The organism is Candidatus Bathyarchaeota archaeon A05DMB-5, assembly GCA_019685655.1.
Lineage (GTDB): Archaea > Thermoproteota > Bathyarchaeia > Bathyarchaeales > Bathycorpusculaceae > DSLH01.
The window spans coordinates 113,097-169,967 of record JABFQP010000001.1 but is presented as its reverse complement, the minus strand read 5'-3'; the positions used below and the strand labels follow the sequence as shown (position 1 = coordinate 169,967).

Annotated in this window: 65 protein-coding genes, 1 tRNA gene and 1 pseudogene (1 of these 67 cut by a window edge); 33 read left to right on the top strand and 34 right to left on the bottom strand. The window is 41.5% G+C overall.

What is annotated here, in order from left to right; genetic code table 11:
* From HM003_01015 to HM003_00995, 5 genes and pseudogenes are all read right to left on the bottom strand, one after another.
* Window positions 1-513 carry the 5' portion of an endonuclease V gene (locus HM003_01015; protein MBX5327922.1) on the bottom strand. It extends 162 nt beyond the left edge of the window, so 513 of the gene's 675 nt are visible here — the first part of the coding sequence; the start codon lies at window positions 511-513; its stop codon lies off the left edge, out of view.
* Between the two features lie 13 nt (window positions 514-526).
* Window positions 527-1,168, bottom strand: coding sequence for a hypothetical protein (locus HM003_01010; GenBank protein MBX5327921.1), 642 nt, complete (start codon window positions 1,166-1,168; stop codon window positions 527-529).
* 111 nt (window positions 1,169-1,279) lie between these two features.
* Window positions 1,280-1,477, bottom strand: coding sequence for a hypothetical protein (locus HM003_01005; protein ID MBX5327920.1), 198 nt, complete (start codon window positions 1,475-1,477; stop codon window positions 1,280-1,282).
* A gap of 143 nt (window positions 1,478-1,620) precedes the next feature.
* Window positions 1,621-2,547: a 4-demethylwyosine synthase TYW1 gene (locus HM003_01000; GenBank protein ID MBX5327919.1), complete on the bottom strand. Its 927-nt coding sequence runs from the start codon at window positions 2,545-2,547 to the stop codon at window positions 1,621-1,623.
* 108 nt (window positions 2,548-2,655) lie between these two features.
* Window positions 2,656-3,873: pseudogene (locus tag HM003_00995) on the bottom strand (hypothetical protein).
* A 110-nt stretch (window positions 3,874-3,983) separates the two neighbouring features.
* Here HM003_00995 and HM003_00990 point away from each other — a divergent pair.
* Window positions 3,984-6,071, top strand: coding sequence for a hypothetical protein (locus HM003_00990; protein MBX5327918.1), 2,088 nt, complete (start codon window positions 3,984-3,986; stop codon window positions 6,069-6,071).
* 118 nt (window positions 6,072-6,189) lie between these two features.
* Complete coding sequence (locus HM003_00985) at window positions 6,190-6,477, top strand: hypothetical protein (protein ID MBX5327917.1); 288 nt, start codon at window positions 6,190-6,192, stop codon at window positions 6,475-6,477.
* Between the two features lie 68 nt (window positions 6,478-6,545).
* Here the strand turns inward: HM003_00985 and HM003_00980 are convergent, their stop codons facing one another.
* Window positions 6,546-6,713, bottom strand: coding sequence for a hypothetical protein (locus tag HM003_00980; protein ID MBX5327916.1), 168 nt, complete (start codon window positions 6,711-6,713; stop codon window positions 6,546-6,548).
* An 83-nt stretch (window positions 6,714-6,796) separates the two neighbouring features.
* Here HM003_00980 and HM003_00975 point away from each other — a divergent pair, with 83 nt between their 5' ends.
* The 3 genes from HM003_00975 to HM003_00965 are packed head-to-tail and all read left to right on the top strand — an operon-like array spanning window position 6,797 to window position 8,318.
* Entirely contained in the window at window positions 6,797-7,654 is an 858-nt protein-coding gene (locus HM003_00975; GenBank protein MBX5327915.1) for a class I SAM-dependent methyltransferase family protein, read from the top strand.
* Window positions 7,655-7,699: 45 nt separating this feature from the next.
* Window positions 7,700-7,996, top strand: a complete 297-nt coding sequence (locus HM003_00970) for a DUF3795 domain-containing protein (protein ID MBX5327914.1) — start codon at window positions 7,700-7,702, stop codon at window positions 7,994-7,996.
* 49 nt (window positions 7,997-8,045) lie between these two features.
* Window positions 8,046-8,318 (top strand): Trm112 family protein, encoded by a 273-nt coding sequence (locus tag HM003_00965; protein MBX5327913.1) that lies wholly within the window; start codon window positions 8,046-8,048, stop codon window positions 8,316-8,318.
* 26 nt (window positions 8,319-8,344) lie between these two features.
* On the opposite strand, the gene HM003_00960 is transcribed toward HM003_00965, so the two are convergent.
* Genes HM003_00960 through HM003_00945 form a run of 4 tightly spaced genes read right to left on the bottom strand, consistent with a single transcriptional unit; the run spans window position 8,345 to window position 13,191 of the window.
* A complete protein-coding gene (locus HM003_00960; GenBank protein MBX5327912.1) occupies window positions 8,345-9,301 on the bottom strand; it encodes a Gfo/Idh/MocA family oxidoreductase in 957 nt (318 codons plus the stop codon).
* Entirely contained in the window at window positions 9,289-10,668 is a 1,380-nt protein-coding gene (locus HM003_00955) for a nucleotide sugar dehydrogenase (protein MBX5327911.1), read from the bottom strand. The genes HM003_00960 and HM003_00955 overlap by 13 nt, the downstream gene beginning before the upstream one ends.
* Window positions 10,669-10,706: 38 nt before the next feature.
* Entirely contained in the window at window positions 10,707-12,083 is a 1,377-nt protein-coding gene (gene glmM, locus HM003_00950; protein MBX5327910.1) for a phosphoglucosamine mutase, read from the bottom strand.
* 19 nt (window positions 12,084-12,102) lie between these two features.
* Window positions 12,103-13,191: an NDP-sugar synthase gene (locus HM003_00945; protein ID MBX5327909.1), complete on the bottom strand. Its 1,089-nt coding sequence runs from the start codon at window positions 13,189-13,191 to the stop codon at window positions 12,103-12,105.
* A gap of 73 nt (window positions 13,192-13,264) precedes the next feature.
* On the opposite strand from HM003_00945, the gene HM003_00940 reads away from it, so the two are divergent.
* A complete protein-coding gene (locus HM003_00940; protein MBX5327908.1) occupies window positions 13,265-14,023 on the top strand; it encodes a creatininase family protein in 759 nt (252 codons plus the stop codon).
* 15 nt (window positions 14,024-14,038) lie between these two features.
* Here HM003_00940 and guaA read toward each other — a convergent pair whose 3' ends face one another.
* Window positions 14,039-15,583, bottom strand: a complete 1,545-nt coding sequence (gene guaA / locus HM003_00935) for a glutamine-hydrolyzing GMP synthase (protein ID MBX5327907.1) — start codon at window positions 15,581-15,583, stop codon at window positions 14,039-14,041.
* Between the two features lie 66 nt (window positions 15,584-15,649).
* A complete protein-coding gene (gene glnA, locus HM003_00930; GenBank protein ID MBX5327906.1) occupies window positions 15,650-17,026 on the bottom strand; it encodes a type I glutamate--ammonia ligase in 1,377 nt (458 codons plus the stop codon).
* Between the two features lie 137 nt (window positions 17,027-17,163).
* On the opposite strand from glnA, the gene HM003_00925 reads away from it, so the two are divergent.
* The 6 genes from HM003_00925 to HM003_00900 all read left to right on the top strand — a co-directional run bounded on the left by HM003_00925 (window position 17,164) and on the right by HM003_00900 (window position 21,406).
* Window positions 17,164-17,607 carry an Lrp/AsnC family transcriptional regulator gene (locus tag HM003_00925; GenBank protein ID MBX5327905.1) on the top strand — a complete coding sequence of 148 codons (444 nt, stop codon included), beginning with the start codon at window positions 17,164-17,166 and terminating at the stop codon, window positions 17,605-17,607.
* A gap of 97 nt (window positions 17,608-17,704) precedes the next feature.
* Window positions 17,705-17,789, top strand: a tRNA-Leu gene (locus HM003_00920).
* 272 nt (window positions 17,790-18,061) lie between these two features.
* Window positions 18,062-18,532 (top strand): PIN domain-containing protein, encoded by a 471-nt coding sequence (locus tag HM003_00915; GenBank protein MBX5327904.1) that lies wholly within the window; start codon window positions 18,062-18,064, stop codon window positions 18,530-18,532.
* 4 nt (window positions 18,533-18,536) lie between these two features.
* Entirely contained in the window at window positions 18,537-18,743 is a 207-nt protein-coding gene (locus HM003_00910) for a hypothetical protein (GenBank protein ID MBX5327903.1), read from the top strand.
* A 429-nt stretch (window positions 18,744-19,172) separates the two neighbouring features.
* On the top strand, window positions 19,173-19,880 hold the full coding sequence (locus HM003_00905) for a hypothetical protein (GenBank protein ID MBX5327902.1): 708 nt from the start codon (window positions 19,173-19,175) through the stop codon (window positions 19,878-19,880).
* Window positions 19,838-21,406, top strand: a complete 1,569-nt coding sequence (locus tag HM003_00900; protein MBX5327901.1) for a hypothetical protein — start codon at window positions 19,838-19,840, stop codon at window positions 21,404-21,406. Before HM003_00905 ends, HM003_00900 begins: the two co-directional genes overlap by 43 nt.
* 163 nt (window positions 21,407-21,569) lie before the next feature.
* Here HM003_00900 and HM003_00895 read toward each other — a convergent pair whose 3' ends face one another.
* The 3 genes from HM003_00895 to HM003_00885 all read right to left on the bottom strand — a co-directional run bounded on the left by HM003_00895 (window position 21,570) and on the right by HM003_00885 (window position 22,843).
* Window positions 21,570-21,791, bottom strand: a complete 222-nt coding sequence (locus tag HM003_00895; protein ID MBX5327900.1) for a DUF2283 domain-containing protein — start codon at window positions 21,789-21,791, stop codon at window positions 21,570-21,572.
* Window positions 21,788-22,060 carry a DUF4258 domain-containing protein gene (locus tag HM003_00890; GenBank protein MBX5327899.1) on the bottom strand — a complete coding sequence of 91 codons (273 nt, stop codon included), beginning with the start codon at window positions 22,058-22,060 and terminating at the stop codon, window positions 21,788-21,790. Before HM003_00890 ends, HM003_00895 begins: the two co-directional genes overlap by 4 nt.
* A gap of 489 nt (window positions 22,061-22,549) precedes the next feature.
* Window positions 22,550-22,843 carry a DUF1805 domain-containing protein gene (locus HM003_00885; GenBank protein MBX5327898.1) on the bottom strand — a complete coding sequence of 98 codons (294 nt, stop codon included), beginning with the start codon at window positions 22,841-22,843 and terminating at the stop codon, window positions 22,550-22,552.
* A gap of 73 nt (window positions 22,844-22,916) precedes the next feature.
* Here HM003_00885 and HM003_00880 point away from each other — a divergent pair, with 73 nt between their 5' ends.
* Window positions 22,917-23,528, top strand: coding sequence for a CDP-alcohol phosphatidyltransferase family protein (locus HM003_00880; GenBank protein ID MBX5327897.1), 612 nt, complete (start codon window positions 22,917-22,919; stop codon window positions 23,526-23,528).
* Between the two features lie 3 nt (window positions 23,529-23,531).
* Here the strand turns inward: HM003_00880 and HM003_00875 are convergent, their stop codons facing one another.
* A complete protein-coding gene (locus HM003_00875; GenBank protein MBX5327896.1) occupies window positions 23,532-23,822 on the bottom strand; it encodes a 30S ribosomal protein S26e in 291 nt (96 codons plus the stop codon).
* A 51-nt stretch (window positions 23,823-23,873) separates the two neighbouring features.
* Window positions 23,874-24,764 (bottom strand): DUF4438 domain-containing protein, encoded by an 891-nt coding sequence (locus HM003_00870; protein ID MBX5327895.1) that lies wholly within the window; start codon window positions 24,762-24,764, stop codon window positions 23,874-23,876.
* Window positions 24,765-24,942: 178 nt separating this feature from the next.
* Between HM003_00870 and HM003_00865 the strand changes: the two genes are divergently transcribed.
* The 5 genes from HM003_00865 to HM003_00845 are packed head-to-tail and all read left to right on the top strand — an operon-like array spanning window position 24,943 to window position 29,109.
* Window positions 24,943-25,530, top strand: coding sequence for a CBS domain-containing protein (locus HM003_00865; GenBank protein MBX5327894.1), 588 nt, complete (start codon window positions 24,943-24,945; stop codon window positions 25,528-25,530).
* A gap of 11 nt (window positions 25,531-25,541) precedes the next feature.
* The gene (locus HM003_00860; GenBank protein ID MBX5327893.1) at window positions 25,542-26,327 is read left to right on the top strand and encodes a CBS domain-containing protein; all 786 of its coding nucleotides are present in this window, start codon (window positions 25,542-25,544) and stop codon (window positions 26,325-26,327) included.
* A gap of 12 nt (window positions 26,328-26,339) precedes the next feature.
* Window positions 26,340-27,248 (top strand): CBS domain-containing protein, encoded by a 909-nt coding sequence (locus tag HM003_00855; GenBank protein ID MBX5327892.1) that lies wholly within the window; start codon window positions 26,340-26,342, stop codon window positions 27,246-27,248.
* A 52-nt stretch (window positions 27,249-27,300) separates the two neighbouring features.
* Complete coding sequence (locus HM003_00850) at window positions 27,301-28,641, top strand: dihydroorotase family protein (protein MBX5327891.1); 1,341 nt, start codon at window positions 27,301-27,303, stop codon at window positions 28,639-28,641.
* 3 nt (window positions 28,642-28,644) lie between these two features.
* Window positions 28,645-29,109, top strand: a complete 465-nt coding sequence (locus HM003_00845) for a hypothetical protein (GenBank protein MBX5327890.1) — start codon at window positions 28,645-28,647, stop codon at window positions 29,107-29,109.
* 36 nt (window positions 29,110-29,145) lie between these two features.
* On the opposite strand, the gene HM003_00840 is transcribed toward HM003_00845, so the two are convergent.
* From HM003_00840 to HM003_00830, 3 genes are all read right to left on the bottom strand, one after another.
* Window positions 29,146-29,385 carry a DNA-directed RNA polymerase subunit K gene (locus tag HM003_00840; GenBank protein ID MBX5327889.1) on the bottom strand — a complete coding sequence of 80 codons (240 nt, stop codon included), beginning with the start codon at window positions 29,383-29,385 and terminating at the stop codon, window positions 29,146-29,148.
* 24 nt (window positions 29,386-29,409) lie between these two features.
* Window positions 29,410-31,068: a thermosome subunit gene (locus tag HM003_00835; GenBank protein MBX5327888.1), complete on the bottom strand. Its 1,659-nt coding sequence runs from the start codon at window positions 31,066-31,068 to the stop codon at window positions 29,410-29,412.
* Window positions 31,069-31,183: 115 nt separating this feature from the next.
* A complete protein-coding gene (locus HM003_00830; protein MBX5327887.1) occupies window positions 31,184-32,293 on the bottom strand; it encodes a pyridoxal-phosphate dependent enzyme in 1,110 nt (369 codons plus the stop codon).
* A 135-nt stretch (window positions 32,294-32,428) separates the two neighbouring features.
* Here HM003_00830 and HM003_00825 point away from each other — a divergent pair, with 135 nt between their 5' ends.
* Window positions 32,429-33,223: an electron transfer flavoprotein subunit beta/FixA family protein gene (locus HM003_00825; GenBank protein ID MBX5327886.1), complete on the top strand. Its 795-nt coding sequence runs from the start codon at window positions 32,429-32,431 to the stop codon at window positions 33,221-33,223.
* Between the two features lie 7 nt (window positions 33,224-33,230).
* Complete coding sequence (locus tag HM003_00820) at window positions 33,231-34,196, top strand: electron transfer flavoprotein subunit alpha/FixB family protein (GenBank protein MBX5327885.1); 966 nt, start codon at window positions 33,231-33,233, stop codon at window positions 34,194-34,196.
* Window positions 34,197-34,294: 98 nt separating this feature from the next.
* On the opposite strand, the gene HM003_00815 is transcribed toward HM003_00820, so the two are convergent.
* The 5 genes from HM003_00815 to HM003_00795 form a co-directional block, all read right to left on the bottom strand.
* Entirely contained in the window at window positions 34,295-35,512 is a 1,218-nt protein-coding gene (locus tag HM003_00815; GenBank protein ID MBX5327884.1) for an acyl-CoA/acyl-ACP dehydrogenase, read from the bottom strand.
* 59 nt (window positions 35,513-35,571) lie between these two features.
* The gene (locus tag HM003_00810) at window positions 35,572-36,447 is read right to left on the bottom strand and encodes a CoB--CoM heterodisulfide reductase iron-sulfur subunit B family protein (protein MBX5327883.1); all 876 of its coding nucleotides are present in this window, start codon (window positions 36,445-36,447) and stop codon (window positions 35,572-35,574) included.
* Window positions 36,448-36,449: 2 nt separating this feature from the next.
* Window positions 36,450-37,028, bottom strand: a complete 579-nt coding sequence (locus tag HM003_00805; protein ID MBX5327882.1) for a hypothetical protein — start codon at window positions 37,026-37,028, stop codon at window positions 36,450-36,452.
* The gene (locus HM003_00800) at window positions 36,961-38,964 is read right to left on the bottom strand and encodes a CoB--CoM heterodisulfide reductase iron-sulfur subunit A family protein (protein MBX5327881.1); all 2,004 of its coding nucleotides are present in this window, start codon (window positions 38,962-38,964) and stop codon (window positions 36,961-36,963) included. The genes HM003_00805 and HM003_00800 overlap by 68 nt, the downstream gene beginning before the upstream one ends.
* A 79-nt stretch (window positions 38,965-39,043) precedes the next feature.
* Complete coding sequence (locus HM003_00795) at window positions 39,044-39,547, bottom strand: amino acid-binding protein (GenBank protein MBX5327880.1); 504 nt, start codon at window positions 39,545-39,547, stop codon at window positions 39,044-39,046.
* Window positions 39,548-39,658: 111 nt separating this feature from the next.
* Here HM003_00795 and HM003_00790 point away from each other — a divergent pair, with 111 nt between their 5' ends.
* From HM003_00790 to HM003_00770, 5 genes are all read left to right on the top strand, one after another.
* On the top strand, window positions 39,659-41,032 hold the full coding sequence (locus HM003_00790; GenBank protein MBX5327879.1) for a TrpB-like pyridoxal phosphate-dependent enzyme: 1,374 nt from the start codon (window positions 39,659-39,661) through the stop codon (window positions 41,030-41,032).
* Window positions 41,029-41,670 (top strand): ParB N-terminal domain-containing protein, encoded by a 642-nt coding sequence (locus HM003_00785; GenBank protein ID MBX5327878.1) that lies wholly within the window; start codon window positions 41,029-41,031, stop codon window positions 41,668-41,670. The genes HM003_00790 and HM003_00785 overlap by 4 nt, the downstream gene beginning before the upstream one ends.
* An 81-nt stretch (window positions 41,671-41,751) precedes the next feature.
* Window positions 41,752-42,855 (top strand): DegT/DnrJ/EryC1/StrS aminotransferase family protein, encoded by a 1,104-nt coding sequence (locus tag HM003_00780; protein ID MBX5327877.1) that lies wholly within the window; start codon window positions 41,752-41,754, stop codon window positions 42,853-42,855.
* A 78-nt stretch (window positions 42,856-42,933) separates the two neighbouring features.
* Window positions 42,934-44,265 (top strand): GTPase, encoded by a 1,332-nt coding sequence (locus HM003_00775; GenBank protein ID MBX5327876.1) that lies wholly within the window; start codon window positions 42,934-42,936, stop codon window positions 44,263-44,265.
* Window positions 44,262-44,651, top strand: a complete 390-nt coding sequence (locus HM003_00770) for a hypothetical protein (GenBank protein ID MBX5327875.1) — start codon at window positions 44,262-44,264, stop codon at window positions 44,649-44,651. Before HM003_00775 ends, HM003_00770 begins: the two co-directional genes overlap by 4 nt.
* Here HM003_00770 and HM003_00765 read toward each other — a convergent pair.
* The 4 genes from HM003_00765 to HM003_00750 all read right to left on the bottom strand — a co-directional run bounded on the left by HM003_00765 (window position 44,640) and on the right by HM003_00750 (window position 46,883).
* Window positions 44,640-45,119, bottom strand: a complete 480-nt coding sequence (locus tag HM003_00765) for a hypothetical protein (protein ID MBX5327874.1) — start codon at window positions 45,117-45,119, stop codon at window positions 44,640-44,642. The two genes, HM003_00770 and HM003_00765, sit on opposite strands and share 12 nt — an antisense overlap.
* A 57-nt stretch (window positions 45,120-45,176) precedes the next feature.
* Window positions 45,177-45,512 (bottom strand): 30S ribosomal protein S25e, encoded by a 336-nt coding sequence (locus HM003_00760; GenBank protein ID MBX5327873.1) that lies wholly within the window; start codon window positions 45,510-45,512, stop codon window positions 45,177-45,179.
* 180 nt (window positions 45,513-45,692) lie between these two features.
* Complete coding sequence (locus tag HM003_00755; GenBank protein MBX5327872.1) at window positions 45,693-45,914, bottom strand: histone; 222 nt, start codon at window positions 45,912-45,914, stop codon at window positions 45,693-45,695.
* 87 nt (window positions 45,915-46,001) lie between these two features.
* Complete coding sequence (locus tag HM003_00750; protein MBX5327871.1) at window positions 46,002-46,883, bottom strand: hypothetical protein; 882 nt, start codon at window positions 46,881-46,883, stop codon at window positions 46,002-46,004.
* A gap of 116 nt (window positions 46,884-46,999) precedes the next feature.
* On the opposite strand from HM003_00750, the gene HM003_00745 reads away from it, so the two are divergent.
* The 3 genes from HM003_00745 to HM003_00735 all read left to right on the top strand — a co-directional run bounded on the left by HM003_00745 (window position 47,000) and on the right by HM003_00735 (window position 48,527).
* The gene (locus HM003_00745; GenBank protein MBX5327870.1) at window positions 47,000-47,782 is read left to right on the top strand and encodes a TatD family hydrolase; all 783 of its coding nucleotides are present in this window, start codon (window positions 47,000-47,002) and stop codon (window positions 47,780-47,782) included.
* Between the two features lie 84 nt (window positions 47,783-47,866).
* Entirely contained in the window at window positions 47,867-48,100 is a 234-nt protein-coding gene (locus HM003_00740) for a 30S ribosomal protein S17e (protein ID MBX5327869.1), read from the top strand.
* 52 nt (window positions 48,101-48,152) lie between these two features.
* Window positions 48,153-48,527 (top strand): hypothetical protein, encoded by a 375-nt coding sequence (locus HM003_00735; GenBank protein MBX5327868.1) that lies wholly within the window; start codon window positions 48,153-48,155, stop codon window positions 48,525-48,527.
* A gap of 7 nt (window positions 48,528-48,534) precedes the next feature.
* Here HM003_00735 and HM003_00730 read toward each other — a convergent pair whose 3' ends face one another.
* Together HM003_00730 and HM003_00725 are read right to left on the bottom strand one after the other, a co-directional pair.
* Window positions 48,535-49,683: a pyridoxal phosphate-dependent aminotransferase gene (locus HM003_00730; protein ID MBX5327867.1), complete on the bottom strand. Its 1,149-nt coding sequence runs from the start codon at window positions 49,681-49,683 to the stop codon at window positions 48,535-48,537.
* 112 nt (window positions 49,684-49,795) lie between these two features.
* Window positions 49,796-50,800 carry a D-glycerate dehydrogenase gene (locus HM003_00725; GenBank protein ID MBX5327866.1) on the bottom strand — a complete coding sequence of 335 codons (1,005 nt, stop codon included), beginning with the start codon at window positions 50,798-50,800 and terminating at the stop codon, window positions 49,796-49,798.
* Between the two features lie 96 nt (window positions 50,801-50,896).
* On the opposite strand from HM003_00725, the gene HM003_00720 reads away from it, so the two are divergent.
* Genes HM003_00720 through cofE form a run of 3 tightly spaced genes read left to right on the top strand, consistent with a single transcriptional unit; the run spans window position 50,897 to window position 53,354 of the window.
* Window positions 50,897-52,273: a glycerate kinase gene (locus HM003_00720; protein ID MBX5327865.1), complete on the top strand. Its 1,377-nt coding sequence runs from the start codon at window positions 50,897-50,899 to the stop codon at window positions 52,271-52,273.
* A gap of 25 nt (window positions 52,274-52,298) precedes the next feature.
* Complete coding sequence (locus HM003_00715; GenBank protein ID MBX5327864.1) at window positions 52,299-52,583, top strand: MoaD/ThiS family protein; 285 nt, start codon at window positions 52,299-52,301, stop codon at window positions 52,581-52,583.
* 6 nt (window positions 52,584-52,589) lie between these two features.
* Window positions 52,590-53,354: a coenzyme F420-0:L-glutamate ligase gene (cofE, locus tag HM003_00710; protein MBX5327863.1), complete on the top strand. Its 765-nt coding sequence runs from the start codon at window positions 52,590-52,592 to the stop codon at window positions 53,352-53,354.
* Between the two features lie 44 nt (window positions 53,355-53,398).
* Here the strand turns inward: cofE and HM003_00705 are convergent, their stop codons facing one another.
* Window positions 53,399-54,127, bottom strand: a complete 729-nt coding sequence (locus HM003_00705; protein MBX5327862.1) for a hypothetical protein — start codon at window positions 54,125-54,127, stop codon at window positions 53,399-53,401.
* Window positions 54,128-54,280: 153 nt separating this feature from the next.
* On the opposite strand from HM003_00705, the gene HM003_00700 reads away from it, so the two are divergent.
* Both HM003_00700 and HM003_00695 read left to right on the top strand, forming a co-directional pair.
* Window positions 54,281-54,805: a hypothetical protein gene (locus HM003_00700; protein MBX5327861.1), complete on the top strand. Its 525-nt coding sequence runs from the start codon at window positions 54,281-54,283 to the stop codon at window positions 54,803-54,805.
* Between the two features lie 26 nt (window positions 54,806-54,831).
* Complete coding sequence (locus HM003_00695) at window positions 54,832-55,626, top strand: SAM-dependent chlorinase/fluorinase (protein MBX5327860.1); 795 nt, start codon at window positions 54,832-54,834, stop codon at window positions 55,624-55,626.
* On the opposite strand, the gene HM003_00690 is transcribed toward HM003_00695, so the two are convergent.
* Window positions 55,607-56,128, bottom strand: a complete 522-nt coding sequence (locus HM003_00690; GenBank protein ID MBX5327859.1) for a nicotinamide-nucleotide adenylyltransferase — start codon at window positions 56,126-56,128, stop codon at window positions 55,607-55,609. The genes HM003_00695 and HM003_00690 overlap by 20 nt on opposite strands.
* A 34-nt stretch (window positions 56,129-56,162) precedes the next feature.
* Window positions 56,163-56,759, bottom strand: coding sequence for an MGMT family protein (locus HM003_00685; protein MBX5327858.1), 597 nt, complete (start codon window positions 56,757-56,759; stop codon window positions 56,163-56,165).
* Window positions 56,760-56,871 lie beyond the last annotated feature (112 nt).

The window sequence follows — 56,871 nt, the reverse complement described above, 5'->3', positions numbered from 1 at the left end:
CTTTGTTGTAACAACAGCGCCAACAACTTCATTTTGATGCCTTAAAAAAGTAACATCCTTTTCAATTTTTGCGCTGTTAACTTCTCCGAAAAGTCTGCTCTTTGCAACACCCACGGTTGGCTTCCTTATCACGAGACCCAAATGGCTTGCAAATCCGCAGCGATATGGATGTGCAAAGCCTTGGCCGTCAACAAGATAAGTGTCAGGCTGAATACTCAACTGTCTTACGCTTAAAACAGCCGGCGGAATCTCTCTGAAAGAAAGAAGTGTGGGCATGTATGGAAAACTTGTTTTGCAAAAGACCACTTGTGATTCTACGAGTCGAAGAGAATCATAATCCAGCACTGCTGCAGCACCAATTGACATCCCATTGACATAAGCAATATCGACACCAGCAACAAAACGAATTTTCCTAGGAAGTTTGTCCTCAAATATGATGTGCTGTGACAAGAGTAACTGTGCTTTATGAGCTTTTTCAACCGAAAATTTAGGTTTTATGCCCGTATCACCCATTTAGGTAACTTTTTTAGACTTCTTTTTTTCTCTGTGATTTTTCAAAGCGCTTCAAGTATTCTTCCAAAGATTTTCTTCGCATTTCCTGTGTTATATCTCCGCGAGTGGTTTCAATAATTTTTCTTGCGACATCGCATTTTCTTCTTAGGCCGGGAACAAGCATGTACGCTTCGTCCATGGACATAAGCTCAACGTAAATGTGGTCCATCATCTGTAAGCATTTTTCTCCTTCTGCTACATCGCCTTCGCGTAGAGCATCTAAAGCTAAACGTCTGTACTCGCCGATGACATCTGCTAATCCAAGAACATAATCAACTGAAGGCACGTTCACTTCTTCTGGCGTTACAAATGTTTCGTTTTCTACTAAACTTAGAAATATGTTTGCTTCTGAATACTCTTGTAATGCAGAGTCAAATAAGCCACCATAAATTATCTCTGGATACTTGGCTGACAACGTGTTAAGGTCCGCAAGGTTTTCTCTTGCTTCTTGGATGCGTCTCTTTGCTTCTTCTAATTTTTTCTGGTGAATCAGAAGTATTGCTTGTTTGGAAAGGCTTGTTACTTTTCGCATGTTCTTTTGAGCGTTTTCTCGTATATTCTCTTTTTCTCTCAATTCCTTTCTTATTTCGCGCAAGATGTTTCTTAAGGATGGCACGTGATAAGCACCGTTTCTAGTTAAATGAGGGAAAATAGATAAGTGTTTTATTATGTGTGAATGTAAGAAAAAAATGGGGAAAGAGCCCAGTGTGTAACTTTTTGATTTTTCTTACTGTGGTTGTGGTGGAGGTTCCTTCCATTTCTCCACTAGCAGTTTGTTGTCTCCTAGTTTGAAGCTTATTTTGACGAATATGGAGTCTGAACCTTTGAATGGGAACATGCTGTCTTCTGCGAGGTCTTTTGGTAGGTATATTAGGAATTTTCCGTCTTTTCTTCTGAAAAGTCGTCCTCTTCCTTCGTTAACCATTCTTGTTCACACCTTGATTTAATTTTTGGTTTAAGAAACCAATTGTATAGGCAATAGTATTTAAGCTTTTTTATCATAACATTCGCAAAGAAGCAAGTTGTCTTGCGAAATACTTAAAATTTCTGAATCACATGCAACAAATTTTAGTCGTCATTAAATCTTATAGGCTTCTCAATTCTACTCAATAATAAAACTCTGCTCTCTGCGGATTTATCAATTATTAAGTATCCAGTTTCCGCTGCTAATTGCTTTCCAAACTCCATTATTTCCGCTAAACTTGGCATATTTTCATAGCCTAACCGAAGCCTAGAAAATCCCACATGCATGTAAGCTTTCGGTTCAATATAAGTTGGATTAGCCTTCGCAACGAGTTTAGCGTAGCCTTCAATGTTTTTCATGTTTAAACCACGCACCGACGTTATCCGAATTACGGTGAGACATTTGAAACTGGGCAGAAGCGCTAATGTCTCGTTCACTTTTTCCCATGCTTTTGGAATCTGTGGACGGCAAACATTTTTGAATGATTCTTTATCTGGAGCGCAAACAGAAATGTAAAGCTGTGTCGGCTCTTCGCTTAATTTTGCTAAGGCTGAAGGTACAGTTCCGTTAGAAACAAGAAAAGTGGTGAATCCTCTTCTATGAAAAGCCTTGACTAGTTCTCCGATGTTGCCGTAGAGGGTTGGCTCTCCAGTCAAGCTTATTGCGGCATGTTTTGGAGTTAGGGCTTCCATGAATTTACGTTTGTTAGTTTTTGGATTGCCCTTGTATCCGCTTAAAATTTTAAGTTGCGCCTTGATGCTTCCATCAACAATTTCTTCTGGGAAATCCCATGGCGGTAGTTTCATTTCGTTCCATGTAATTTGTAAATCGCCCGTTTGGGCTCTCCAGCAAAAGAGGCATTGCTGGGTGCAGAAAAAAGCTGCTGGCGTCATTTGTATGCATTGATGTGTTTTTATGCCGTAGAATTTTTGTTTGTAGCATGGTCTGTCGTGGGCTAGTGTTTCGTAGAGCCATCTGCATCTTTTGACGGCTGAGTGGCGACCGACAAAGTGGTATTTCTGTTTTTTCATGGCTTGTATGAGCGCTGAGGGAACTAAGGTTTCCAAGTTTATCACTTTTTTATGCTACTATGTGCCATAGAAATATGAAATTATGAGAGGATAGATAAAAACAGTTCACTAATCAAAGCAGTATTCAATCTTTTGAAATTCCGCACAAAGTTTTGCAACATCTTTTCTGATTTTTTCTGGCTGTTCCTTGTCAATGATTGTTCTCTTAATCAATTCAGCAATTTGTAACATTTCTTGCTCTTTCATTCCGCGTCTCGTGACTTCGCAAGTGCCAATTCTTATAACGCAGTCAGTAATAATGTTTGCAAGCTGAAGTTTTTCTGCGATAACTCTTCCATGCTCGTAACTTCCATAATCCAATATTATCTGATGCGATTTAGTGAATCCCAAATGACTGCAGATAACAGGAAAACCATGATCAAACAAGGCTTTCGCCAAAGCTTGCGAGTTGCGAACCACTTGCTTTGCGTAAGCCTTTCCAAATTTTTCCATCTCCATCAACGCCAAAGTTAACGCTGCAATGCGGTTCCAGTGGGCATTGTCTACAAAACCAGGATACACTTTCCCTTTAAGAATCTCACCGTGTTCTTTGTCTGCTAAGATTATTCCTCCTTGAGGTCCAAAGAAGCTTTTGTGTGTGGAACCGAAAAGGGCGTGGGCACCTTCTCTTAGTGGATCTTGAAATTGACCGCCAGCGATAAGCCCTAAAACATGGGAGCCATCAAACCCTATGCACGCGCCATTTTCCTTGGTGACTTGTGCCAAATCTTTTACCGGCTGTGGAAAAGTGATTAGGCTTGCACCGAAAATCACCACTCTAGGCTTAACGCGTTTTATGGTTTCCTTTGCTTCTTCAACTTGTATGTTCATGTCAGCCTTAGAGAAAGGAAAGGGCACAGTTTTGAGGCTTAACAGTCCCGCTAGAGCATCGTTCCACATTCCAGGGTATCCACCGTTTTCTGGAGAAATACACATTAACGTATCGTCACGCTTCGTGAAATTAGCCAAAAAAATCAAATCAGCAATGTGTCCTGAAAGCGGGCGCAAATCTGCAGTTTCCGCTCTGAACACTTTTTTTGCGATTTCTTCCCCGTACTGTTCGATTTCATCTAGGTAGCGTGTGCCCATGTAGAAGCGGTCTCTTGCAGTGTATCGATGTCCAAGTTCTGAAGAAAGCAGTTTACGTACAGCGGGGCTCATAATATTTTCTGAAGGTATGAGGTTGAGGCATTGTTTTCCTCGCCATTCCTCATGTTTTTGGACTAGATTCAATAGGTCATCAATCACTCTGTTTCCCTCGGAATTAAGTCAATATTGCTTGTGCATACATTTAGTTTTCTGTTTAAACCTTGCTGGTAAAAAGGTAAAGTTTAAAATGTTCACAGTATTAGAAGTGTTCACAAATTCAAACGGAACGTATGAGGGAAAAATGTTTGATGCAATCTTGGGTTAGAAAGGCTAAATCTCTAATAGTTTTAATGCTTATTCTCTCTTTAACAGGAACCTTCTTCTATTTTGTGCCAAGGGCGAAAGCTGTAACGGCAATCGCCTCTTTAGATCCTTCTTCAGCAAAAATTGGAGCCTCTGTTCAATTAAACGGCACCATAACAACCGCAAACGGAACATTCACTATCAAGTTTGACGAAGACACCGTTGCAAGTGGAAAAGCAGAAGGATACTTAGTAAACGCGACATTTAGTGTTCCAAACACGTTTGCGGGCAGCCACAATGTAACGCTTCTTGATGATAGCGCTGGAGAGAATTACACTTCAACATTTACAGTGTTAACGTCTTACTTTCTGGAGATAGCGCCTGTTGAAGAGCCACTGCAGAGACAAGAAGGAGACTCCGCGACAATCAACGCGACCGTAATTGGTGGAGACGCAAGCACATCTTACGTTGCGAACATCACGGTTCAGACACCCACAAATGCTTCTTACACTAAAATGCTTAGCATTGCAACTTCCAATAAAGGAAATGGAAACGCAACAGTTTCTTTCCCGAACGAGTTTGTAAGTGAAAGCCCCAACGCTAACACCAACTACACTGGCAACTACAAAGTCTTCTTTAACAGCACACTAGCCTCAGCAACCTTTTTTGTAGGTCTAACAAACGCTACCCAATACCACCGATTCGATGTGGTTGACATTAAGGCATTAGGTTACAAAGCAGAAGAAAATGTTACAATAACAATAAGCTTGGGAGGAACAACGCTTCACTCAGACAGCACAAACGCCACAAGCGAAGGCATAATCTACGCAAACTGGACAGTTCCTGACAATGCTACAATAGGCACTTACACTCTTAACATCACCTCAACTTTCGGGAACACAACAAAGAACCCACCCGACACCCAAAGCTTTACAGTTCCTGGTTTTGAAATCAATGTTACCACAAGAAATCGTGCGGGTGAACCAGTTCGGAATGTAACGCTTAGAATTTACGAAAACACTTTATCTGTGGTAAACGCAACAAGTAATTCTGATGGTTTAGTACGTGTTGAGCTTGAGATTGGAAACTATACGGGCGAGGCGTATTACAGAGACCAAAAAGTTGGCGAACATTGGCTAAACATCTCCGAGGCTGTATCGTTAAATTTTGCATGCAACCTTACCAACCTTAGAATTTTAGTGAAAGCCTTTGTTGGTAACGTTGAAGTGAGGGTTCCAGAAGCTGGTTTGTTCCTTTCACCTGAAAACTTGACGGCGACCACCAACCTTACTGGAATAGCCGTATTCCACTCTTTATTGCCTAATGTTACATATGCTTTCAATGTTTCCCGCTATGGTGTGGCGTTCAACGAAACAACCATCCCTAATTTGTTTGTAAATGCGAATGCAATAGCTTGGTTTGACATAAACATAACTTGCTCCACGAAAACTTTGCAGATAAACGTTACAAACCCAAACGCAGACAACCAACCAATCAACAATGTCACAGTGAGAATTCGCGATTTAATGGGTGGAATATTCTATGAGGGCAAAACGAATCCTGAAGGAATAGTTGTTTTCGACGCTGTTTTTGGCAATTACACTGTAGAAGTTTATGAAGAAAACGGCATAAAACTGAACGAGACTGTTGTTGTTCTTTTCGAGAATACGAACGTGTCAATCAGCTGTAGTCTGTATGGTTTAGATGTTACTGTTAAAGTCGTAGATTACTTTGGACAACCCATTCCTAACGCACTTGTAATATTGCAACGAGAAGGCATGTCTGAACGCTCCTATCGCACGCAAGCCAATGGTGCCGCACTCTTCAGCAACATTGTTGGTGGAAGCATCCAAATAACAGTCTACTTAGCCGACCAAACGCAACCTTATGCCGGAGGAAATTACATTATTGAAGGTTCCACAACGATTGAAATAAAAATAGGAAAATACGTCGTGTTAGCTGGGTTGCTTATTGAAACAATTCATTTGATAACCGCGATAATAATCATATTAGTTGTGGTTTTCCTTCTTGCAATAGAGGTTTACCGCAGAAAACGCCGTAAGACTTCTCAAGAAAACGAAAAGCCAGAGTGAAAATAAGGAGTCTGAGGGAAAAAGGTTTATATCAAAAGTCAAGTGAGTATTTATCAAGGAAGAAGCAGTATCAATACAAGAGTTTTATTAAAATAAATGGTTGAAGGTCGTGCATGTGTTGGCTCAAGTGAAGGCTTGTTCTCCAACATGTAATTCCTTTAAGTGCGCAAAAAACGCTGCAGTCTATAGACGAGACGGTGTATGGTGCAGATGGACCGAAGAAATGTGTAATGTTGCAAACTGCACATACGCCATTTGCATAAAAAGACGACTGCTGCCCAGAGGAGTCTGTGGAGAGACTGTGAAAAGAAAAACTGTTGAAAAACAACCTGAAGAAGTCGTTGGTCCAACAATAAAGCTTCGTGGAAGAGCTCTTCGTAAGATTGGAGAAAAAGAAATCTTTTAGCAACAAGTTTCAGTGGTTCCTTGAAACAACCCTTTTTTCATTAATTAAGTAGCTTGTCTTCTCAAATTTTACTTGGCGGGGACACGTTTAACTACAGGCGGTTTCACTTTTTTCAGAATTCTGTAACCGCAGACGATGCATTTAATTTCTCCACCGCGGAGTTCCAATTCTTCAGAAGGAACTTTTGCTCCGCATCTTACACATTCGTAAACTATTCCAGTTGTCGTCTTTTCCATGGCTGTGTCCTCTTCTTACAAAGGAAACATGTCTGCTTTTAAATGTTTCCGGTTGCTTTCATTAATGACAGGAGCGTTTGTCCTTGAAGAAAAAATTAAGAACGCTTTTGGCAGAAGTTCTCTCTCCTAGCGAGTTACAATTTGTTTGTAATTCCTATGATATCGTAGGAGACATAGCGATTATACGAGTTTCAAAAGACGCGAGAATGTTCTGTAAAACTATAGCTGAAGCTATCATGGCAGTGCATAAAAATGTCAAAACTGTTTTAGCACAAACAAGTCCAGTTACGGGAGATTTTAGGCTTCGAAAACTGGGACATGTTGCGGGCGAAAAAAAGACTGCGACAGTTCACAGAGAATCAGCATGTTTGTTTTCTGTCGATGTTGAGAAATGTTATTTTTCGCCTCGGCTTTTCTTCGAGAGGATGCGTATTGCAAGATTGGTTGAAAATGGTGAAGTAGTGGTTAACATGTTCGGCGGAGTTGGTTGTTTCTCTATAATCATTGCCAAGGATTCGAACGCTCAAAAAGTCTATTCGATTGATGTTAACCGTGCAGCAATTCAGTATTTGAAAGAAAATATCAGGTTGAATGGAGTTTATGGAAAAGTCATCCCCTTACAAGGTGATGCAAAAGAAGTTATTGAAACAAGGCTATGCCACATTGCAGATAGAGTTTTGATGCCGCTGCCGGAAAAAGCGTTGGGGTATCTGCCTTATGCCTTGTTGGCTTTAAAGAAAACTGGCGGTTGGATACATTTTTACTATTTTGAGCATGCCAAGAAAAATGAGAATCCAATTGAAAAAGTCAAGGCAAAAATTGCAGAAAAACTTGGAAGCCTCAGCGTTGTCTTTGAAATTCCGTCTGGTCGAGTTGTCAGAACTACAGGTCCAAACTGGTATCAAACAGTTTTAGATATTAAGATAGCCCCGCAAATATGAAAGCATTTATGCATGTTGTCTTAGCGTTGATTATTGGTGAGGTAGTTGAATACTGAAGCTGGCATGTGTGGCATATACTGCGAATATTGTCCTGTTTATAGACGTAAGGAAAAAAGATGTTTCGGATGCAGTTGGGTTAATGGACAATTAAGAAAAGTTAGAGAGTCTCAAAGAGGATGCGCCTTTTGGGAGTGCGCGAAAGAGAAGAACGTGAAATCTTGTTTTCTATGCAAGGAGTTTCCATGTCAGCTGCATTATGGAAAAGAAGCAGTTTATACTACTGAAGCTTTGAATATGTGGAAGGAAATTATTGAAAAAGGATTTAGTTTTAGAGAAGCCTAAAAATGTTTTATAAGTTTGAAGGCGAAAATACGGTCTGGAGGGACAGAAAATCAAAAAGAAACTGATGGAAATACTGGCTTGCCCAATTGACAAGCATCACCCGCTGGAGTTGCACGTGTTTGAGGAAAAGGACGAGATAGTTGAAGGTTTAATTGTTTGTCCTAAATGTTTAAGATGGTATCCGATACGCGACGAGATTCCAGAAATGTTACCTGATGAATTGCGAAAAGAAAATGAAGATTTGCCATTCTTGAAAAAGTGGAAGGAAAAGGTTCCAGAAAAGGTTCAGCGTGAAGGTAAGCCTTTCAACCTGAAAAGTTAGGACGAAACGCAACTTTCAATCATATTTTATCTTAGCTTTACTGCTTTGCCTGTTACAGAGGATTTTAACGCTGCCTCAGCGATTTGAAGGGCTCTTAAGCCGTCCATTCCAGTTATTAGTGGTTTTTCCTTTTTCATGACACAGTTTGCGAAGTGCTTAAGCTCAAGTTTCAGTGGTTCTTGCCAAGGGTATCTGGGCTGCACAGTTTCTTTCACGTCTTCCACAGTTAATTCTTGTGTGATATAATCCAGCTTCATTATCGCTGTGCTTCCGGTGACTGTTAGTATTCGTGTTTTGTATGGTGTCAGCCAGTTTGACTCGATGAAAGCGCTTTTTCCGCTTTTGAAGGTGAGCATTATCTGTGCGTAGTCTTCAAATTTTTTGTGTCTCATGTTTCCGGTTTTGGCGTAAACAGCTGTTGGCTCTTCATTAAATAAGTATCTCATTATGTCTATGTCGTGTATGGCTGTGTCTTTGACTACGCCAACATCGCCTATTCTTTCTGGCCACTGGGAAACTCTTTTCGATGTTGCACAGACAATTTCGCCAAGTGTCTTGTTTTCAACCGCCTTTCTAATGTGCTGTAGTCCAGGAATAAATCGCATCAAAAAGCCGACGGTGAGGTGCAACCTTTCTTTTCTGGCTGTTTCTAACAGTTTTTCTGCTTGTTTCGTGTTCGCAGCCATGGGCTTCTCAACTAAAACGTGTTTTCCAGCTTTCAGTGCTTTTAGGGCTTCTTTTGCAAGGCTTGTCGACCACGTGCAAACGCTCACTGCTTCTACATCGTCTCTTCTCAGCAGTTTTCCCGTGTCTGTGTAAGGTTTTACTCCGAATTGTTTAGCCACATTCTTCGCTCTTTCAGCGTCGATGTCGCAGACGGCTAAAAGTTCTGTTTCTTCCAATTCCTTGAATACTCTTGCGTGGTTTCTTCCCCAGAAACCTGTCCCAATCACCGCTACGCCTAGTTTTTTCACTTTGTCCACACTCCTCTTCCTAGACCACGGTATATGAAGCCTTCCTTTTCAATTTTGTCAGGTTCAATAATTCCTTCAAAATCGATGATTGCCGCTGGCATTTTCATTAAAACTTTCAGTTTTTTTAAGTTTAAGCGTTTGAGCTGCTCGTGTCCCGTGAGTATTAGTATGCAATCAGCGCCTTCTGCTGCTTCGAATAAGTTTCTGCTAAAAGCGTGGTGTATATCAGATAATTCTTCTCTTGAAAAGTATGGGTCGCAAAGGTTGACTCTGGCGCCTCTAGCTTCCAGCATTTCTGCGAGTTCTTTTACTATTCTTTTTGGGTTTCCTCTCGTATTTTGTAGTTGTGAAATTCCGAACAGAGAAATTCGTGCTCGTCTTAGTGTTTTTCCGCATGTTTTCAAAGCGTTCTTAGTCAAGTTAATTGCGTGTTTAATCATTTCGTCATTTATGTCTCTGGCAATTGTGGATAGGCGAAGTTTTACATCGAGGTTCTCTGCATCTTCCAATAAAAGATGCGGTTTTTCTTGTGTCTCTTCTTGAGTGAACTGTGGGAAAGGAATAGTTGTGTTATCGCTAATATTTGCAAGTTTGCAGACTTCGATAGCATCTATGCCTAATTTTTCGCAGAGAATAGCCAACTCATTAACAAGTGCTACATTAACATCGCGGTGTACTATTTCAAGGAGCGCTGTTGCTTCTGCTACTTTTATGTTCTGCACTTTTCTCACTCCATTCTTTGAAACTTTCTCAAGGATTATTGATGTGGCATTTAAGCTGTCCTTGTCCGTTGCTGCTACAATTCGCTTATGATTCGCCAATTTTTCTAATGTTTGTCCTTCAAATATTTGAATTGGACTGTAGGCTAAGCCGAAATCAGTTCCGACTTTAAGTCCCGAAGTGTTTTCCAAGGTTTCTTTAATTAGCCCTTCTATAACGCCTACTCCTGTGGTGCTTACGATAATTATTAAGGCGCCATGGTGAAGACCTAATCCAACTTGTTTGCAGATGCTTTCAATTTCTGAATAATTGGGTTTTTTCTTTTCATCAATTTTCACGGAAGGGGTTATGACCGCAACATCGCTTTTGGAAGCGGCTGTACGTATGTCATTTATGGCGTTTAACAACCCTGTTTTTATGTAACTTTTCAGTTTAAGCTCATTTTCACGTTTTAGAAAAGGAATTTTTCCTTTTGTTATTGCATTTACTATTGTTTGGTCTGTATCTGCGCATATGACTTTGAATCCTGCTTCAGCGAAAAGGTAGGCATGGAGTATGCCGGTTTCTCGGCAGCCTATTATACTGATTGTATAGTTTCTGCGTTTTTCTGGTGTGTCGATTTCTTCTGGTCTTATGTTTAGTATTGTTGGTGACATTTCAAGTAGCCTCTTAATGGTTAGTGTGAAGGGCAGTTTTAACTCTTCAAACTCTTAATTATCTTTTCCAGTTTTAATGTGTACTCGCGGACAAGTTCCAGCGCTTTCTTCTCTGTTTTGGCTTCTGCATACAACCGATAAATTGGCTCTGTTCCACTGGGGCGGACCAAAATAGAGCTTTTGTCTTCAAACCATATTTTGACGCCGTCAATAGTGCTTATTTTCAATCCTTTTACTTGCGCTGTCAACTTTTTCAGAACCGCCTCTTTAAGCGTTTCAGGGCATTCCGCTTTGCCTTTTTCTATAAAATATTTTGGCAAATCTTCCAGAAGCTTTGAAAGTTTTTCGTTTGTCCTTGCCATAATATCTAAAATTAGGGCTGTTGTCATCGCACCGTCTCTGACTGATTGGTGCGGTCCATAAAAGACTCCGCCGTTTTCTTCTCCGCCAAGTTTTGCTTTCAACTTTTTCATGGTCTGTGCGACTGTGACACTTCCCACTTTAGTCCACACCAGTTCTCCGCCGTAAGCGTCAGCTACGTCCTTAATCAAGGTTGAAGAACTTACTGGCGTGACAATCTTTTCGCCTGGATTATCCTGTAAGAAATATTTTTCTATTAATGCGAAGGTTTTGTCTCCCCAGTAAATTTCCCCTTTTTCATCAACAAAAACCGAACGGTCGGCGTCTCCATCATAGGCTACGCCTAAGTCTGCGCCTACGGCTTTCACGGTTAAAGCTAAATCATTGAGGTTTTCTAGGCGAGGTTCCGGTAATCTTCCAGGGAAGGTTCCATCAATGTTTCCGTTTAATGTTGTGATTTTGCATCCTAAGTCTCGAAGTAGTTTTGGCGCGGCTAGATTGCCAACGCTGTTTGCCGCGTCAACAACGATGTGATAATGTTTTTTCGCTATTTTTGCAACGTCAACATGCGCCTTTACGGCTTCTATGTACTCGTCAATTATTCCCGGCAGTTCGTGTGTTTCACCTAGATTGTTCCACTCTACATAGCGTATTTTATCTTGGAAGAATATTTTTTCAATTTTTATTTCTTGTTCGCGAGAAAGTTCGATTCCATCATTCCAAACAACTTTTATCCCATTATATTCTGGTGGGTTATGCGAAGCAGTTATTATTACAGCGCCATCCGTTCTTTTTGTTTTGACCGCGTATTGTAATGCAGGTGTAGGCGCCATCCCAGCGAAAAGCACGTCGCATCCGGTTGCGTTTAATCCAGAGATAACTGCCTTTGAAAGCATTGGACTGCTTGTTCTCGCATCATATCCAACTATGAGCGTTCCTCGTTTAAAGAAAGTGCCTATTGCGCATCCAATTTTAATCGCAACTTCCGGAGTTAACTCCTTGTTGGCTAATCCACGAATTCCGTTTGTTCCAAACAAACGTTTCGAGCTTTGCATAATTTTTGGGTTCTCCTTTCTAAGCGATGCACTTTGGCGTTAATACGCTTTCTGAAACTTCCTTTGCGGGGCACACCCATACTCCGCTTGCAAGTGACACATTGTCTTTTATTTTTGCGTGGTCTCCTATTACGCATCCTTTTTCGATTTTAACGTTTTCTCCTATAATCGCGTTTTCGCCGATTATCGCGTTGTTTATTGTTGAAAAATCAGATATTACTGTGTTTGGAAAAATCACAGATTCTCGTATCTGAGCACTTTTGCCGACATTAACGTTTCGTCCTAAAACTGAAAAAGGACCAATAACTGCCTTTTCTCCTACTGAAACTCCCTTGTCGAAAGCCACGGGACTTCTTATCTCTACGTTGCTTTTAGTCTTCAACTTTTGTTGCTTTGCAATCGAAGACAGCAGAGTCTTGTTAGTTTCCAAATAGTCTTCCGGTTTGCCTATATCCGTCCATAAACCATCAAAAACATATCCGTAAAGCATGCCTTTTTCAGCGAGTTTTGGAAAAACTTCGCGTTCAAGAGACACTTTTCTTCCTTTGGGGATATACTCGAAGATTTCTGGGTTGAAGGCGTACACTCCAGCATTTATCAAATCAGATGGAGCCTTTTTGCGTTTGGGTTTCTCAACAAACCTCTTTATGCGACCATCCTTTGCTAGCTCAGCTACTCCAAATCTGCTTGGGTCTTCGACTTTGTGAAGAGCAATCGTCGCTAAGGCACACTTTTCTTTATGTCTCTTCAATAATTCAGTATAGTTTACATCGGCAAAAATGTCTCCGTTTATAACCAAAAAAGACGTGTCGTAACCAATTAGTTTTTGAGCCTTTTTTATTGGTCCGCCTGTGCCTAGCGGTTTTCTTAAAGGGTCTCGAGAATAGGTAATGTGTATTCCATGTTTCGGAACTCGCGAAAGTTTAATGAAAGTTTCTGTTTGGTAACTGACCGCCAATACGACTTCGTCTATTTCATTATTGGCCAGCCTTTCAAAAGTCCATTCTAGTAACGGCTTGTTGACTATTGGAAATAGAATCTTAGGTCTTGTGCAACTAAGCGGTCTCAACCTTGTGCCGAAGCCTCCAGCAAGAATCAAAGCCTTCAACTCGTTCACCGTTTCAATGCAAATTTTATATCATTAACCTCTTAATATAAGCGATTTCGTGAAGGTGAAACAGTTGAAGGTTTTGTTGCATGAGATGAGCTGGGCTGAAGCCAAAAAATACTTCGCTAAAAACGATATCGCCATTTTACCCGTCGGCTCCAACGAGCAGCATGGTCCTCAAAACCCCCTTGGAACAGACCATCTAATCGCTAAGGCGATAGCCGAAGAAACCGCCAGACGCACTGGCGTTTTATGTTTGCAAGTTGTTCCTTTCGGCGTTAGTTCACATCACAAACAATTCTGTGGAACCATTTTCATCTCGCCTAAAACATTCAAAAACTACGTGAAAGAAGCATGTCTCGCACTGAATTATTATGGCGTAAAGAAAATTGTAATAGTAAATGGACACGGCGGCAACCTTCACGCTCTTGCTGAACTGGCTCGAGAAATGCGCGAAAAAGGAATTTTCATCTCAGTCTTTCAGTGGTGGCCCGCAGCGAGCAAACTTTTGCCAGACATCTTCAAACCGGAAGAAAGAGGACACGCTGGAGCGGAAGAAACTTCGGTAAATTTGGCTTTGCATCCACAAATGGTCAACATGAAAAAGGCCGTTGATGAGGAAACGCGCAAGCACAAAACACAAACAGAAGGCGTGACGCTTCCTCTGGGCACTGCGGATTATACAAGCTCTGGGGTTTTTGGCGTTTCAAAAACGGCTTCTGCAAAGAAGGGAAAAAGGGTTTTTGAGGTTGTGGTCGGCGAACTAGTCAAGCATGTAAAATTGCTTAAAAACACGAAGATTGAGGATTTAATGCAAAAGCCTAAGGCTTAAAGTTCAATTCTTCTTTTATTCCCATTCAATCGTTGCCGGCGGTTTATGCGTTACGTCATAGACAACGCGCGTAACTTCTGATATTTCATTTGTAATTCTTGTCGAGATTTTCTCTAGCACCTCGTACGGGATTTTTGCGAAACTAGCCGTCATTGCTTCGCGGCTTTCTACAATACGGACTGCGACAACGTAACCGTAGGCTCTTGCGTCGCCTTTCACGCCTGTAGCTTTGGTGTCTGTTAAAACGGCGAAGTACTGCCACAAGTTTTCTTCCAGTCCGCTCTTCTCAATTTCTTCGCGTACAATTTTGTCTGCTTTTTTGGCTATTCTAACTTTCTCTGGGGTTAATTCGCCAATTATTCTGACTGCGAGTCCCGGACCTGGAAACGGTTGTCTGAAAACTATCTCTTTCGGTAGTCCAAGCATTTTGGCGACTCTTCGAACTTCGTCTTTGTATAGGTCGCGTAGTGGTTCAATGATTTTTTTGAATTTGATTTTTATTGGTAAACCAGCCACGTTGTGGTGTGTTTTTATTTTGTCTGAGAATTTTCTGAATCCAGATTCAATTCTGTCTGGGTATATGGTTCCTTGGATTAAGTAGTCAGCGCCTGTTTTTTCAGCGATTTCCTCGAAGACGCGGATGAATTCTTCGCCGATGGTTTTGCGTTTCTTTTCTGGGTCTGTGATTCCTTCGAGTTTCTTTAAAAATCGTTTTTGTGCATCTGCGATTATGAGGTTTAGTTTGAATTTTTGGAAAACGTTTTTCACGAATTCTGGTTCATTTTCGCGCATGAATCCGTGGTCGACGAATACTGCTGTGAGTCTGTTGCCTATGGCTTTTGCTGCTAGGGCTGTGGCGACGCTGGAGTCTATGCCTCCGCTTAGGGCTATTATGGCTTTCCCTTCGCCAACTTGCGCCTTTATTTCTGTTATCATTTTTTCTATTATGTCTCCCATTTTCCAGTTTGCTTCACATTTGCAAACTTCGAAGATGAAGTTTTGGAGCATTTTGGTTCCTTTTTCTGTGTGCACGACTTCCGGGTGCCACTGCAAACCATAAATTGGCTTTTTCTTGTGTCTGAACGCTGCGACTGGACAGTTTTCTGTGTGTGCTAACACTTCATAGTCTGTGGGAATTGAGAAGACGGTGTCGCCGTGGCTCATCCACACTTTCTCTTTTGCGTTTAACCCCGTCAAAACGCCTACTGGTTTGTTAATGGTTACGTATGCTATTCCATACTCTCTTTCCTTTGCGGGCTCAACGTTTCCTCCAACCATCTGAGCGATAAGTTGGTGCCCATAACATAATCCCAGAATTGGTAGTCCTACGTCGAGAATGTGCTGGTTGGGTTTTGGAGCGTTTGGTTCGTAAACGCTTGCTGGTCCGCCTGAAAAAATGAGTCCTTTCACGTTGAACTTTTCTTTTAGCAGCTCAATTTCTTCTGGTTTTATGTCGTGGGCGACGATTTCCGAGTAGACTCCATGTTCTCTTATTCGTCTTCCTATGAGGTGGCAGTATTGCCCGCCGAAATCAAGTACGAGTATTGTGTCGTATTTCATTGTTTATCTTTCTCTTGCTGTGGAATTATTGCTCCGTGTGGACGCAAGTATTTAAGCATGTTATTTTTATGCGTAGAGATATTTTTGCAGTTCCCAACTGGTTACTTGGTTCTTGTCGTTAGGCTGATGTGTCTCGTATTCTTTCCACTCTTGCATTTTAAGCTCCATGTATTTTTCCGCGGTTTCCTTGCCTAAGGCTTGTTTGCAGATGTCGTCGCAGTTCCATTCTTCTATGGCTTCTTTGAGCGAAGTTGGCAAAGTTTGGATGCCTAACTTCTTGCGTTCTGCTTCTGTTAAGTGATAAACATTAGCGTCCACAGGTTCGCCGGCGTCAACCTTTTTTCTTATGCCATCTAATCCTGCTTCAAAAATCACTGCATAAGCCAAGTACGGATTGCAAAGCGGGTCTGGGCATCTGAACTCTATTCTTGCTTCTCTTTCTTTTCCAGGAAAATATTCTGGCACTCTTATCAGTGCAGAGCGGTTTCTCTTGCTCCACGCCACATACACTGGGGCTTCGTAGCCGGGCACAAGTCTCTTGTAACTGTTAACTGTTGGCGCAACAATCGCGCAGAGTGCTCGGGCATGCTCTAGTAAACCGCCAATGAAATATCGGCATTTCTGCGAAAGATGCGCGTAGCCTTTCGGGTCGTAGAATAGGTTTTCTCCATTTTTTGGGTTGCGTAGTCCTAGGTGCACGTGCATGCCATTGCCGGGTTTGCCGTGCCATGGTTTTGGCATGAATGTTGCTGTCCAACCGTATTTTTTGTCTGCTACTGCTTTTGCTGCAAACTTGTAGCGCATGATGTTGTCTGAAGTGGTTTGCGGGTCTGAGTATCTGAATGTTATTTCGTTTTGTGCTGAGCCGGCTTCGTGGTGTTGTCTTTCAACGGTGATTCCCATGGCGAATAGGGCGTTGGACAAGTCCATTCGATAAGTTTCTGTTATGTCTCGTCCAGGCGCTATGTCGAAGTATCTTTGTTTGTCTATGAGGTGGTTTTCAACTGGGTAAACTTCGCCTTCCGTGTTTTTTTGGACTAGGTAGAATTCTAGTTCGGCTGCGGCTGTTGGCGCGTATCTTTCTTTTAATGTTTTTTGTATGGTTTGTTTGCAGATGTGTCTTGGGTCGCTTTCTAAGTGTTCGCCGTTGGGTTTGTGCACGTGGCAGATGAAGCTTGCAACGCCTTTGTCGTAGAAGTAGTATGGGCAAACTGTGAATGTGGATGGGTCTGGTTTCATTATCATGTCGCTTTCTTCTATGCTGACTCCGCCTATTATGGAGGAGCCGTCGAAGCCGACGCCTTCTTTTAGGGCGTTTTCTGCTTCTTCTGCTGGGATGGTTCTGCCTTTTAAGTAGCCGAGTAGGTCTGTGAAATGTAAGAGAATGTAGTCTGCGCTTTTTATTAGTTTTAGGTATGTATCAATGTTTTGTGTGTATTCCATGCTGCCCCTTCCTAATCAGATTTACAGCGGATGGAATTATTTCTTTACGTATAAAAGGTTTATTGGAAAAAATATGCATAAATGTTAAATATACCATGCATTAGATTAGACAAATATGCAGTGAAAGGTGAGTGGTTATGGGCTTGGATGAAACAGATGTTAAAATATTGAAGGCGTTAACTTCTGATGCACGGCTTTCGTCGCGGCAGATAGCTAATCAGTGCGACATTTCTATAGGCACTGTCTTGTCTCGGATAAAACGGATGGAAAAAGAAGGAATAATAAAGGGCTATTCGGCACTGCTTGACCATGAAAGACTCGGGTATGAATTAACAGTTGTGAGCGAAATAACTGTTTCGAAGGGTAGGCTTTTGGAGGTGGAAAATGAAATTGCGCGTTTGCCGAATGTTTGTTGCGTGTATGACGTGACAGGCTTGATAGATGCGGTCATAATTGCAAAGTTCAAGAACAGAGAAGAGCTGAGTAAGTTCACGAAGAGGCTTCTGGCAATACCCTACGTGGAAAGAACAAACACGCATGTTGTGTTGACGACGATAAAGGAAGACTTTCGCTTAACCTAAACTTTCCACGCTTTTTCCCTTTTTTACTCGACTTTTCTAAAGCAAGATTTAATTCAAACAACAAATATGAAAAGTAAATAACAGAACACGATTCCACGCGGGGGTTGCCAAGCATGGCCAAAGGCGTAGGCCTGAGGCGCCTATCCCATAGGGGTTCGTGGGTTCAAATCCCACCCCCCGCACTTGAAAAGCAGCCTTATAAAAGCTTATTTTAACAAAATAAACCAAATTTAAGGCGTTATCGGTGGGGGCTGAAATTTCAGCATAAAATTACTAGTAAAATGTGCCCATAGTTGCAATAGCTAGAAGACGTTAGTATCGAGTCTGTCATAGTTTTCAAAGAAAGAATTGATGACAATAAATTTGTTAGTTTCTTTCTATTTGTCTTCAAAACTTGTGAAGTAGTGCATATTTTAAAAGGTGTTCGGCAATTAATAACTGCTTGTGAGTTAAATTGGTTGAGCGAATTTACTTGGATACAAACGTGTATTGCAGACCCTTTGACGATCAAGGTGACAAGCGAATTCGAATGGAAGCGAATGCTTTTATTGAAATTGCCGATGCCTCTTTGCGTGGTAAAATAATTATCGTAAGTTCTGATTATGTAAAATTTGAGATCGAGAAAATTCTAGATCCATTAAAGAGAAAAGATGTAAGGGGTTTTGAAAGAACTCTAGCTTCGGTAAATGTAACTAGTGTTAAGCAGGTAATTTCTTTAGCGAGAAGATTCTCTGCTAAATGTGGCTTAAATCCTTTAGATGCATTACACGTTTCTTCTGCTTGTATAGGAAAGGCTGACTGGTTTTTGACGTGCGACGATGAAATTCTGCAAAAGAGCCGCTGTATCGAGGAACTTGCAGCTGAAGAGGGATATAGGTTAAAAGTAAGAAATCCCATTAATTATTTAGAAGAAAAGCATGGGTGAAAAAATGACCGAGACTCAGATAGCAACGGTGGAAGTGCCTTTTGAGGCGCTCGTAAAAGAACTTGGAGCAAAAAGGGCTATAAAATTCCTTAGTGAAATTAGACGTAAATATGGCGATTCTGTAGTGGAGCTTAGAAGAGCTACAGAAACACTAACAATCGAGCAAATTGAAAAAGAGATTAGGCAGTTGAAAAAAGAAGAAAAAATATAAAAACTGAAGATAAATCACATACAACATTGCACCCCAAATTTTTCGATATTTTTCCTCAAACTAATAAGAACTTTTACTGGTAAATTTGTGCGTAAATCCCACCCCCCGCACTTGAAAAGAAGCATTATTTAAGCGTATTTTAGCAAAATAAGCTAGATTTAAGGCATTGTTGGTGGGGGCTAATATTTCAGCATAAAATTACTAGTAAAAATCTTTGCAATCGCTTGAATTTATGTTCAGTTAACGATGACTAAAGGAAAACAGATCACGAATAGCCTCGTTCTATCCACGTATTTATAGATGATGGAGTATAGCCAATAACATACATCCGCACATCAATAAACGTTCAATTAATATATTTCAACAATAGAGGGCGTTTCCACAAAATTTTAAATGTTAAACATGAAAAATATTGCTAGGTGAAATAAAATGAAGAAAACAGTTTCTGGATTAATGTTGTTTCTGCTATTTGTAAGCACTTTAACAATAGCGTTTAACATTCACCCAGTTAAGCCTGATTACGTTTGGAGTCAAACCATTTACATAAGGGCTAACGGAAGCATAGAACCTTCAGGTGCGCCCATATCAACAGTGAATAATGTGACTTACACGTTGACAGACAACATTGTCGGAAACGTTCCAAGCTACACAAGCGCAATCGTCATAGAGAGAGACAACATAGTGCTTGACGGAAATGGCTTTGCAGTTCAAGGCAAAGAAGAATATAAATCCGTTGGAATTTCCCTTTACAGCTTGAGTAATGTTACGATTGCAAATGTGACGGTTAAAGACTTTTATTACGGCATCAAATTGAACGAGACGACTAGCATCACAATCTTGAAAAGCGCTCTTAATAACACAATGGATAACATTTGGGGCTACAACACTTATGAAACTATAATTTCTGGAAACTATATGACAGGAGGCCACACAGGCTTTTACTTTGTGTTTTCTTTTAGCGACACTATTTCTGGGAATAACATCACGGGAAACACTTATGCTGGCATAGAACTAACAAACGCGTATAACACTACAATTTCTGAAAACAGCATTTCAAAAATATGGATCCCACATCTTATGGTAACAGTATCCTCATGTACAGTTCAGCAGACAGCCAAATTTACGGGAACAACGTAACAGAAAGTTACCATGGCATAAGCCTTGAACGATGTAATAACACGAGAATTTACCAAAACAATGTGATGAAACACCATTGGGTTGTATTCCTTGACAGGTGCATAAACATCTCGATGTATAGTAATCTGTTTAATGACAATCTTTACGGCGGAATTGGCATTTGGGGAGAAGAATTAGATGAGTATCTGCATTCAATTGACACTTCAAATCTTATAGACGGCAAACCAGTATACTACCTAATCAACCAGCACCACTTAACTATTAACGCGACAACGCATCCAGAAATTGGTTATCTTGCCCTAATAAACTCGACAAACATCATCATTGAAGGATTGAACCGCACTAAAAGCAGCGATGGGATTCTGCTAGCCTACACAAATAACACGAGAATCAAAAATAACAATTTGACAAGCAACTGTGACGGGATATACCTATACAACTGTTCAAACAACACTATAATTGGAAACATTATTCAAAGAAACAATTATGGAGTTTACATTACAAATTCCACGAATAACATGATTAGCGGAAACACGTTGGAAGACAATGATGAAGATGGAATAGAGATTTACTACTCTACAAATTGCACAACATCAAATAATGAAATTAGAGGCAATAATTATGGAATTAGGGCATCACATTCAAGCATCGTTATTAGTGAAAATAACATTTCAGCAATCGATACTTGCATTGATATCGACACGTCTGAATGCACCATTTATGCAAATAACATAACTAACAGCTATTATGCGATTGACCTTACCTCCTCCTCAGACAACATCATATGTAAAAACAACATAACGAGCAATGAGTATGGCATCATCCTTTGGTCTTCAAACAACAACACTATATGCGAAAACAACATAGTAAACAACACTGAGAGCATATACCTCAGCGAATCAGAAAACAACACGATTTACCATAACAACTTCATAAACAACACAAACTTGATAAGCACATACGCATCGCCGTGCACATGGGACAACGGCTATCCTTCTGGCGGAAACTATTGGAGCGACCATGTAGGAGTTGACGCTGATTACGACAGCATCAGCGACACACAATACATAATTGATGTGGACAACATTGACAGATATCCACTTATGGGTCCAATCAACATTTTTGACGCTGGAACATGGGACGGAACAGCGCAAAAAATTGATATAATAAGCAATTCAACAGTCTCAAACTTCGAACTCAACATAGACCAGAAAATGATAAGTTTCAATGTCACTGGAGAGTCTGCATGTGGCTTCTGTAGAATAACTGTGCCAAACATTATTGTGCAAGAATTATGGCAAGGCAACTACACCGTTCTATTAAATGGTCAACCATGCCTCTTCAGAAACTGGACAGATACAGCAGACACATATATATACGTCAACTACACCCACTCAGAACACCAAATAATTATAATCCCAGAGTTCTCACCCGCACTAATACTGCTGCTACTTAATGTTCTCCTTACAATAGCCATAATCTTCACAAACAAAATCAAGAAAAAAGGGCATAACACTAAGCTTTAACACTCCAAAACTTCATTAAAGCCCTCCTCCATTTTCCATTAAGAGATATTAACAGAAATCAAAAGTCTAAGGAGTTAGTGTTTAGCGTTGAAAAGCGTGTTTTGGTGTCCTAGGGGAAAGTTTGAAAAGCGATGTTTTAGTTGGAGGCTTGTTTAATTTTGTTTTAGGCTGGGCTTTCTAAAATTAGTTTTAGTTTTTCGGCTATGTCCTTGGATATTGGGAGTATGGCGTTTTGGGAGGCTTTCCATATTTCTATGCCAACGAGGTTTCCGTCTTTGTCTAGGTCTACATAGGCGTCTTCACTTAATATTTTGGTGTCCGCTATTTCCGACTCTTTAAACTTTATGTATAATATGTCGGATTCTCTGTCATATTCCACTTTCACTTAATCCTCACCCATGTTCTGCTTTCCAGTTTTCTGCCAATTATTTCTTGGGCGTCTGATGTTATAAACGTTGTCACAATTTTGATTTCCTTATCCTCTCTAGAATATGCCACTAAAAGATGCTTCTCATCAAGCTTCTTGAAGACGATTGTTGTTCCCGTGCTTAAGTCATAATATGTCTGGGACGGCTGCAATATTGCCTCCAAAATCATGTCCTCAGTTATACCCCTTCCAGCTGCTCTAGTTTTTGCGTGTTTTGTATATTTCATGTAACTGCAACTCGCCTTTGAAGTTCTACTGGTCAGCTTATTACGGTTGTGGCTGCATTGTTTCCCATTTTTAGCGGAAAAGCCCTTTTTCCAGAAACCTCCTCAGACAGCTTTCACCATATAGTCATGTTATTTTAAACTCTTTAATTGAAACTTTGACGCAGCGTTTCATTCTTTTTGTTAGCAACGTCTAATTAAAAATCCTAGATTCTTCAGCGGTGTTTTTTTACTGGTAAATTTGTGCGTAAATCCCACCCCCCACACTTTTCAACGAACCCTCTCTTTTTTAGTTTTCAAGTTATGGTGCAAAACTAATAAAGAATTATTTTTGTCACATAATAACCAGAGAAATAATTTATGGAAACGGGACTTGCTAGTATCGCGCAATTATTACTAAAGTATAGCTACGTTCTACTCAATCGCACAAACAATTGAACCATAAGCCCAATCTATATATAAGGGGGGGTCAACACCACAGAGCAAGACTCTTCAAAACATACATTTCAAAGCATCAGAACCCTTCATCCCAGCTTCTACGCCAAGACTTTTCGCTTTCAACGTAGCCGCTTTAACCTGCGCATTCAACACATCCTCAAACGTTTTCACTCCACTAACCATCGCAGCAACCACTCCCAACCTTTCCGCAGCCTCCATATTAAGAAAACCACACATCACAAAACCCTTCTCAGCAACAATCAAAAGCAAAGGCGGCGAACCCGGCAAATCCACACGCAAACCCAAACACGCTTTACCATCAACCTTCAAAGACGAAACATCAATCATACATAAACACCTTTAAACCCTACATTACAATACCAACTAATAAATAAAAATTGCTTGAGGAAAACCGCTGCAGATGCTGACAAAACTTAAGCAGAAAATTCAACAAATACTCACCGCAGAAGCAAAAGCAGCCCACAAGATAGGATTGACGCCCAACACTGTGAGCGCCATTGGCATAATCTTGGCGTTTCTTTCTGCTGCAACATACGCAATGTGGCAAAACAACCCCGCTTACCTATTGCTCGCAACACTATTGCTTCTGGCTTCTGGCTTCTGCGACGCACTAGATGGCGTAATAGCAAGACTATACCAGCAAACAACAATTTTTGGAGGTTTTCTAGACTCCTTATTAGATAGATATGCTGATGCTGCTGTATACATGGGCATAGTTGTTGGTGGCTTATGTGATGCCTTATGGGGATTAATAGCTTTAGTTGGCTCTCTACTCGTAAGTTACTCTCGCGCAAGAGCAGAAGCCGCAGGAATAAAAATGGAAACAATAGGCTTAGCAGAAAGAGCAGAACGCATACTCATAATAGCCATCGCAACACTAATCGCTTTCTTCTGGCAACCAACAACCATCATAAACACAAGCATAATCCTACTCGCAATACTCACAAATCTAACAGTCATACAAAGAAGCATATACGCCTACAAAAAACTAAAGAAAAAAGAAACAAATTAAACGCTAAAACCGTCTTCTCGGACGCATACGCCTCTCGTCACGAGCCCTAACCTTAACAATACCACGATGCACAGCGCAAGAAACACAATAATACTTCGTGTCAATCCAAGAACCCATATAAGTACCCTTCTGACGAAGTTCCCGAGCTAATTGCGCATCAACAAGCGAACTCCTACGAGTAACCTTTTTAGCTTTGTCCCGAGGCACCTGCTGCCCACACATAGCACATTGAACAGTGCCACTACTGCCTTTACCGCCTTTAGACCTTCCACGGCTTTTCCGTTTAAACGGCAACCTTTACAACTCCTCACGTTTTTTCTCTGCATGAAACATGTCAAATCTGCTTTATATATCTGTCCTTAACTTCAGAAGCGAAGCAATGTTCGCCTTAGCATCAATCTTCGGAACAATTCTTCCAGTAGAAGACGTGAAAAGCGTTGTGACTCCAGGTCCATGACCAGATGTCACGCAATTCGTGTGCACAACTATGCCAACAGAAACAGCGCCTTTACGATAAATCCGCCCAAATGAATGGTCAGCATCTAAAATAGCCACCAAATCACCAAGCCTCAAATCATCAAGTCCAAATTCCTTTCTAGTACTTTCATCAAAAAGTTGAATATCATAATCTCCAGAATATGTCTGATTCGCACCCAAACCAGACCCCATAATCGACGCAGGAACAACATGCGCCACAGGAACCTCCAGTTTACCATCTCTGGTCTCGCAATTCAAAGATTCAAGGAAACGCGGATCCATGTTCATAACTTTGATCTCTGGAAAATCCAGAAGTTTTAAGCCTACGCCGAAAGCTTTCACAAGCACTTTGTCTCCAAGCATGAGTTTCTCAAGAGTTTCTGGTGGAAAGTCAACCAGCACATGTTCTATACCCCCATGTTTTCCAGTTACAACTCCCTTTGCGCCTTTTACATCGCCAGAAACCACCACCGCCTCGTTTCCAACACAAGAAAGCACATTTAAAGCCGCGTTTGCGCCTTGCCCAAAACGTGGGTCATTCTCTTTATTCTCTATACTTACGCCAGGCTCAACGTGGTCTGCTTCCCAACCGCACGCTGGGTCACCTACGCGCACGTTATAGGTGATGCCGCCGACGCCTGGAAGAACCATTGGAACGCCTTCTGCTGAAATGTCATATATGCTTCTTCCAAAGACTGGACTAACAACTTCGCCTACAACTGAGATTTTTACTAATTTGTCTATGTTTATTCTTAACAATCTTTATTCGTCTCCATTTTTAAGACTAACTGCATTAGCCAACAGTTGCTAATAAAACTTCACTTGAATAATCACTGTAGCGACTTGAAACATGACAAATCTTAAATTCTGGATTCCTATCTTGACTTGATTGAAGTTAAAGCCCGTCAAGGCAAATGTTACCAGTGTGGATAAGTCAATGTCAGACATAGGATTAAGGTCTTCCAAAATGCTAGTTAAAGATGTCATGAGCAGCCCAGTAGTAACCATCGAAGAAAACGCACCAACGAACAAGGTTGCAGAGCTCATAGACAAACACGGTTTAGGCTGCATAATAGTGACAAGCAAACAAGGAAAACCACTGGGGATAATCACAGAAAGAGATCTCGTCACAAGAGTAGTAGCCAAAAATGTTAAGCCAGAGCTAATAAAGGCTAAAGATGTTATGACCACGCCACTAATCACCATAGAACCAGACGAAACAATAAGCGAAGCAGCAAAAAGAATGAATCGACTGAACATCAGAAGATTAGGAGTCATGTATAAAGGACAACTGATTGGGCTAGTCTCCAGCAAAGACGTCTTGGCCGTCATGCCAGAACTCATAGAAACAATCCAAGAAAAAGCGCTTATAGAAGGCGAAAACAGGGCTCAAGAAGCGGAAGAAGAAAGCGCGCCTCTCAGCGGATACTGCGACCGATGTGGAGGTTGGTCAGATGACTTGCAAGAATTTAACGGCGAATTTCTTTGTGAGGACTGCAGGGTTGAAGTAGAAAGTGAGGAATGAGAGGCGGTTGCTTGCGTGTTAAAGAAATTATGAATGAGAAGCACCCGTCAATTTATGATGATGAACTTGCCACTAAAGCCCGTGCGATAATACGCGATTTTGCGTTAAGAATTCTTCCAGTAACTGATGGACATAAAAAGCTTTTAGGCGTAGTTTCGCGTGGCAATGTTATGGTTATTTCCTCTTCTGTTTCGCCTATAAGAGTAAAAGGTATAATGACAAACCCTAAATATACTGCAACAGTTGATGAAGACGCTTTTTTGGCTGTTAAAGAAATGATTAAGCAAGATGAATGGAATATACCTATAGTAAATTCTCATCAAGAAAGAATCTACAAAGGAGTTCTAGGTTTAGAAAATTTCATCGACGCCATAATCAAAACAAGTCCAGAAAAGCTTTCTAAGTCAGTTTCAGAAATAATGTCCGAAAAAATTGTAACATGTACACCAGAAGACGAAGTGGACAACATTTGGCGTTTGATGCAGACGAAATCTCTTGCTGGGCTTCCGGTTGTCAAAAAAGATAAACTTGTAGGCATCGTCACACAAAAAGACCTTCTCCAAAGTGGCGCGTTATTGCCAACTTTTGAATCTAAAAAGGGACGTTTCCTTGCTTCTACAAAAGTTTCTAACATAATGAAAACCCAAGTGATAGCTGTTAAACCTTCAATAAAAGTCATCAGAGTTGCTAAGTTAATGGTTTCAAAAGATATAGGAAGAGTTCCAGTTGTAGATGAAAATGGCAAGCTAGTTGGGATAGTTGACCGAGAAGATGTTGCCAGATTAATTGTGAAATGAGAGGAAAATCAATTGAGTAGAGAAAGTTTCCGACGAACATTACGGGGAAAAGGCCCTGTTTCATTAAAAACTCACCCCTCAAAAAAACGCGCAGGAGAAATCCTGCATATTGCAAAAAGCCCTGTTGTCTCAATGGCTCCGACCACTCCAATTTATGATGCAGTTCGAATGATGGCTAAAGAAGGATTCCGCCGAATACCAATCGCTAATCCGGGAACAAAAACGCTTGAAGGAATAGCAACCGCCACAGACATAATAGATTACTTGGGCGGAGGAAAAAAATTCGAGATAATCCAGCAAAAATATGGCGGGAACATTTTCAAAGCTATAAACGAGCCAATAAGACTCATTATGACAAAAAATGTTGTTTCAATCAAAACTTCTGCAAAAATAAGTGAAGCTATAGCGTTAATGACGGAGAAAAATTTGGGCGGTTTGCCAGTTGTTGACGAAGAAAATCATGTAAGGGCAATAATCACAGAGCGGGACATTGCCAACATGTTTGCCGACAGAATAAGCGACATAAAAGTTTCTCAATTGATGTCAGAAAAAGTAGTGACGGCATTACCAACAACAACAATCTTTGAAGTGGAAAAAACCGTGATTACTCAAGGCTTCAGAAGGCTTCCCATAATTTCCGGCGGCAAAGTAGTAGGTATTATAACAACTATGGATATTATACGATTTTTCGGTTCCGGCGAAGTATTCACTTATTTGCGTTCAGGAACAATAGTGCAAGTTTTGAACACTCCAGCGTTTAAAATAGCAACAAAAAACGTTGCAACCATAAGCCCAAACGCCGATGTTGGTCAAGCTGCAAAAATAATGAGAGATAAAGATATAGGCGCTGTACCAGTCGTTGTTAATGATAAAATTGTCGGCATAATAACAGAAAGAGACTTTTTCAAAATAATAGAGTAGAGCAAACTCTTATCACACAATTCTGCTTAATTTAGAGAAGAGAGTAATCAACTTGAGCGTTGACCTAGTCCTATGCAATGCAAAAGCTTATGTAGGCAAAAAACTAGTGGACTGCAGTTTTGCAATAAACGAGGGAAAAATTTTAAAAATAGGCAAAGAAGCCAACATGCCCAAGGCAGAAACAAAAATTGATTTGAAGAATCTTCTTGTTTTGCCTGGCCTAATAGATGTTCACGTGCATCTTCGAGACGAAGGAAAAGCCTACAAAGAAGATTTCTACAGTGGAACCGCAGCGGCTGTAGCTGGCGGAATAGCAACAGTTTTGGACATGCCTAACAACAACCCCGTTACAATGAGTGTTGAGGCTTTGAAGAATCGAATGAAAAAGGCTGAAAAGAAAATATTGGTTAATGTTGGCTTTTATTCTGAATTTCCGAAAAAGAATAGTGAGATAGAAAAGATTGTTACTGAGGGCGCTGTGGCTTTCAAACTTTTTATGGCTGAGCAAGTCGGTGGATTGAACATTGATGATGATAGCGCTCTTCTGGAGGCTTTTAAAATTGCTGCTGAAATGAAAGTTCCAATAGCTGTCCATGCAGAAGACAGGTCAAGCTTGAAAGAAGCTGAACATAAATTTAAACGTGCCAACTGCAACGACATTCATGCGTTTCTCAAGGCGCATTCCGAAAGTGTTGAAGCAAAAGCAGTAAAACGCATATTGAACATCACCAAACAAATTGGGGCACACATTCATTTCTGTCACGTAAGCACGGAAGATGGATTGAAGGTTATTGTTGATGAAAAGAAAAAGGGAACGCCAATAACTTGCGAAGCAACACCGCATCACCTACTTATCTCTTCAGACGAGCTAAAACAAATCGGGACTTTAGCATTAACGATGCCGCCTATACGAGAAAAACATCATCTCACTGCTCTCTGGGACGGAATCAAAAACGGCTGGATTGACATTATCGCCTCAGACCACGCGCCTCACGCATTAGAGGAGAAAAAAGCGAAAACCGTTTGGGATGTTAAGGTTGGTGTACCAGGATTAGAGACAACGCTTCCGTTAATGCTTACTGAAGTCAACCGCGGAAGACTATCAATAGCTGACATTGTGAGTTTGATGGCTGAAAAACCTGCTGAAGTCTTCAAGTTACCAAATAAAGGCTATTTAAAAGAGGGCTATAGTGCTGATTTAACAGTTATAGATTTAAATAAAAAGTATAGAATTGACGCGTCAAAGTTTCATTCAAAAGCAAAATATTCCCCCTTCGACAAGTGGACAGTAGAAGGAAAACCCGTTAAAACATTTGTTAACGGTCAATTAATAATGGAAGACGAAGAAATCGTAGCAAAACCGGGAAGTGGGCAAATCATCAGGAGAGAATAAACTGTGAAATTTATTGTTGATGGTATGCTTGGAAAGTTGACGCGTTGGCTTCGAATGTTAGGGCATAACGTAAAATATTCAAACAAACTTGATGATGCCAAACTAATAACAATAGCCAAAAAAGAACGGAGGATTCTGCTTACAAGAGATTTGGAGCTTTATCAACAAGCCATAGCGAAGGGACTTGATGCCTTTTACTTGGAAGGAACAACAGAAGCAGAAAGACTAGCATTTCTCGCAAGACGATTCAAAATAGAACTAGAAATAAACATGGAAAAATCCAGATGTCCAAAATGCAACACTCGAGTAAAACCAATCCCTAAAGAAAAAGTAATCAATAAAATAGAAAAAAACACGTTCTCCAACTACAATGAGTTCTGGGAATGTCCAAAATGCGAAAAAATCTACTGGCAAGGCGCACACTGGGCAAGAATAAGAAACACATTAGATACGGCAAAAAAAACTTGAAAAAGTCAAAGTAGAAAAAGTAATGATTATTGATTTTTATTTTTCTTCGAGAAGCCACTTTAACGGAATATCTTGATAAGTTCCATCAGGCAATGTCCGTCTAATAGTCATAGGCAGAATTCCTGCCTCAAGTTCCTTTAACGCAATGTCTATTAGACTTGAAAAGCCTTCCGATACGTCAATGAGTATGGGTGCGCCCATTGATATTTGCAGAGCCCTAGCTCCAACTATCCGTGCTTTCTCGAAACGCGTAAGCTTTGGAGGACCTATCAAAATTTTCTTCTCTTTTCTTGACGTTTTCTAATACTCTCCAGCACCTGGGTATCCAGCGCCGGGAGGTCCACCACCGGGTGGTGTTGGTGGGGTTTTCATTTTTCCTGCGGCGATGACGTCGTCGATTTTTAGTATCATTGAGGCTGCTTCTGTGGCTGATTTGATTATTTGTTTTTTGACGGATAGTGGTTCAAAAACTCCAGCCTCGGTCATGTCTTGGACTTTTCCTGAGTGAACTTCGATTCCGTTCCATTTTTCGCCTTTTTCGTGTTTTGCTCTCAGCTCAGAAAGTATGTCGATTGGGTCTAATCCCGCGTTTTCTGTCAGCGTTATTGGGATGGCTTCCAGTGCTTCTGCGAAGCTTTTTACGGCGAGTTGTTCTCTTCCTGGCAGAGTTTCAGCGTATTTCTTAAGCATGCGTGAAACTTCAAGTTCCGGTGCGCCACCTCCAGCTACTATTTTTGGTTCTTCAACTACGTCTCTGACTACGCATAAGGCGTCGTGTAATGAGCGTTCGGCTTCGTCTACTATGCGTTCTGTTCCGCCTCTTATGAGTATGGTGACGGCGCGTGGGTGTTTGCATCCTTCTACGAAAGTCATTTTGTCGTCGCCGATTTTGCGTTCTTCGACGAGGTTTGCGTAGCCTAGGTCTTCTGCGCTCATGTCGTCCATGTTGGTGATTATTTTTCCGCCTGTGGCTTTTGCGAGTTTTTCCATGTCTGATTTTTTGATTCGTCTTACTGTTAGTATTCCTTTTCGGGCTAGGAAGTGTTGTGCCATGTCGTCTATGCCTTTCTCGCATAGCACTACGTTTGCGCCTATTGCGGCTATTTTTTCAACCATGTCTCGTAGCATTTCTTCTTCTTGTTTTAGGAAAGCTTCCATTTGTTCTGGGCTTTCGATGTTGATTTTGGCGTCGAATTCTGTTTTTTCAATCTCTAATGGCGTATCAAGCAACGCTATTTTGGCTTTTTCTACACGTTTCGGCATTCCAGAGTGAACGACTTCCTTGTCTAGGACGATGCCTTGAATGAGTTTGGTGTCTTTTAGCGACTCACCAGGTTTCTTTTCCACTTTAACGTCGTCCACATCTGCTTTGTATTTTCCGTTTTCTTTTTCTGCAACTGCAAGTATTGCTTTGACCGCTAAATCAGCGAGGTATTCTTTGTGTTCGGCTACTAGTTTGCTTGCCATCGATGTCATTGCGGCTTTTTTCAAGTATTCTTGCGTGTTGGATTCTGCGGGTATGGCGATTTTCTCTAAAACTTCCAATGCTTTTTCAGAGGCTTTCTTGTATCCGTCAATTATTATTGTTGGGTGAATATTTTTTCCAATGAGTTCTTCTGCCTTGCCAAGCAATTCGCCTGCAAGTATCACGGCGGTTGTTGTGCCATCTCCTGCTTCGTTGTCTTGGGTTTTTGCAACTTCTACCATCATTTTTGCTGCTGGGTGTTGAATGTCCATTTCATCAAGGATTGTGCGTCCATCACTGGTTATTGTTACATCGCCAAAACTGTCCACAAGCATTTTGTCCATTCCTTTCGGTCCAAGGGCGCTTTTTACTGTTTCAGCCACTATTTTTGCGGCCATAATGTTTGTGTGCTGTGCTTCTTTTCCTCTACTTCTGCTTGAGCCTTCTCTTAATACTAAAACTGGCACACCGCCTGCTTGAGCGGGTGATGACAAATCAATTCAAACCTCCTTTAGTGCGTCTCAAATGAGTAACAGCATTACAATATAAGTTTTTCTAAGGTTTAAGCGGGAATTTGGATTTTGCGATGACACATTTTGGGAGAACTGGTTAGTTTGGTTTGAGTGTTGTTTTTAGTCCGGTTCCTGTTAGGATTATTACTGTTTTTTCGTTTTTTGTTGTTTCTTTATTGTTGAGTTGTTTTTTGTAGGCTGCGTAGGCAACGGCTGAGCTTGGTTCTACAAAGAAGCCCAGTTTGGCTAGTTCTTTGAAGGCTTCTAAAATTTCCTTTTCACTGACTATTATTGCGTCGCTGTTTGTCTCTTTTAAACTTTTTATCATAAGTTCTAGTAGTGGAGGGTTTGTGCTTACTAATGCATCTGCGATTGATGTTACTTTTTCTGGTGGAGTATACCGTAAATCCTTAAAGTGGTGATATAGCGGTGAAACTTGCTGGGTTTGGCAAGCGATTATTTTTGGTGTTTTCTCTATTATGTTGGATTCTTCTAAATGTTTGAACCCGTTTATGACACCTAAAAGTAATGTTCCGGCGGAAACTGGCAGATAAACGCGTTCTGGAGCTTGCCAATCTAACTGTTCAGCTATTTCGTAGGCGAGACTTCTTATGCCATCCCTAAACAAGGGATGCAGTATATGTCCAACATAGAATTTTCCCTTCTTAGGTTTTTGGGCTTCTTCAGCTACTTTGTTTCTGTTTCCTTTTACTTTGGTGACTTCCGCGTTGTAGAATTGGATTTGGTTGAATTTTGGTCCAGCAACGTTTTCTGGGACATAGATTTTTGCTTTTAAGTTTGCACGTGTTGCGTATGCTGCTATGGATGCGCCTGCGTTGCCTGAGGAATCTTCGGCTATGTAGCCTTTCCTTTTCTTTATCTGTTTATGTAGTGCAGAAATTAGCACTGTGGAACCTCTGTCTTTGAATGAGCCTGTTGGGTTTAGACTTTCCATTTTTACATGGACATTGTCTGACAGTTTGGTTAGTGGTGTCCATCCTTCGCCTAAAGTTATAATGTCTTCCTTTTTTATGTAGGGAAAGAATTCCGTGTATCGCCATAGACTTCGGTTTTCTTCATGTATTTTTTTAGTTTCAAATTTTAGTTTGAGCTGAATGTTTAGTGGTTGGCTGCAGTTTGGACATTTGTTGTTGAATATGTTGGGTGAGGACCAATTGCATGTTGAACATTTCACTTCGTATTCCATGCGGGTTCTCTCTTTGCTTTATTGAAGAAAAAGACGCGTATTTAACTTTAAAAACCGCATTGTACGGCGAAACTTTTAATATTTATCGTGTTAAGCATGTATTTTCCCAAGTAAAAGTTGGGGGATAGGGTTAAGTTGAAGAGGATAATTGTTTGCTTAAAACAAGCAGTTGACGTTTCACAGTTGAAGGTTGACCCTGCAACTAGGCAGTTGTTGGTTGCGGGGGCACCTAAGAAAATGAGTGATTTTGATAAGAATGCTTTGGAGGAAGCTATACGGATTAAGGAGAAGTTTGGCGGTAGTGTTGAAATTTTCACTGTGACTGTAACTGCAGAAGATGTGAAGGCTATTTTGCGGGAAGCACTTGCAATGGGTGCAGATAAGGCGTATGTTGTTAATGATGTAAGTTTTAAGAATATTGACACATTTGGTACTGCTTATGTTTTGGCTGGTGCCATAAAGAAGATTGGCGGGTTTGATTTAATTCTGTGTGGAGAAACTAGTTTGGATAGTTTTTCTGGGCTTGTAGGTGCGCGGCTGGCAGAGTTGCTTGGTTTGCCGCAGGTAGGTTATGTGAGGAAATTGTCTGTTGAGGGTGAGGTAGTTGTTGCTGAAAGAATGCTTGAGAATGCGGTTGAAACTGTTAAGGTGAAGTTGCCGGCGGTTGTTTCCGTCACGCGTGAAATTAATCAGCCACGAATTCCTTCGTTGATGATGATTATGAAAGCGTCTAAAAAAGAGATTGTCTCGTGGGTGGTTGCAGATTTAGGCTTGCAAGCAGAGAAATTTACTGCGAAGATTGATGTTGTTGAAGTTTTGGCGCCTAAAACAGAGCGTAAGAAAATTAAGATTACGGGTGAGAGTGTGCAAGAAATTGCGGAGAAGCTTGCGAAGGCGCTGATTCAAGAAGGTATTGTTGGGAGAAGGTGAAATGGGCATGAGTGAGTTTAAAGGTGTTTGGGTTTTCTCTGAGATGCAAGATTTGATGTTGGAGATGCTTAGGAAAGCACGTGAGATTGCAGATAAGCGTCAGTCAGAGGTAGCAGCGGTTCTTGTTGGTTTTAATGTGCAAGGCAGAGCTGATGAGTTGATAAGGCATGGAGCGGACAAGGTTTATCTTGTAGACAATCAAATGTTGGAACGTTTTGGTTTAGAGTCGTATCTTAGTGTTTTGCATAACTTGGTTGTTAGTTACAAGCCTGAGATTGTTATGGTGGGTTCGACGCGGAATGGGAAGGCGCTTGCTGCGAGGTTGGCAACTCGGCTTGATGTTGGTGTTGCTCCTGATTGTAATGGTTTGAATTTGGATGAGCAAGGGAGGTTGATTGGTGAAAGGATAACCTATGGCGGGAATGCTATTGCAAGAATTGCATTTAAAGTTAAGCCATGTATTGTTACGGTTCCTTCGCGGGTGTTTGAGAAGCCAGAGCCGAAAGAGCGGGATGGTCAACTGGTTAGGTTGGATGTAAAAGTCGAAGGGTCAAAGGTTGAGGTGGTTGATGTTAAGCCTTTGGAAATGAGTAGTGTTAGGCTTGAGGATGCGGATGTGATTGTGAGTTGTGGGCGTGGTTTGGAGAAGAAGGAGGATAAGGTGTTGTTGGAAGAGTTGGCGAATGTTTTGGGTGGAGTTGTGGGGAACACGCGTCCTTTGGCTGAGGACAGGAAATGGTTTACGGAGTGGGTTGGTTTGTCTGGGCATAAGGTTAAGCCGAAATTATACATTGCATGTGGGATTTCTGGTGTGATTCAGCATGTTGCTGGGATTAGGGATGCGAAGGTTATTGTGGCGGTTAATAAGGATGAAAATGCGCCGATTTTTGAAGTGGCGGATTACGGTGTAGTTGGCAACTTGTATGAGATATTGCCTGCATTGAAAGAAGCCTTAAAGAAACAACTGCAATAGGTGCTCAGAAAAGGTATAGCCCCCCCTTATAAATACGTTGAACTTTTGGTTGATTATTTAGATGTTAAAAGAAAAAATCGGCATAAAGAAGTTAGTGCCTATTTGTATGGTATGTATTCTTTTCCTAACAGTTCTCTTGCTATGACTATTCTTTGAATGTTGCTTGCGCCTTCAGCTCCTACGCAATAGCTCATTATTCCACGTAGTCCCATCTCTAACGGGCATTCTTTTGTGTAGCCATAAGCGCCCAACCAAATCATCACATGCTTATACACATCAAACGCGAAATGTGGCGCGATAAGCTTGCAAGCAGCAATCATGCGGCTGACCTCTAAAGGTGAAAATGTGCCTTCCGTGTATTTTTTATCGTTCATCCATGCTGTGCGATAAACCAGTGACCTTAAAGCTTCAAGTTGAGCCCAATCATCTGCCAGTTCGAATTGTATTCCTTCAAATTTGCCAATTGGTCTACCGAATGCTCGTCGCTCTTTGATGTAATCTATGCCAATTTCTAGTGCTCGCTGGGCCGCACCAACACAAACGGCAGCGATTAAAATTCGTGCGTTATCGAAACCTTCCATGGTCAAATAGAAACCTTTGTCAACCTCGCCGATTCGGTACGAGTCAGGTATCCGCACATCCTTCATCATGAAACCGCCTGTGGAAATCGCCATCCGCCCCATGTCCTCGAAACGCTTGTTAATCTCAACACCCGGTGCATCCATAGGCAGATAGAAACCCGTCATTCCTCGGTGCATAGCATCTGGCGGTGCAGGAGAAGTACGCGCAATAACAAAGTATCCGCCTCCGAGCTTCTTGGCTTCTTCCGTACCACTGATGTACATTTTCTCGCCATTAAGAACCCAAACGTCGCCTTCTCTTCGAGCTGTTGATTTGAAAGCAGCAACATCCGAGCCTCCGCCGCTTTCCGTGGAAGCAATGCCAATGAATGCGTCGCCTCTAAAGGCTTTGCGAATAACAGCCTCTCGCACTTCCTCTGTGCAGTAGCGGTCAACAACAAAGCCCCATGAAGACTCAACAAGCCAAAGAACCGGTAATGCAATGCTTACGTCAGCGTAACCAAGTTCCTCAGCAGCTATACAAGCAGTAACCCAGTCGGCGCCGGTGCCGCCATGTTCCTGTGGAGCAGTCATAATAAGCAAGCCCATATCAGCCATACTCTTCAAAATTTCCTTAGGAATTTCGCCTTTAGTGTCCATTTCACGAATTTTCTCAAGGGGCAGATTCTTCTGGCACCATTCACGTAGAGCACTGCGGAAAAGGTTTTGCTCTTCTGTAAAGCTAAAATCTACCATATGTTTCACCTTTTTAAGCATAAACTCTGGAATCAAGTGATATAAAAGTTGTTAGCGGATTAAGCCGAAACTTTCGAAAGAAGTTTATCTATTGGGCTTTGGTTAAGGTGCAAACCAATTTTTTCTTGCTCAACGCCCAGCGCTAGTCCAAGTAGTTGCGTATAATAAACCACTGGCAATTCAAGCTTTACACCAGCCGTAGTTGCAGCATCCTTCTGTTTAAAATCAAACATCAAACCACAATCGGGGCAAGAAACAACTAATCCATCCACATCATAACTTTGAACTGAAGCAAGTTTGGTGCCCGCCAGTGAAAGTGCAGAATCAACATGGCTGTGCATCAAATTAGCGCCACAACAATCCAGTTTCTCTGCATAGTCTATGGATTTTGCTCCTAATTCATTTACTAGTTCATCAAGTTTTTGCGGATTCTCTGCATCATCCACTCTTCCCAACTCACTGTAACGAATAATTTGGCAACCTACATGCGTCGCCAACTTCAAATCCTTAAGCGGTTTCCTTACGGCTTTCTTAATGCTTTTCAAACCAATCAAATCATGAAGAAAATCAATTGTGTGCCAAATCTTAATGTCAGGATTGTAAATTAAGCCTTCTTCCTTCAAAAGTTCGCCAACTTTTTTACTAACGTCATCATTTTTTGCCATGATATTTTTTGCTTCTGAAATGACAAAGTGGCAGCGATTACATGGAACAAGTAAATGTTCCAAGCCGGTGTTATTTGCCAAGGCTAAAATCCGTGCTGCTAAATAATTGGCTGCAAAATCATTCATGCTCTTAACTGGGTCTCCACAACAATTAGTTTCGCTTAAATCCACAAGTTCCACATCAAGCTTAGGAAATGTCTCTCGAACAGACATTTCATAGGCAAACTGGCTTGTTAGTATTCTGCAGCCCCAAAAAACGACGACTTTCAACTTTATCGCTCCTCCATCGCTTTCATAAACGCTGCTTGAAAACTTTCCTTAGGATACGCTATTTTGGGCAGCTTCAGATTTTCACGATTAAAAACTTCCATTTTCCGCGAAACCACATCTTGAACACCCTCAGCCAACCCGGTCTCAAGAATCCGCGAGACAGCCTTCAAATAACCCTCTGGCACTTTAGCTTCACGCTCGACTGCTAAATTACGCAAAGCCATAATCACATGATAAGGCGAAGCTCTCTGCGGGCACCGCTGCAAACATTTCAAGCAAGTGGCGCAAGTCCAAATGATGTCAGAAGATGCTAACTCATCAACAAAACCCAAATTGAAAAGCTTAATTATCTCGTGAGGCTTCAACTCTAAAAGCTTCAGTGCCGTGCAGCCACTCGTACATTTTATGCATTGGAAACAGTTGACAAGCTCTCGTCCACTAAGCTTGTGAAGAATTTTTTCTCGTGACTCTAAATTCGGCTTAGCCATAGACATCAAATCAGTCAAGCTCAACTTAATCGCCTCCTTCTTTCGCTTTCTTTTCAGCACAAGCCGCTTGAATCTGCGCCAAAACTTGCTCATCCGTGTAATGTCTCATTTTAATGGCACTTGTTGGACAAGCGGCTACGCACAAGCCGCAACCTTGGCACATAGCTTCAACAACTTCAGCCTTAAGTTTTTCTTTGTCACCTACCTTTTCAGTTTTAATTTCAACTGCAAGAAATGGGCAAACCGATTCGCAAATGCGGCAGCCACTACACATGTCCTCGTCAACAACAGCCTTCAATGGTTCAAGCTCAATCTCCCCACTGGCCAGCAAATCAATAACTTTCGCTGCCACACCACTTGCTTGTGCTACTGTGTCCGGAATATCTTTTGGGCCTTGACATGCACCTGCCAAGAATATTCCGCTAACAGCGCTTTCCAAAGGACGCAGTTTTGGGTGCGCTTCCAACAAGAAACCGTCAGCGCTGCGTGAGACATGGAATAGTTCGCCTATTTTTTCAAGGTCTTTGTTTGGAACAAGTCCATTAGCCAGAACAACCAAATCTGGACGTAGTTCCAAGAGTTTATTCGTTCCCTTATCATAAACATCAAAGTGCAATGCACCATTCGAATCATATCGTATGTCTGACGGCAAACCAGCAACAAAGTTAATGTCCAAATCTCTCGCTCGCCTATAAAATTCGTCATATCCCTTACCGAAAGCCCGCATGTCATTAAAACAAACGTAAATGTTAACATCCCTGCCCAAATGTTCTCGCGTCAAAATCGCCTGCTTAAGGGTCGCCATGCATCCTACCCGGCAACAATATTCATGAAAACGTTTGTCACGAGAACCAACACACTGAACAAAGACTACAGTTTTAGGCGTTTTACCATCACTTGGGCAAACAATCTTTCCTCCAGTTGGTCCAGACGCGTTGACAAGCCTCTCAAATTCAATGTTTGATATTACGTTTTTACAGCGTCCATAACCTAACTCAGCCATTTCAGAAGCATCAAAAACTTCAGAGCCAACTGCTATTACTATGCCGCCTACTTTAAGCTGTATAGTTTCCGATTGCTGATCAAACTTTATGGCTTTAGCTTCGCACACTTGTACACATTTTCCGCAAACATCCTTATCAAATCGCAATCGCAAGCAATGCTTCGGGTTGATAATGGCAACTTTCGGTACAGCATAAGGCGAATAGATTTGAATTGCTCGAGTTTCACTTAAGCCTTCGTTGAATTCATCAGGAATTTTAACAGGGCAAACTTTTGTGCAAAGTTCACAACCCACACATGCTTTCTCATCGACATAACGAGGCTTCTTGACAATTATAACTTCATAATTGCCAACAAAACCTTTAACAAACGTGACCTCGGAATTCGTCAACAACACTATATTTGGATGCTTAGCAACATCAACCATCTTAGGCGTCAAAATACACGCGCTACAATCAAGAGTTGGGAAAGTCTTATCCAACTGCGCCATGCGACCGCCAATACTCGGAGTTTTCTCCACAAGATAAACCCTCAAGCCAGCATCAGCCATGTCAAGCGCTGATTGAATACCCGCGATGCCACCGCCCACCACCAAAACACTCTTTTCAACACTAACTTTCATTTTTTCCAAAGGCTCCAAAAGCCTTGCGCGTGCCACACCCATCCGCACGAGGTCTTTGGCTTTTTCAGTTGCTTTCTCTGGTTCGTCGCTATGGGCCCAAGAAACGTGCTCGCGCAAATTGACAATTTCAAGCAAGTAGGGATTCAATCTTGCTTCTGCAACTGCTCTCCGAAAGGTTTCCTCATGCATCCTCGGTGAACAAGTAGCAATAACAATTCTATTAAGACCTTGAGTCTTGATATCCTCTTGAATCATGCGTTGTCCAGGTTGAGAGCACATGTAAGTATAATTTTTTGCAACTACAACATCCGGTAAGCTTTTAGCGTATTCAACAACCTTCGCTACATCAACAACGCCGGCAATGTTTAAACCGCAGTGGCATACATAAACGCCTATCTTAGGCATATTCGTACACCGGTAGATTATTTTATCGAATCTTCAGCTCTTTATTATTCCTAGCGGTATAAAAGACAAAGTTTGAATGTTAATATACAGATACCTTAGCAATACCGTGTATCTTTAAAAGTTCTGGAATTAGCTCTCCTGGAATTTTCCTTTCAGCAATTAGAGTCAGTTTTGGTTCAGGCGACAGTTCCGGGTCATCTACAATTGCTTGTCTAATGCTTAATCCGCTTTTTGCTAGAGTCATGGCTGAATTTGCAAGTATGCCCGGTATTCGCGCGTCGACAGGTGTTATTTCGACAACTCCAAGGTTTAGGTGTTTAGCAATTTCCTTCAGTGAATGTCCCGCAGACCTTAAGCCTTCAAATATTAGTCGAAGTTCGCGGTTTGCGTTTATGGCGTTCAGTGTTTCGGTTACTGTGCGCCTGTCTACTCCCGCGACGCGTGCTATACGCACTGGCGGAATTTGGATTTCGTTTAGATAGATTTTTCCGTTTTTTACACTTAATCCGTTCTCTACCAAGACGCGTGCTACTTTTAGTCGTTCTGGGTAGTCTTCTAGGTATTTTTTGATGTTGTTCCACATTTTGCGGTGCCTTCATGTACATTTTTGCGGAATAAAGTATAAATATGTTCGTGTAATCAAATGTTTACTAATGTGCATAAACGTACTAAAATGTTCATAGGTGAAAAATAAATGACACAAAAAAACGAACATTTCACTCAACTAAACCCCGACGAAATCCCAACATCATGGTACAACATACAAGCCGACCTCCCCGAACCCTTGTCTCCACCACTAGACCCAACAACAATGAAACCCATAAGCCCACAACTGCTCGAAAGAATATTCGCAAAAGAACTAATACTCCAAGAAGTCTCAACAGAACGCCACATAAAAATACCGGAAGAAGTGCTCGAAGCATACCTTAGACTACCACGCCCAACACCCCTATACAGAGCCAAAAGACTTGAAAACTACTTGAAAACTCCAGCACAAATATACTTCAAATGCGAAAACTTCAGCCCCACAGGCAGCCACAAAACCAACACCGCCCTTGCGCAGGCATACTACAACAAAAAACAAGGAATCAAACGCTTAGTAACCGAAACCGGCGCCGGACAATGGGGCACCGCTTTGGCTTTGTCTTGTATAATTTTCGATTTACAGTGCCGCATATACATGGTACGCGCAAGTTATCAGCAAAAACCAGGACGAAGAATAATCGCGCAACTTTATGGAGCAGAAATGTTTCCATCACCAAGCGACCAAACAAACTTCGGTAAAAAACTCCTCCAAGAAAACCCAAACCATCCCGGAACGCTTGGCATAGCCATCAGCGAAGCAATCGAAGACACAGTCACTCACGACGACACACGCTATTCGCTGGGTTCAGTGCTGAATCACGTTCTCATGCACCAAACCATAATAGGATTAGAAGCCAAAAAACAATTCGAACAAATAGGCGTATACCCAGATGTGGTTTGCGGTTGCATAGGCGGCGGCTCCAACTTCGCAGGTTTCTGCTTTCCATTCATGATGGACAGACTTAAAGGCAAAACAAACACGGAATTCGTTGCATGTGAATCAAAGGCGGTTCCACACACAACCAAAGGCACATACACATACGATTTCGGCGACACAGCAGAAATGACGCCGCTCCTTAAGATGTTAACTTTAGGACACAGTTATGCTTGTCCACCTATTCATGCTGGCGGTTTAAGATATCATGGAATGGCGCCGTCAATATCCTACCTAATCCATAAGGGGTATATGCGCTCCTACGCCTACAATCAAACAGAGATTTTCCAAGCTGCCAAACTACTAGCCCAAACAGAAGGCTTAATTATAGCTCCAGAAACCGCTCACAGCCTAAAATATGTGGTGGACGAAGCCTTAAAATGCAAGCAAACAGGCGAAAAGAAAATCATCGCAATGAACTACAGCGGACACGGCTTACTGGACCTTTCAGCGTATGAACAATTCCTCGCTGGAAAACTCGTAGATTATGAACCAGAAAAAATTGAAGTGCCGCAAATTCAACTATCGCAAGGACGGAAAAGCAAGTGACACACGCCGTCTTAACAGAAAAATCAAATTTGAAAATTGCTTTATTGCCCATTGACGAGTTGAAACCTCACGAGAAAGGTTCGCCAATCTATCTGGAATTGCTTAAACAAGAAATTCTAAAAGACGGTGTACTGAAATATCCAATAATCGCTGACGAAAAGACGCATGTTATTCTGGATGGGATGCATCGATGGCTTGCGCTTAAAAGCTTAGGCTACACGCGCATACCAGTAATACTTGTTGACGCTTGTAACAATCCAGAAATCCGCGTTGGAAAAAGACGCATTCACCGTTATATATGCAATTCAGACGGACAAATCCCTATTGAAGAAGTCATTTCAGCAGGACTCACCGGGCGCCTAATGAAACCGCGGTCAACTAGACACTTTTTTCCTTTCTCAAAATTCCAGCAAATCAACTATCCACTCGACCAATTAGGAAAAAAAGCCGCTAAAGATGTTTCTGAATATCTTGCGAAAATGACCTGGCAAGAATGCAATTTCGCCATTAAAGAATGGCTAAAAGAAATAGCGGAAGAGCTAGAGTTTCTAACAAAACGAAAAGAAGAAGTAGAAAAAGAAATGGCTGAATTCCTAAACAGAGTCAAAAACCTAAACGGCAATTTCCAAACTTTTTAAAACCCTTATTTTTTGTTCGATTTCCGAATAAAACGCAGAAGTTATTAGAATAGAACACTTACTATTTAAAAGGCGAACTTTATGATTCCAATCAATGCTCCACAAATCGGAGAAGAAGAAATTAAAGCCGTCGTAAAAGTTCTAAAAAGCGGCATACTAACGCATGGGCTCGGCGCGGGTCCAATGGTCACACAATTTGAAAAAAACTTTGCCGCCTTCATGAAAGCAAAACACGCAATAGCCATGAACACAGGCACAGGCGCTTTGCATTCAACACTCGCCGCAGTAGGCATAAAACGTGGGGACGAAGTTATTCTGCCCAGCTTCACCTTTGTCGCCACCGCAGAAGCCATAGTAATCACCGGAGCAAAACCAGTTTTCGTCGACATTGACCCAGAAACCTACAATATTTCTCCAGAGAAAATTGAAAAAGCCATAACAAAAAATACAAAGGCAATAATGCCCGTGGACCTCTACGGTTTGCCAGCCAACATGAAACCAATAAGAGAAATTGCAGACAAGCACGGGTTAAAGATTATTGAAGACGCAGCCCAAGCCCACGGCGCAAGCTACAAGGGAAAACCGCCAGGCGCCTTCGCTGACGCTGCATGTTGGAGTTTCTACGCAAGCAAGAACATGACAACCGGAGAAGGCGGTATGGTGACTACTAACAATGACGAGATTGCAGAAACGTTACGGTATATGCGGAGTCATGGAGAAAAAGAAAAGTATCAATCGCTCATGCTTGGGCACAATTATCACATGCCAGAAATAGAAGCTGCCATAGGCTGCGTTCAACTCAAGAAACTGCCGAAGTTTGTGGCGCAGAGAAGAGAGAACGCACGGCGACTAACGGAAAAACTGAAAAAATCAAAGAAGTTACAGTTGCCGAAAGAGCCAGAAGGGTACAAGCACAGCTGGTATCTTTACACTGTAAGAATGAAAAACGCGAAACGAAAACAGAGAGACAAGATTGTTGAAGAGCTGAAGCAAAAAGGAATAGGTGCAATAGTTTGTTACATGAACCCAATACACCTCATGCCTTACTATCGCAGGCTCGGAAAATACCGACTTCCAGAAACAGAAAAAGCCGCAAACCAAGTGTTCTCATTACCAGTTCACCCGGGCGTCACAAAAGAGCAAATTGACTTCATAGCAACCACAGTTCTACATCTATTAGGCTAGTTTGCCAAGTTAAGGTTTATATGGAATGATAAGATAGTAGTGAACCCCCTCCATCTGGGGTTTTACGAGGAATAGTATATGCAAAAAATCAAAGTTATTATAATGGGCGCGGCTGGCAGAGACTTCCACAACTTCAACGTCTACTTCAGAAACAACAGCGCCTACGAAGTTGTGGCTTTCACAGCCACGCAGATTCCAGGCATAGAAGGCAGAATATACCCTGCAGAGCTTGCCGGACCAAACTATCCTAACGGAATACCCATTTACCCAGAAGAGAAGCTTCCCGAGCTAGTGAGGAAATATGATGTTGACCAAGTTGTTTTTGCTTACAGTGATGTGTCACACGAGTATGTCATGCACAAAGCGTCGATTGCGCTGGCGAGCGGCGCAGACTTCCGACTGATGGGACCTAAAACTACAATGGTAAAGTCCAAAGTTCCCGTGGTTTCCGTGGGCGCTGTGAGAACAGGCTCTGGAAAAAGCCAAACTTCACGGCAAGCTGCAAAGATTTTGAAGAATATGGGCTTAAGAGTTGTGGCAATCAGACATCCAATGCCCTATGGCGATTTGAGAAAACAAGTTTGCCAACGTTTCGCTTCCTACGAAGATTTGGATAAACATGAATGCACAATTGAGGAAAGAGAAGAATATGAGCCGCATATAGACAATGGCATAATCGTTTACGCTGGGGTTGACTACGAAAAAATACTACACGAGGCGGAACAAGAAGCAGACGTCATAGTTTGGGACGGCGGCAACAACGACCTACCCTTCTACAAACCAGACTTGCACATAGTCGTGGCTGACCCGCACAGAGCAGGACACGAACTTACTTATCACCCAGGCGAGACTAACCTGCGAATGGCGAACGTCGTGATAATAAACAAGGTGGACACGGCGAACCCGGAAAATGTTAGGAAGGTTAAGGAAAACATCAAAATGGTTAATCCGCGAGCTGTCATTTTAGATGCGGCTTCGCCTATAACAGCCGACAAGCCTGAGTTAATCAAAGGAAAAAAGGCTTTGGCGGTGGAAGATGGTCCGACGTTGACTCATGGCAACATGCCTTATGGAGCAGCCGCAATCATAGCGCAGAAACTTGGAGCAGCCGAACTCGTTGACCCGAAACCATACGCGGTGGGTTCAATAAAAGAAGCCTACAAGAAATATGCGCATTTAGGAGCAATTCTTCCAGCGTTGGGTTACGGTGGAAAGCAAATAGCAGAACTCAAAGAAACAATTGACAAAACTCCATGCGATGTGGTCGTGATTGGCACGCCGATTGATTTAAGAAGAGTAATGACTATAAACAAGCCGACCGTAAGAGTGAAATACGAACTTAAGGTTCTTGGACCAATTTCGCTAGAACAAATTTTGACAGAGTTCATTCAAAGGACTGGTAAAAAATGAGCGGTGAAACAGCAGAAATTTCACGCGTAAAAATAAAGTTCGTAATTGAAGAACTTGGAGAGGCAGAGGGTGAACTCGTACGTTTTCTAGCGCCAAGAACAGTAGACATGATAGTAAGGAAACTTCCAATAGAAGGCAGAGCAGCCTTATGGAAAGAAGAAGTGTACTTCGAAACACCAATCAAAATGGGAGAAGAAAAAGCCAAAGGTACAGTGGAAAAGGGAACAATAGCATTCTGGCCTATGGGAAGCGCCGTATGCATATTTTTTGGAACTTCGCAACCTTATAGTCCAGTAAATGTGTTGGGAAAAGTCATTAAAAACTTGGAAATTTTTGAACAAGTAAAAAGTGGAACAAAAATCAGAGTTGAGCTTCTAGTAAACTAGAGAGCTTTCGCTCCAGAATTTTAGGAGTCTCTCGCATTCTTCTTTTATCTCGTTTTTCTGTGTTTTTTGTTTCAAAACTTTGAGAAATTTAATGCGTTTTTCAACAGAGCGCTTTTCTGCGGTTCCTCCATAGTATAGTTTGCCCTCAAGATACTCTTTCATGTGATTAGCTTTCTGTATGAAAAGACTGGCAGCGTCTACTGTGTTTTCGACTGCATACTTATTTGCCCAAATTGCAGCCTCTGACTCGCGTAACTGTGTTAAACCGTCAATCTCTGTTATCTTGTTAATGTAAGTTCTGAAAAAATCATAGTAACCAGCAGTTTTGATAAGTTCGAGTGCTTGTGCGACTTTTTGTTTGAATTGCTGACTTCCTTTGACTGTTAAGCAGTGTTTATGTCCCTTGTCAACGAGTTCTTTGGCTTTTTTAACTTCTTCTTTGGTGTAGATTCTCTCTGGAAAGCTCAATTAAGGTTCTGAACCTCTACAATGGATTATGAAATAAAAAGTGAAGCTATAGGCTAGTTAATCTGCTACTGGCTTGTATATTTTTATCGTGTGGTTTCCCGAAACCCGCTGCACAACGCCTTCTTCTTCGAGTTGCTCGAGAAAATCCTTCGCTACGCTTATTCTTATGTTAAAGCGTGTAGCCACGGCATAAGGCGTTAAGACAGGCATCTTTTTTAATTCTCCAACAATCTTCTCATTTTTCACGTCTGGAACTGATATTGCGAGAGGTTTTCTTTCTTTCGGTGGTCCTGCCTTTTCCTTTTTCTTTTCTTTCTTCTCTTTCTCTTCCTCGTCCTTCTTCGCTTGTGTACGTTCCATCTGTTTTAAGCTGAGCTTTTTCTTACCGCCCATTACTAATCAACTTCCAATAACTGAAAGGTCGCTTCGTGGTTCTTTAGGTTTTCTACGTTTAATCGTTCCGTGTTATTTCAACTTTGCGTTTATCTTTTTAGAACAGCAGATGGCGCTCATCGAAAAAATGGTGCACTCTAAAAGTTTGAAAAAGAAGAGGGATATTGCGGAAATGAAAGATTATTTGCCCATAACTTTTTTGGCGGCGATTTCAATGTCTTCAGCTTTTATGGTTTTTCTTCCAGCATGCATTGCAAAATCCAGTGCTTCTTTGGCGATTTTCACGCCAATCTCGTCTAACGCTTTGGCTAAGGCTTTTGCTGCTGCTTCGCTTACGCGGTCGGCTCCTGCCTTTTTACATAATCTGTGCATTGGGGCTACAGCTAATTCTAAATCAACCATAAAGACTCCTCGTAGCCTCTTTTTCTATTTAAAGCAATATTTAACCTTTATTGTTGATGTTCTCCGTGAAATACTTCGTTCTCTCATTCAAAGGTTTTTTGTCGTTGAGGCATTCAGATACCGTATTCCGAGTTTTCTGATATCCTCTGCTTTCAGAATTGCGATTTTCCTCAGACTGCGATTTTCTTCTAACACGCGAATGAATTCGTGGCCTAGAAAATATCCAGTTTGCTTTCTACCTTGAATGCTGAACCATGAACCAAAAAAGTCTTCCACTGCCATTTGATTTTCGATTCGTTTAAGAAATTCTTTAGCTAGCCAACTTTCATGTCGTTTGCACCAAGGAAGCCATTTCTTATCTTCTGCTAAGTGCCAAATTTCTTTTCCCAAAATTATGTGTTCGCATCTCTGAGCAAATCCTTCACTGTAAAGCTGGAACAACGGGTCTTTTTCTGCCCTTTCAAACATTTGCCACTCTCCTCGCCAATTCATATGAGCAAGATGCCCAATTTCATGAGAAATTAAGCCTTCGAGTTTTTGTTTGGTATGCCACTTTTCTTCTGCGATGTTTTCTAATCCGAGCAATATTGCTGGTTGCTCCTTGTAGGTTGTTGCCCACCCAGCGCCACACCCGATGCCAACATAAACAACGAAAGTTATGTTGAAATGAAGCGTCAAAGTTTCAGCGGCTTTCGAGTAAATGGACTTGTATATGCGGATGATATTGTTTCTCGCCTTTTGCATAAGCGTAAAACGGCTTGAAAATGAAGGAAAGATTTTCTTAGCTATTTCCTTCCAATTTAACCCGTCTTCCTCATAAGTTTGTAATTGTTTGCTTAGCAATTCTGGATACTTTTTCATGTAAATACTACGCCATAATGCGATTTGCTTATCTACGCTTTTGGAACATGCTTGGCTCCAGTAATCAGAGAAATCTCGCCACGTATCCAGAAGCTCTGGTTTTTCCATTTTTGATTTCCCAGTCGGCGCTTTAAGTATGGGGCTTCTATGTTTGCTATTGTTTTATTGGAAGGTAAATTATAAAAGCATACTTGATTATGTGGTCTGCGCTTAATGAGGATGTTATGATGAGGTTCGTTGACGCTCATGTTCACTTGTCAGACGAAGAATACGCTAAATGCATAGATGAAATCATCAGCGAAGCCAAAAATGCCAACGTTGTCGCTTTAGTCTCTAACTCGATGGATTTTAAAACAAGCGTCGAAAGTCTAAGGCTGGCTGAAAAATACGAGGGGATGGTTTACGCTGCATTGGGTGTTCACCCGTGGAACGTGCAGGCTTTAACTGAAGAGGAACTTCAAAAAACGATAGAACTGATTTATGAGCAGAAAGCTAACAAGATGCTGGTTGCCATCGGCGAAGTAGGGTTAGACATCAAATACGAAAAGATATGGGATAAACAACTGAAAGTTTTTGACGAAATGCTACATCTGGCTGAAAAACTTGATTTACCAGTCATAATTCATTCTCGTGGCACGACAGCCAAAATTGTTGATATGCTGCCTTCCTATAAGGTTAAGAAATTGTTACTTCACTGGTTCAGCAACCCAATAAGCGCATTAGCTAAAGCCATTGAAAAAGGATACTATATCACCGAAGGTCCACCTGCAGTATATTCAAATGGCATACGCGAAGTTATCAGAAGAGCACCATTAACTAATTTGTTAACGGAAACTGACGGACCCGTGCGCTTTTTTAAACAGCCCTTTAACGGCGAAAGAACGACGCCCGCTTTTATTCCAGCAATTGTTAAAGCAATAGCAGAAATCAAAAAAATGGATGCTGTAGATGTTGCAGAGCAGATAATAAAGAATTTTGAAGTTTTCTTTGGAGTAAAGTTAAATTAGGTTGTTGTTTATTGATGGTTTACTTTGCCCCAGTCTTAACTGCGGAGGATAAAGTTTCATTGAGTGCTTGGGGGAAACAATGGTTTGGGAAATGTGCGTACAGAACAAATTAAACGAGTAGCCAAAGAGCTCATTAGACGTTTTCCCAATAGATTCTCAAACAATTTTGACGAAAATAAACGCGCGGTTGACACGCTCGTATTAGGCGCAACCACAAAAGTGAGAAACCAAATTGCAGGATACATAACACACGCCTTTGCCGGAGCTCAAACCGCTTCTCCGTCAAGCGAAACCTCTGAAGAAGAGGAAGAAGAATAACCTTAAAAATAACGACTATTTCCTTTAGGAATAAAACAGAGGCTAACAATGTATGATGGATGCTTATAGGCGTGGTTGGGCGCTTCGATACTTAAGGGAGGCAAAAGCAGAGCTTGAAGCCGCAAGAAAAATGCCTTACATGGCTCCAAGCTTGGCTTTCGAAGCCATAAGGAAAGCCCGAAACGCCATCTACTACAGCCTTGGAGAACCAGCGTTCATAGAAAACGTCATCAGAGACGCAGCCGAAAAAACTCAAGCAATCGAAGACCCTCTTCTGCGTTTTCTAATCGAAATTGAAGGAACAGTACAGCAACTAGCACAATTTGGCGAGGCAGACGGAGAAAGAGTCATGAAAAAAGCAGACGCCCTAATACAATTAGCCTCAGATATAGTAGAAACGTTGACTGGAGAAAAAATAGAAGATTAAGGAGAAACTACCGTTTTTCAAGAGCTACAGAAATACGCTCTAAGGCTTTTTTGATGTTCTCAACTGAATTGGCAAATGACAAACGCAGGTAACCTTCACCATAACTTCCAAAGGATGTTCCAGGCAGAACCGCAACGCCAGCTTCGTAAAGCAGGTAGTCACCAAGCTTTCTACAGTCCATTCCAGTTCCAGTTATGTTCGGAAACACGTAAAAGGCGCCACGTGGTTTCTTGCATGTTATACCCTTAATCTTATTCAAACCAGAAACAATGACTTCTCTTCGTTTTTTGAACTCCTCAACCATTCTTTCCGAATCCTTCTGTGGACCTTTTAAAGCCGCTACACCCGCCATTTGAATGAAGGCACTTGTGCAAGAGTTGGAGTTAGTCATGAGTTGAGCGACTTTCTGTGCCAAGTCTTTTCGCATCACACCATAGCCAAGTCTCCAACCGGTCATCGCATAAATCTTCGAAAAGCCATTGAGAATAATTGTTTTCTCCTTCATTCCCGGAAACGAAGCAATGCTTTCATGTTTTCCTTCATAGATTATTCGGTCGTAAATCTCATCAGAAAGCACAAGCACGTCGTCTCTGTCGCCAATACAGTCAACAATAACCTTCAAATCTTCCTTAGTCAAGACACCGCCCGTCGGGTTTTCCGGCGAATTCAAAATAATCATTTTTGTCTTCTTTGTTATCTTCTTCTTAACATACTCGTGGTCAATGCGAAAATCGTTCTTCTCCAAGAGCGGTATAGGCACAGCTTTAGCGCCAACAAAGTTTATCAAAGACTCATAAATTGGAAAGCCGGGGTTTGGATACAAAACCTCTTCGCCGGGGTTCACGCAAGCGAGAATAGCGAAGAACATTATTGGCTTCGCGCCCGGAGTTACAACCACTTCGTCTTGGCTGACTTCAATGTTTCTAGTTTTTGCGATATGCTCAGCGATTGCTTCTCGAAGTTCTGGAATGCCGGCTGATGGAACATAATGCGTATAACCGTCATTCAGTGCCTTTATTGCAGCTTCTTTAATGTATTTTGGCGTGTCAAAATCTGGTTCGCCAATTTCCAAGTGTATTACTTCTTTACCTTGCTTTTCGAGCGCTTTTGCCTTCGCAAGCACTTCAAAAGCTGTTTCTGTTCCGAGAGTTTCCATTCTTTTCGCAAAGATGGAGGACACTCAAATCACCTTAAACTTGAAAGGAAAAAGACAGTTAAAAAACATTGAGTATTTAACTATTACAGTGTAATTAACAGAAAAATAATGGTTAAAATAGCTTTGACAGTGGTCGCACTTTCATTACGTCTGGGTTAACAAGGTTCGGCGGTTTCTTCCCTTCAAAGAACGCGATGAGATTATCCGCAACCATCTCAGCCATTTGAGAACGTGTTTCGTAACTGGCACTTGAAATGTGAGGCGCCACAACCACGTTGTCCAGTTTCAGCAATGGATTATCCACTGGTGTGGGTTCTTGTTCAAAAACGTCAAGTCCAGCACCTGCAATTCTGCCCTCTTTCAGAGCTTGGTACAAGGCTTTCTCGTCCACAACAGGACCGCGGGCGTTATTTATTAGATACGCTGTTTTCTTCATGAGTTTGAGTTTTTCAGCATTTATCAAATGATAAGTCTCTTTCATTAATGGTACGTGGAGACTGACAAAGTCTGATTCTTTCAGAAGCGTGTCCAAATCAACTCGTTTTGCACCTAAATCTTTTTCCATCTCTGGTCTCGGTATTACATCGTAAAAGAGAATTTTCATGTCGAAACCTTTCGCTCTCTTCGCAACCGCATAGCCTATTCTGCCAGTGCCAACTACGCCTAGAGTTGCGTGGTGAACGTCTCTTCCCTGCATCATTGCCGGATGCCAACTAACCTTCCATTGTCCAGTGCGAACATACTTGTCAGCTTCAACAACGCGTCGCGCGACAGCCATCAATAAAGCCCAAGCGAAATCCGCTGTTGTGTCGGTTAAAACTTCAGGCGTGTTAGTCACGTAAATTCCTCGTTTAGTGGCTTCTGGAATGTCAATGTTATCAAAACCAACAGCCATTTGAGCAACAATCTTCAGTTTAGGTGCTGCATCGAAAACTTCGCTGTCTATTTTGTCCGACAAAAGTGTAGCAAGTGCCTCAACGTTCTTAGCCTTCTCAATTATGACCTTTTTGGGCGGCGGAGCATATTCCGGCCAAACTTCAGCGTCAAAATACTTCTTTATTTTGTTTAAGCCTCTTTCTGGAATCTCGCGGGTAACGTAAACTTTTGGTTTCGGCATAATTATCCCCATAGCTTGTTTACGCGAAATTCTTTATTAGTTATTGACTTATTACACTTACGCAAAGCAATTTGCGAAATCAACAATGGGTTAATTATGCTAACAATACGGAACAAGGAACAACTAATCAAAAACGGCGAGACACCGCTTAATCAAAAAGCAAGAAAACTAGCCCTAGAAAGCCTCGAACACGCATTAGAAACAGTAGACCCAAAACGAATAATAAAATCGAAACTCAAGCTGAAAAATTCAACACTTCACGTTAACGACTATTCTTTTGATTTAAAAAAATTTAAGAACGTTTACGTGATAGGTGGAGGAAAAGCAAGTGGCACAATGGCTGAAGCCTTAGAACATGTTCTTGGCGACCGAATAAAAAGCGGCTTTGTTAACGTTCCCCACGATAGCAACCACAAAACAAGCATCATAAAACTTCACGGGGCAAGCCATCCTGTTCCAGACGAAGCGGGCGTGGAAGGGACTCGCCGCATGTTGGAAATAGTAGAAAATGCAGAAGAGAATGATTTGGTTATATGCTTAATTTCTGGCGGCGGTTCAAGCCTCATGCCGTTGCCGCGTGGCAAAATAACAATCGCTGACAAAAGAGAAATCACTAACGCATTGCTCAAGTGCGGCGCCAACATAAACGAGATTAACACCGTCAGAAAACACATTTCAGATTTCAAGGGCGGATGGCTCGCAAAAAAAGCTTATCCAGCCACAATTTTAAACCTCATACTTTCCGACGTGGTCGGTGACCCGTTAGATTTCATCGCTTCTGGGCCAACAGTTCCCGACTCAACCACCTTTAGTGACGCAGTAAAAATTCTGAAAAAATATGGTTTGTGGGAAAAAGCGCCAGCGCCAATTAAGAAAGTATTGTCCGATGGAGAAAAAGGCGTAATTCCAGAAACTCCAAAAGCAGACGACGAAGCATTCAAGAAAGTTTTTAATGTTGTTGTCGGGAACAACCGACTCGCAAGCCAAGCAGCATTTGAATACCTTAAGTCAAAAGGATTGAACACGCTTATGTTGACTGCAACGTTGGAAGGCGAAGCGCGGCACGTAGGGACAATGCTTGCTTCCATGGCACGCGAAGTCACTGTGTCTGGAACCCCGACTCCAAAACCCGCAGCCATAATAGCAGGCGGAGAAACAACCGTCACAGTTACTGGAAAAGGAAAAGGCGGAAGAAACCAAGAAATAGCGTTAGCTGCATCGTTAAAACTGAAAGAAATGGACGGAGTGGTTGTGGCTTCGCTTAGCACGGACGGCATAGACGGACCAACAGATGCTGCTGGAGCGATAGTCGACGGAAAAACATTAACGAAAGCCGTGGCATTGGACTTGGCACCAGAAAAATACCTAGCCGAAAACGATTCCTACAATTTCTTTTCAAAACTCGGCGATTTAATATTTACAGGACCGACAGGCACAAATGTCAACGATATTTCCTTGATAGTGGTTCTTTAAAGAAAAGCAAAAACAAGGGAACAAAATGGCAATAACAGTGAGATTTATCGGCGCTTTCCGCGGGGTTTCTGGAAAGAGCAAAATTACCATAAAATTTGAAGAAGAGACACCATTAAGAGAAACGATAAAGAGAATTGTTGAGAAAATACCTGAGCTCAAAAAAGTTTTGATTGACCCAGAACTGGAAGACCCGCGACCAAACACGCTCATACTTGTTAACGGAAAAGAAATCAGCGTCTTAAACGGTCTACAAACTCTCTTAAAAGATGGAGACGAAGTAGTTTTTATTCCTGTAATACATGGAGGATAAACACAAATGAGACTTTACGCCATTAAAATAGAGCTTGTGAAAACTGGAGACAATCTAGTAGACATCACTTTGGAGGCACTGAAAAAGCAGAATTTAGAGTTAGAAGATAACGACGTGCTAGCAATAACTTCAAAAATCCTATCATACGCTCAGAATCGCTTAGTAAACTTAAACGACATAAAACCCTCTGAAAAAGCAAAAAAACTTGCAAAACGCTTTTCGCTGCAACCAGAATTTGCAGAACTCGTTTTGCGCGAAGCAGACAAAATCTACGGAGGCGTAGAGAAAGCAGTCTTAACACTTAAAAATGGAGTTTTAACCGCAAATGCAGGTATAGACAACAAAAACGCACCCAAAAATCACGTAGTCTTGTGGCCGAAAAACCCTCAAGAATGGGCAAAAAACGTAAAGGAAGAAATCATGCGCAGAACAGGCAAGCAGGTTGCAGTCTTAATTGTGGATAGTGGTTTAGCACCGCTTAGGAAAGGCACTGAAGGTTTAGCTTTGGCTGTGGCTGGTTTTAAACCAGTGATAGACCGCAGAGGAGAAAAGGATGTTTATGGAAAACCATTAGTCATCACGCACCACGCAGTTGCAGATGATTTAGCTTCTGCGGCGCATCTGTTAATGGGAGAAGTGTCGGAGAAAACTCCAATAGTATTGATTAAAGATGCCCCAGTAGAATTCAACGATAACGTCTATAACTCTACAGAGATGATGATGCCATTTAAAGAATGTATTTTCATGAATGTTTTCAAATGTTCCAAGTAAATGTGTGATTAGGCTCTTAACGTTTCTCTGTTTGCTTTGCTTCTTTATTCATGAGTTACTGTTTTTGTTGCTTTCAAAACTTTTAGCAGAGGTGTGCCGATAAGCGCGGATGCTACGGCAATGATTGTTCGTTCGATTGGATAGAGAAAAATTGTTACTTGCCATATGGTTTTCCACGCGTTAACGTCAGCCATGAAGATAGGCCATGCAAGAACTTCAAGCGAAAAGGAACCGCCAATTTGACCTGCTAAGGTTGACGTTAGAGAAGTTATGAAAAAAGCGAAAAGAAGCCCTGAGTTATTGTTGGTGTTAGAGTTAAGGATCTTTAAAGCTGATGATTGCAATGGAGAAATAAGGATTAAAAAACCAACTATTTGAAACCACATCAAAGGTGGAAAAAGCCAAACTGGTCCGACGAAGGGATAAAAACTGAAGAGAAATAGTAACGAGAAATAAGCGAATGCAGCAAGACTTCGCTTGCCAAAGTAAAGAGTACCAGCGAAAAATGCAGCGACAAGACCAGAGACAAAACCCGGCGGTGAAAGGGGTCCTATGAAAAGCCCAATTGCCCCTCCTAAAGTTGTTGATAATACGCCTAAGTATGGTCCGACAAGTATGCCGATTAAGGGGGCAAGAATTGCCGCCATAGTTATGGATTTACTTGGTAAGCCAACTATTTGAAATATAGGAAGAAGACAAAAAACAGTGTAAAGAGCCGAAAAACAGACAGTTAGTGCCACATCTTCAGTCGTCAGCTTTCTATTTCTTTGCATTCTGCTGTCCTTCCATCATTGCGAGGGCGGTTTCAGAGTTTATGGATAACGTTCGTTTATTTTAGTTGTTTGGTGTGGAAGGCTGTTAAGGATTGGAGTAGCGTAAAACTTAAGATATAAGATGTCTTTTTATAAATCAGTGGAGAGATTGTGATGGGAAGAGCAGCTTTAACAACACCGCTCTACATTTCTGTCGCTTGGACTTTAATGATTAGCTATCAAATTTTCACTCAAACAGCAGTTACAACATTAATATCCTATGTCAACCTATTGTGGCCCTCTGTAGGTTCATGGTTATCTTCTAGAATGGACATGTTAACTTTCATTTATGCTTTCGCATGGGTTTTCGTCTTGTCTTCAGTTATCCCTTCCGTAATTCTCGGCAAAGAAAGAAGCGTGCTTGTTCAATTCCTTGTCTGCTTAACCTTAGCCCTTGTAGCACTCATAATTCAAGATGTCATAACGACTTACGCAAGTGGACTAAACGACCACCTTTTCAGTCTCTCAAGTTTATTCTATAATCCTTTTCTAGCTGTAGGCTATCTTATAGCACCCTTCATTGTGATGCTTGCCATTGACATACGTTCCAGGAGAAAACGTAAGAAAACTGAAGAATTGGATAAAGTTACAGAAGCTTATCTGAAAAACATGACACCCCTAGAGGAAAATGCAAAATAAATGAAACTCAATGCTATTGATTGACAATGCCTCGCCAAATAATCACCTTAACATCAGATTTCGGATTGAGAGACCCCTACGTGGCGGAAATGAAGGCCGTAATCTTAAGCATCAGCCCGAATGCCACAATTGTTGACATAACCCATGAAATAGAAAAATTCAACATAAGAATGGGCGCATATGCCCTTGCTTCTGCGGCGCCCTACTTTCCAAAGGACACAATCCACATAGCAGTTGTAGACCCAGGCGTGGGAACAAAAAGACGTTCACTACTAATACAGACAAACCAAGCTTTCTACGTCGGACCAGACAACGGCGTCCTCGTCTTAGCCGCAAAAAAACAAGACATAGAACACATTTACGAGATTACCAACCGCAATTTTATGCTTCCCAAGGTTTCCGCAACATTTCATGGAAGAGACATATTTGCGCCCGTCGCAGCTTACTTGGCGAACGGAATTTCACCAAAAGAGTTTGGACCTGAAATCCAGAAAATTGTAACACCAAAATTTGCGAAAGTAACAGAAAGAAAAGAAGGCTTAGTAGGCGAAATCATCTACATCGACGATTTTGGAAACATTGTAACAAACTTTGGAGAAAAAGAGCTTAACTCAGTTAACGCAAAAGGATATGTAAATATTAAAGTTGGAAATACTAAGCTAAAGTTGAAACTCTGCAAAGCCTACGCGGAAGCAAAACCGCAAGAACTCTTAGCTATTATTGGAAGCCACAATTTCTTAGAAATTTCCTTAAATCAAGGAGATGCAGCAGAAAAACTCAGAGTTAAAAGTGGCGACAAAATCATACTTTGTCGCTCTTAGTCAAATCCCTAAGTCTGTTAATGCCATCTATCTCTCTTATGAAAGCCGCCACACTTCTTGGAACAAGCTTCTCCCAACTCTCGTCTCTAAGCATCCTTTCCCTTACTTCAGTTGACGAATAGAGCTTTCTTTCATGAAAACGGATTGGCTTAACGTTGTAGCCAGCTTCCATAAAAAGCCGCTTTGTCAAGGATTCGTTGGAATAGACGACATCAAATTTTGGCGTGTAGCCTTCTACTGCCGAAACCCACATCATATGCAAGTGCACGTCTGGCACTGGCACAATCCAAACTCGCGAACAGTCAATTTTTGCTTCTTCCAGAGCCCTACGAATCATAGTCAGTCTTTCGCCAGCGGTAAATGGATTGTTAAGGTTGTGGCTGTATTGTGCGCTTCCAATAACGACTACTAGTTCTTCAACTTCTTCCAAAATGTCTCTTATGGCTCCTAAATGACCAAGATGAAAAGGCTGAAAACGCCCGACATAAAGCCCACGCTTCATCATAAAGCTCATTCCACCACGTACACATTAATACCTAAAGCGAATTAACATTTACCTTTTTAAGAACAAACTCCACCGGAAAAACCTGCAACTTCTTACCGTTAACTGGAATCTCTCGTTTCACCGCGTAACCACGCTTCTCACGTTCTAAAAAGGCAAGTTTAGCTTTCAAACCTCCACCGTATCCACCCAAAGTGAAGTCTGAACTGACAACTCGATGGCAAGGAACAAGCGGCGCAAACGGATTCATAGCCATCACGCGCCCAACAGCTCTTGGGCTTCCTCCAGCAACCTTTGCAATTAACCCGTAAGAAGACACGTATCCAACGGGAATCAAAGACGCTGTCTTAATCACTTTTCTGAAATAGTCTGAAAGGTGTTCTGTGCTTAATGCGAGGTTCTCGGAAACATCTTCTCCATAATATATTTTCTTCAAAGTTTCCAGAACACGTTCAGCAAACGGAGATAGCTTTTCAGCATTCTGAAAAGGTGTGTTGAATGGGATGTTCTGTAGAAGGTCTCGCCTTACAGTCTCTTCAGCGGAACCAAACGCCGTTGCAAAAACCTTTTCCTCATCGCAAGCCACTCCAAACCAAACATTCTCGTATCTTTGAATGTGAAGACTAATCATCTAATTTTTCCACTCCCTAGCATAAAGTAAAAGCATTAGTCATATATTTATGAAGTTTGAGTAAACAATCATATTTTACATGAAGCTTTTGACGGCAAAAACTATAAGGCAT

Bases quoted from the DNA above. Each gene is read 5' to 3' on its own strand.
- HM003_01005 (MBX5327920.1), bottom strand. From the start codon at position 1,477: ATGGTTAACGAAGGAAGAGGACGACTTTTCAGAAGAAAAGACGGAAAA.
- HM003_01000 (MBX5327919.1), bottom strand. From the start codon at position 2,547: ATGAAAAAACAGAAATACCACTTTGTCGGTCGCCACTCAGCCGTCAAA.
- HM003_00990 (MBX5327918.1), top strand. From the start codon at position 3,984: ATGCAATCTTGGGTTAGAAAGGCTAAATCTCTAATAGTTTTAATGCTT.
- HM003_00980 (MBX5327916.1), bottom strand. From the start codon at position 6,713: ATGGAAAAGACGACAACTGGAATAGTTTACGAATGTGTAAGATGCGGA.
- HM003_00955 (MBX5327911.1), bottom strand. From the start codon at position 10,668: ATGTCACCAACAATACTAAACATAAGACCAGAAGAAATCGACACACCA.
- glmM (MBX5327910.1), bottom strand. From the start codon at position 12,083: ATGCAAAGCTCGAAACGTTTGTTTGGAACAAACGGAATTCGTGGATTA.
- guaA (MBX5327907.1), bottom strand. From the start codon at position 15,583: ATGAAATACGACACAATACTCGTACTTGATTTCGGCGGGCAATACTGC.
- glnA (MBX5327906.1), bottom strand. From the start codon at position 17,026: ATGGAATACACACAAAACATTGATACATACCTAAAACTAATAAAAAGC.
- HM003_00925 (MBX5327905.1), top strand. From the start codon at position 17,164: ATGGGCTTGGATGAAACAGATGTTAAAATATTGAAGGCGTTAACTTCT.
- HM003_00910 (MBX5327903.1), top strand. From the start codon at position 18,537: ATGACCGAGACTCAGATAGCAACGGTGGAAGTGCCTTTTGAGGCGCTC.
- HM003_00905 (MBX5327902.1), top strand. From the start codon at position 19,173: ATGAAGAAAACAGTTTCTGGATTAATGTTGTTTCTGCTATTTGTAAGC.
- HM003_00900 (MBX5327901.1), top strand. From the start codon at position 19,838: ATGTACAGTTCAGCAGACAGCCAAATTTACGGGAACAACGTAACAGAA.
- HM003_00890 (MBX5327899.1), bottom strand. From the start codon at position 22,060: ATGAAATATACAAAACACGCAAAAACTAGAGCAGCTGGAAGGGGTATA.
- HM003_00885 (MBX5327898.1), bottom strand. From the start codon at position 22,843: ATGATTGATGTTTCGTCTTTGAAGGTTGATGGTAAAGCGTGTTTGGGT.
- HM003_00880 (MBX5327897.1), top strand. From the start codon at position 22,917: ATGCTGACAAAACTTAAGCAGAAAATTCAACAAATACTCACCGCAGAA.
- HM003_00865 (MBX5327894.1), top strand. From the start codon at position 24,943: ATGTCAGACATAGGATTAAGGTCTTCCAAAATGCTAGTTAAAGATGTC.
- HM003_00830 (MBX5327887.1), bottom strand. From the start codon at position 32,293: ATGGAATACGAAGTGAAATGTTCAACATGCAATTGGTCCTCACCCAAC.
- HM003_00820 (MBX5327885.1), top strand. From the start codon at position 33,231: ATGAGTGAGTTTAAAGGTGTTTGGGTTTTCTCTGAGATGCAAGATTTG.
- HM003_00815 (MBX5327884.1), bottom strand. From the start codon at position 35,512: ATGGTAGATTTTAGCTTTACAGAAGAGCAAAACCTTTTCCGCAGTGCT.
- HM003_00805 (MBX5327882.1), bottom strand. From the start codon at position 37,028: ATGAGCAAGTTTTGGCGCAGATTCAAGCGGCTTGTGCTGAAAAGAAAG.
- HM003_00800 (MBX5327881.1), bottom strand. From the start codon at position 38,964: ATGCCTAAGATAGGCGTTTATGTATGCCACTGCGGTTTAAACATTGCC.
- HM003_00795 (MBX5327880.1), bottom strand. From the start codon at position 39,547: ATGTGGAACAACATCAAAAAATACCTAGAAGACTACCCAGAACGACTA.
- HM003_00790 (MBX5327879.1), top strand. From the start codon at position 39,659: ATGACACAAAAAAACGAACATTTCACTCAACTAAACCCCGACGAAATC.
- HM003_00780 (MBX5327877.1), top strand. From the start codon at position 41,752: ATGATTCCAATCAATGCTCCACAAATCGGAGAAGAAGAAATTAAAGCC.
- HM003_00775 (MBX5327876.1), top strand. From the start codon at position 42,934: ATGCAAAAAATCAAAGTTATTATAATGGGCGCGGCTGGCAGAGACTTC.
- HM003_00770 (MBX5327875.1), top strand. From the start codon at position 44,262: ATGAGCGGTGAAACAGCAGAAATTTCACGCGTAAAAATAAAGTTCGTA.
- HM003_00760 (MBX5327873.1), bottom strand. From the start codon at position 45,512: ATGGGCGGTAAGAAAAAGCTCAGCTTAAAACAGATGGAACGTACACAA.
- HM003_00755 (MBX5327872.1), bottom strand. From the start codon at position 45,914: ATGGTTGATTTAGAATTAGCTGTAGCCCCAATGCACAGATTATGTAAA.
- HM003_00750 (MBX5327871.1), bottom strand. From the start codon at position 46,883: ATGGAAAAACCAGAGCTTCTGGATACGTGGCGAGATTTCTCTGATTAC.
- HM003_00745 (MBX5327870.1), top strand. From the start codon at position 47,000: ATGATGAGGTTCGTTGACGCTCATGTTCACTTGTCAGACGAAGAATAC.
- HM003_00735 (MBX5327868.1), top strand. From the start codon at position 48,153: ATGATGGATGCTTATAGGCGTGGTTGGGCGCTTCGATACTTAAGGGAG.
- HM003_00730 (MBX5327867.1), bottom strand. From the start codon at position 49,683: ATGGAAACTCTCGGAACAGAAACAGCTTTTGAAGTGCTTGCGAAGGCA.
- HM003_00725 (MBX5327866.1), bottom strand. From the start codon at position 50,800: ATGCCGAAACCAAAAGTTTACGTTACCCGCGAGATTCCAGAAAGAGGC.
- HM003_00720 (MBX5327865.1), top strand. From the start codon at position 50,897: ATGCTAACAATACGGAACAAGGAACAACTAATCAAAAACGGCGAGACA.
- HM003_00715 (MBX5327864.1), top strand. From the start codon at position 52,299: ATGGCAATAACAGTGAGATTTATCGGCGCTTTCCGCGGGGTTTCTGGA.
- cofE (MBX5327863.1), top strand. From the start codon at position 52,590: ATGAGACTTTACGCCATTAAAATAGAGCTTGTGAAAACTGGAGACAAT.
- HM003_00705 (MBX5327862.1), bottom strand. From the start codon at position 54,127: ATGCAAAGAAATAGAAAGCTGACGACTGAAGATGTGGCACTAACTGTC.
- HM003_00700 (MBX5327861.1), top strand. From the start codon at position 54,281: ATGGGAAGAGCAGCTTTAACAACACCGCTCTACATTTCTGTCGCTTGG.
- HM003_00695 (MBX5327860.1), top strand. From the start codon at position 54,832: ATGCCTCGCCAAATAATCACCTTAACATCAGATTTCGGATTGAGAGAC.
- HM003_00690 (MBX5327859.1), bottom strand. From the start codon at position 56,128: ATGAAGCGTGGGCTTTATGTCGGGCGTTTTCAGCCTTTTCATCTTGGT.
- HM003_00685 (MBX5327858.1), bottom strand. From the start codon at position 56,759: ATGATTAGTCTTCACATTCAAAGATACGAGAATGTTTGGTTTGGAGTG.